This is a genomic window from Streptomyces sp. UW30 (assembly GCF_008042075.1).
In the GTDB taxonomy this organism is placed as follows: Bacteria; Actinomycetota; Actinomycetes; order Streptomycetales; family Streptomycetaceae; genus Streptomyces.
The window spans coordinates 1189328-1239103 of record NZ_RDBN01000005.1 but is presented as its reverse complement, the minus strand read 5'-3'; the positions used below and the strand labels follow the sequence as shown (position 1 = coordinate 1239103).

Here is a 49776-nt window from a genome sequence, read left to right as displayed (position 1 = left end):
CCGGACATCCTCATCACCACCCCCGAGTCCCTGTTCCTGATGCTGACGTCAGCGACACGCGACGCCCTGACCGGCATCGAGACGGTGATCCTGGACGAGGTCCACGCGGTGGCGGGCACCAAACGCGGCGCCCACCTGGCACTCACCCTGGAGCGCCTGGACGAGGTCCTCCCGAAGCCGGCCCGCCGCATCGGCCTCTCCGCGACGGTCCGCCCGGTCGACGAGATCGCCCGCTACCTCTCCCCCCGCCGCAAAGTGGAGATCGTCCAGCCGAAGTCGGGCAAGGAGTTCGACCTCTCGGTCGTGGTCCCGGTGGAGGACCTCGGCGAGCTCGGCGGCTCCCCGGTCGCAGAGAGCTCCGAGGGCACCGAACGCCCCTCGATCTGGCCGCACGTGGAGGAGCGCATCGCCGACCTGGTCCAGTCCCACCGCTCCACCATCGTCTTCGCCAACTCCCGCCGCCTCGCGGAACGCCTCTGCAACCGCCTCAACGAGATCGCCTACGAGCGCGCCACCGGCGAAACCCTGGACGAACACCACGCCCCGGCCGAACTCATGGGCGGCTCCGGCGCGGCCCAGGGCGCGCCCCAGGTGATCGCCCGCGCCCACCACGGCTCGGTCTCCAAGGAGCAACGCGCGCTCGTCGAGGAGGACCTCAAAGCCGGCCGCCTCCCGGCGGTCGTCGCCACGTCCAGTCTCGAACTGGGCATCGACATGGGCGCGGTGGACCTCGTGGTCCAGGTCGAGTCACCCCCGTCCGTGGCCTCCGGCCTCCAGCGCGTGGGCCGCGCGGGCCACCAGGTCGGCGCCGTCTCCACCGGCGTGGTGTTCCCGAAGTACCGCGGCGACCTGGTCCAGGCAGCGGTCGTCACCGAGCGCATGCGCACCGGCTCCATCGAGTCCCTCAGGGTCCCGACCAACCCCCTGGACGTCCTGGCCCAGCAGATCGTCGCCATGACGGCGATGGACACCTGGCAGTTCGACGACCTCCTCGCCATGGTCCGCCGAGCCGCCCCCTTCGCCTCCCTCCCCGAGTCCGCCTTCACCGCGGTCCTCGACATGCTGGCCGGCCGCTACCCGTCCGACGCCTTCGCGGAGTTGCGCCCGCGCGTGGTGTGGGACCGGGTCGCCGGCACGATCACCGGCCGCCCCGGCGCGCAGCGCCTCGCCGTCACCTCCGGCGGCACGATCCCCGACCGCGGCCTCTTCGGGGTCTTCCTGGCCGGTGCGGACCCGAAGAAGGGCGGCGGCAGGGTCGGCGAGCTCGACGAGGAGATGGTCTACGAGTCCCGCGTGGGCGACGTCTTCACGCTCGGCACGAGCTCCTGGCGCATCGAGGACATCACCCGCGACCGTGTCCTGGTCTCCCCGGCCCCGGGCGTACCGGGCCGGCTGCCGTTCTGGAAGGGCGACCAGCTGGGCCGCCCGCTCGAACTGGGCCGCGCGGTGGGCGCGTTCCTGCGCGAGGTCGGCTCACTGCCCAAGGACGACGCCCGCCTGCGCCTCGTCACCGCCGGCCTGGACGCCTGGGCGGCCGACAACGTCCTGTCGTACCTGGACGAGCAGCGCGAGGCCTGCGGCCACGTCCCGGACGACCGCACGATCGTCGTCGAGCGCTTCCGCGACGAGCTCGGCGACTGGCGCATCGTCGTCCACTCCCCCTTCGGCGCCCAGGTCCACGCCCCCTGGGCACTGGCCCTCGGCGCGAAGCTGTCCGAGCGGTACGGCATGGACGCCCAGGTCATGCACGCCGACGACGGCATCGTGCTGCGCCTGCCCGACGCCGACGTGATGAACCTGGACCTGCTGGACCAGGAACCGCGAAAGGCCGGCACGGAGTACGACGCCGACCAGGCGCCCGTCGGCGCGGCGGACGTCGTTTTCGACAAGGGCGACGTCGACCAGATCGTCACCGACCAGGTCGGCGGCTCGGCCCTGTTCGCGTCCCGCTTCCGCGAGTGCGCCGCCCGCGCACTGCTGCTGCCGCGCCGTAATCCCGGCAAGCGCACCCCGCTGTGGCAGCAGCGCCAGCGCGCCGCCCAACTGCTCCAGGTGGCCAGCGAGTTCGGCTCGTTCCCGATCGTCCTTGAGGCGGTCCGCGAATGTCTCCAGGACGTCTTCGACGTCCCGGGCCTGACAGAGCTCATGGGCGACCTCGAATCCCGCAAGGTGCGCCTCGTCGAGGTCACCACCGCCGAGCCGTCCCCGTTCGCCCGCTCCCTGCTCTTCGGGTACGTCGCCCAGTTCCTGTACGAGGGAGACTCCCCGCTCGCCGAGCGCCGCGCCGCCGCCCTGTCGCTCGACTCGCGGCTGCTGGCCGAACTGCTCGGCCAGGCCGAGCTGCGCGAGCTGCTCGACGCCGAGGTGCTGACGGAGCTGGAGCGCGAGCTTCAGTGGCTCACCGAGGACCGCCGCGTCAAGGACGCCGAGGGCGTCGCCGACATCCTCCGCCTCCTCGGCCCGCTCACCGACGCCGAGTTGGCCGAGCGGGGCGCCGAACCGCACTGGGCCCAGGAACTGGCCGGCGCCCGCCGCGCCATCAAGGTCCGCATCGCCGGCACCGACCACTGGGCGGCGATCGAGGACGCGGGCCGCCTGCGCGACGCGCTCGGTACAGCGCTGCCGGTCGGCGTCCCCGAAGCCTTCACCGAGCCGGTGAAGGACCCGCTCGGCGACCTCCTCGCCCGCTACGCCCGCACCCACGGCCCCTTCACGTCGGCCACGGCGGCGGCCCGCTTCGGGCTGGGCGCGGCGATCACCGACGGCGCTCTCCAACGGCTGGCGGCCGGCGGGCGCGTCGTACAGGGCGAGTTCCACCCGGCCGGCATCGGCCAGGAGTGGTGCGACGCGACGGTCCTGCGCCGCCTGCGCCGCCGCTCCCTCGCCGCGCTGCGGCACGAACTGGAACCGGTGCCGCCGGCCGCGCTCGCGCAGTTCCTGCCCCAGTGGCAGCACATCGGCAAGGGCCACGGCCTGCGCGGCATCGACGGACTGGTCCGCGCCATCGAGCAGTTGCAGGGCGCGTCCGTGCCGGCGTCCGCCCTGGAGAAGCTCGTCCTGCCGTCACGCGTGGCCAACTACACCCCCGCGATGCTCGACGAACTCACCTCGGCCGGCGAGGTCGTCTGGGCCGGAGCCGGTTCACTCCCCGGCAAGGACGGCTGGGTCTCCCTCTATATGGCGGACTCGGCCCCCCTGCTCCTGCCGCAACCCCATCCGCTGGAGCTGACAGCACTGCACCAGTCCGTCCTGGACGCGCTCTCCGGCGGCTACGGCCTGTTCTTCCGCCAGATCGCCGACCAGGTCCGCGCCACCACCCACCCCGACGCAACCGACCCCCAACTCGCCGACGCCCTCTGGGAGCTGGCCTGGTCAGGCCGCCTGACGAACGACACGCTGGCACCCATGCGCTCCCTGCTGGGCTCGGGCCGCACTGCGGGTTCCACGGCCCACCGCGCCAAGCGCACCGTCCCCCGAGGCCGCTACGGCTCCCTCACGGCCGCCGCCCGCCCCGCCTCCCGCACCGGCCCGCCGACCGTGGCCGGCCGCTGGTCCGTGCTCCCGGCACACGAACCCGACCCCACCGTCCGCGCCCACGCCCTGGCCCGCACCCTCCTCGACCGGCACGGCGTGGTGACCCGCGGAGCGGTCAGCGCGGAGGGCGTCGAAGGCGGCTTCTCGGCGACGTACCGCATCCTGTCCGTCTTCGAGGAGAGCGGCCAGGCGCGGCGCGGTTACGTGGTCGAGGGACTCGGCGCCGCCCAGTTCGCGATGGACGGCGCGGTGGACCGCCTGCGCGCGGTGTCCAACGCCCGCGACCGCGGCGACGACCTGCCGGGCCCGGCCGCCCCCGGCCCCTTCGGCTCACCTGTCCCCTACGACGTCTCAGGGAACCCCGGTGCTGACCGGGGCGACACCCCGGCATACGACGCCGGCGGCACCGCCGCGTACGACATCCCCGACCTAGACCACGACTTCCTGGACGCCCACCTCGGACCGAGCGAATGGGTCTCGCCCCGCGACCTCGCCCCCGAGAGCGGCCGACGCACCCCGCAGGGCCCCACATGGCACAACGGCGGCACCCCCTACAGCCAAGCCCCGGGCCCCAGCTCCGCCTCCCACCGCCGCCCCTCGCCCGACACCCGAGCCGTCGTCCTCGCCGCCGCCGACCCGGCGAACGCCTACGGAGCCGCCCTCGCCTGGCCCGAGCCCCCCACTGACGCCGGGCACAAGCCGGGCCGCAAGGCGGGCTCCCTGGTGGTCCTCGTCGACGGCGAGCTGACCCTCTACATGGAGCGAGGCGGCAAGACCCTGCTGGCTTGGCCCTCCGCCCCGGACACGGAACCCACCGACGACCCCCGCCTGCACACGGCGGCGGAGGCCCTTGCCTCGGCCGCCCGCGCGGGCTCCCTCGGCACGGTCACGGTGGAGCGCGTGAACGGCGCCTCCGCATTGACCTCCCCCATAGGCACCCTCCTGGAAGGAGCCGGCTTCATCGCGACCCCCAGAGGCTTGCGCCTGCGCGCCTGACCCTGCCCGCCGCCGCCCATCCGCGCGAGCCCCACCCCGTGCCACCCTTGACCCATGCCTGAAGGAGACACGGTCTGGCAGACCGCGAAGCGGCTCCACACCGCCCTCGCGGGCAGGACGCTGACCCGTAGCGACTTCCGGGTGCCCAAGTACGCCACGGTCGACCTCACAGGCCGCACCGTGCTGGACGTCACCCCCCGCGGCAAACACCTCCTCGCCCGCATCGAGGGCGGCCTGACGGTCCACTCGCACCTCGGCATGGAGGGCTCCTGGAAGGTGTTCGCCGACCAGCAGCGCTGGACAGGGGGCGCCGCCCACCAGATCCGCGTAATCCTCGCCGTCGCCCCCGACGCGACCGCCCCGGACACCGCCACCCCCCACTCAACCGCTGCGGACACCCGTCCCGCCCACACGGCCGTCGGCTACCGCCTCCCCGTCCTCGACCTCCTGCACACCGCCGAGGAGGACCGCGCCGTCGGCCACCTGGGCCCCGACCTGCTGGGCCCGGACTGGGACCCCGACCGCGCCCTCGTCAACCTCCTCGCGGACCCCGCCCGCCCCCTCGGCGAGGCCCTGCTGGATCAGCGCAACCTCGCCGGCATCGGCAATGTCTACAAGAGCGAGCTCTGCTTCCTGCTCCGCGTCACCCCCTGGCTCCCCATCGGCGCACTCCCCGCCGAGCACACCGCCCAACTGCCCGTCCTCGCCAAGAAGCTCCTGGAAGCCAACCGTGACCGCCTGGTCCGCAGCACGACCGGCCGCCGTGACCAGGACCTCTTCGTGTACGGCCGCGCCCGCCGCCCCTGCCTGCGCTGCACCACCCCGATCCGCGCGGCCGACCAGGGCGACGGTTCCCGCGAGCGCCCCACCTACTGGTGCCCGAACTGCCAGGCGGGCCCGGCCCCGCACACGACGCCCGGCACCGCCTCACGCGGCAGAACCCAACACCGTACGACTAATTGACGATCCGTCAGATTCACTCGTACCGTCCCTTCATGGCCGTCAAGGCGTACGACCTCACCGGACGCACCGCATTCGTCACCGGCGCCGCCAGCGGCATCGGCCGCGCGTCGGCCGTGCTGCTCGCCGAGGCCGGTGCCACCGTGCACTGCGCCGACCGTGACGCACAGGGTCTGCACGACACGGCGACCCTGATCAAATCGAGCGGCGGCAGCGCGCGAATCCACCACCTCGACGTCACCGATCGCGAACAACTCCGCCAAGCGATCGCCTCCTGCGAGCGGCTGGACGTGCTGGCCGCGGTCGCCGGGATCATGCACAGCAGCCCGGTACTGGAGACCCGCGACGAGGACCTCGACCGTGTGCTGAACGTCAACTTCAAGGGCGTGCTGCACGCCTGCCAGGAGGCGGCCCGCGCGATGCTCGACCAGCGCGTACGGGGCAGCATCATCACCATGGCCTCGGGCGCCGTGGACACCGGCGGCCCCGGCCTGCTCTGCTACGGCGCGGCCAAGGCGGCCGTCGTACAGCTGACGAAGACGCTGGCCACGGAGATGGGGCCGCACGGCATCCGCGTCAACGCGGTCGCCCCGGGCTGGATCCGCACCCCCATGACGGACCGCCACGACACGGCGGCGCAGGCTCACACGGAGACGTTCATGGCCCGCAGGTCGCCGCTGGGCCGGGTCGGCGAAGCGGAGGACGTCGCGCACGCGGTGCTGCACCTGGCGTCCGACGCGTCGTCCTTCACCACGGGGCAGATCCTGCGTCCGAACGGTGGGGTGGCGATGCCGTGGTAGCTGCCGTGGCGGCCCGCCCGGTCCGCCAGGCCCGCGCCCAGCGTCGCGGATCGACGGCTCCCACGGCCCGCGCCTTGGGCACACAGTGCACCGGCAACAGGCTCAACCCCCACCCTCCGGCGGCGACGGCCGCCTCCAGCACCCCCGTGTCCGGCGCCAGCGCGAGCCGCAGCACGGCCCACCACCACAGCGCCCCGAACCCGAGAGCCACCCCCCAGCGCGCTATCGGCCGTGCCATCCACTCACCTCCAGCCCGAGGCTAGGCCGCCCGCTCACCGGCCGGGAGGGCGCAGCAACGGCACGAGGACCCGGCGCGGGCCAACGCCTTCACTCCGCGTCGGGCGCCGTCACAACCTCCACCATGACCGCCGGGCCACACCCCGGCAAACGGACCGGGCACCCCCGTAACAGCACGAAACCCCGGCCGCGCTCCCCCAGGTCTCCCTGGAGAAGCCCCGGCCGGGGCCTCCTACAACTCCTCAGCGCGTGGTCAGTCCACGCGCACCGGCGTCGCTGTCACGCGGCGACCACGTCCACCGCCTCGGAAGGCGCCTTGATGGTCACCCGTTCCGGTGGCACGCCGGTCACCGACACGGAACCCAGCATCGGACGGACCGACGCGGGTACAGGCTCGCTGGGTGTGGCCGCAGCAGACTGGGCCAGCTCCGCGAGGGCGAGCTCGTCGCTCACTTCCCGCATGAGCTCGGACATCCGTACGTCCAGCGCGTCGCAAATCGCGGCGAGCAGCTCGGAGGAAGCCTCCTTCTGCCCCCGCTCCACCTCGGAGAGATAGCCGAGTGAGACTCGGGCGGACGAGGAGACTTCGCGCAGAGTACGGCCCTGGCGCTGGCGCTGCCGACGCAGCACGTCACCCAGCAGGCGACGGAGCAGAATCATCGGTGGCTCCCTCCTCGGACCGCGTAGCCGCATCCTTCACGCCCCACCGTACCGCCTTGCGCCGCGGCCGTGCGGGGAGCGATGTCGTGTTCACTCAGGGCTGCAAACATCAAAACCCCCCGTTCTGTTCCGTATCCTGTGCCCGCTCATTCCCAGTGTGTTCGCTCGCAAGCTCCTTCAGGAGCAGCGCGAGTACGCTCCGTACACTCTCCATACGAATTTCCTCGCGGCCGCCGTTCAACCGCAGGGCCTCCACTTTTCCGCCACCGGCAGAACCGGAGCCAGGACCGATGGGCCCGTCCAGGGCGACGAAAACGGTCCCGACGGGGTGTCCGTCCTGCATGTCCGGCCCCGCCACACCGGTCGTGGCGATGCCCCAGTCGGCTCCCAGGGCCTTCCGCACGCCTACCGCCATTTGGGCCGCGACCTGCGGATTCACCGCTCCGCGCTGCTCCAGCAAGGTGGCGTCGACGCCGAGCAGCCGGTGCTTCAGCTCGGTGGCGTAGGCGGTCACCGAACCCCGGAAGACCTTTGATGCCCCGGGGACGGTTGTGATGTCCGCCGCAACCAGTCCGCCTGTCAGCGACTCGGCGACAGCGAGCGTCTCACCCTTCACTGTGAGTAGTCGCACCACGTCGGCGGCCCGGGAACTCACGCTTCCGTCTCCTCCAACGCGGCCTTGCGCTCGGCGATTCCCTGCCTGCGCAGCACAATGGCTTGTCTCACATAGTCGAGCCCGGTCAACACGGTCAGGACGACGGCCGCGGCCATCACCCACCACCTCAGCGTGGCCAGCCACCCCGTCAGCGCCAGGATGTACATCCCGACTGCCACGCCTTGCGTGAGGGTCTTGAGCTTGCCGCCGCGGCTCGCCGGGATCACGCCGTACCGGATGACGATGAAACGCAGGAGCGTGATCCCGAGTTCCCGTCCGAGGATGACGATCGTCACCCACCACGGCAGATCGTCCAGTGCCGACAGACAGATCAGCGCCGCCCCCATGATCGCCTTGTCGGCGATGGGGTCGGCGATCTTCCCGAAGTCGGTGACGAGGTCGTACGTGCGCGCCAGATGACCGTCGAACAGGTCCGTGATCATGGCGATGGCGAAGGCCGCCCAGGCGAGTGAGCGCCACGCCGGGTCGTATCCGCCGTCGGCCAGCATCAGCGCGACGAATGCCGGCACGAGGACCAGCCGGAGCATGGTCAGAAGGTTGGCGATGTTCCAGACGCTGGCCTGGTTGACGGCCGCGGCCGCGATCTTCCCGCCGCGCGGGGATTTCGCACCGCCCTGGCCACCGGTCTCGGCATCGCTCGCCTTCGAGCCGCCTGCTCCGCCCGCTTTCGAGCCGCCCGCCTTCGACGACCCGGCCTTCGACGAGCCCACCGCACTCGCCTTGCCCGCCGCACCCGCCGGGGAGCCACCCGCGGCGGACGCCGGAACTCCGGTCATCTGTCCGCCTCCTCACTACACGCGAGCGTGCCCAGCAGCGGCTCGGCCACCAGGTCGACACCTTCCGTACCGACCACCTTCGCCTCGACCATACGACCGACGCTCAGCCCCTCGCTGCTCGTGAGCAGCACCTGGCCGTCCGTCTCCGGCGCCTGGTGTGCCCCGCGGCCGTGCGCGCCGTCCGCCGAGTCCTCGGAGTCGACCGACTCGACGAGCACGTACACACTCTCCCCGACGCGCTCCTCGGATCGCTGCGAGACGAGCTCCTCGGCCAGCCGGGAGACACGTGCCAGCCGCTCGGCGACGACGTCCTCGTCGAGCTTGTTGTCGTACGTCGCTGCCTCGGTGCCGTCCTCGTCGGAGTAGCCGAAGACGCCGATGGCGTCCAGCCGCGCGTGGTTCAGGAAGCGCTCCAGCTCCGCCAGGTCGGCCTCGGTCTCGCCGGGGAAGCCGACGATGAAGTTGGAGCGCACGCCGGCCTGGGGGGCCTTGCTGCGGATGGTGTCCAGCAGCTCCAGGAAGCGGTCGGTGTCGCCGAAGCGGCGCATCGCGCGCAGCACGTCGGGCGCGGAGTGCTGGAAGGACAGGTCGAAGTACGGGGCGACCTTCGGCGTCGAGGTCAGCACGTCGATCAGGCCGGGCCGCATCTCGGCCGGCTGGAGGTAGCTGACGCGGACGCGCTCGATGCCGTCGACCTCGGCGAGCTCCGGCAGGAGGGACTCCAGCAGGCGGATGTCGCCCAGGTCCTTGCCGTAGGAGGTGTTGTTCTCGGAGACCAGCATGATCTCCTTCACGCCCTGTTCGGCCAGCCACCGCGTCTCGTTCAGCACGTCGCTGGGCCGGCGCGAGATGAAGGAGCCGCGGAAGGACGGGATGGCGCAGAAGGAGCAGCGCCGGTCGCAGCCGGAGGCGAGCTTCACCGAGGCGACCGGGGTGCCGTCGAGACGGCGGCGCAGGGGCGCACGCGGGCCGGAGGCCGGAGCGAGCCCGTCCGGGAGGTCGACGGGGGCATGCCCGGGGAGCGCGACGTCGGCCGCCGACTCCTGCCGCTCGGCAGGGCTGATCGGCAGCAGCTTGCGCCGGTCGCGCGGGGTGTGCGCGGCGTGGATACCGCCGGACAGGATGGTCTGCAGGCGGTCCGAGATGTCCGCGTAGTCGTCGAAGCCGAGCACTCCGTCGGCCTCGGGGAGGGCTTCGGCGAGGTCCTTGCCGTACCGCTCGGCCATGCAGCCCACCGCCACGACGGCCTGGGTTCTTCCATGATCCTTGAGGTCGTTGGCCTCCAGGAGCGCGTCGACGGAGTCCTTCTTGGCGGCGTCGACGAAGCCACAGGTGTTGACGACCGCGACATCCGCGTCCGCGGCGTCCTCCACGAGGTCCCAGCCGTCCGCCTCCAAGCGGCCTGCGAGCTCCTCCGAGTCCACCTCGTTACGGGCGCAGCCAAGAGTGACGAGTGCGACGGTACGGCGTTCAGACATGGGCTCAAGACTACTTTGTCTCACTGACAGCCCACGTCGACGGGGTTGGCCGATCTTGGCCAACCCCGTCCTCACCTCGACCCTTCAGCCGGACTTATCCCGCCTGCGGGTCGCCCTTCGTGTACGTGAGGCGCTCCACGGCGCCGGGCTGCCAGTCGTCCTCGATCTTCTTGCCGTTGACGTAGAGGTCGATCGCGCCGGCGTCACCGAGGACCAGGTTGATCTTCTCGCTGTCCTGGAAGGTCTTGGTGTCGCCCTGCTTGAGGAGGCCGTCGAAGAGGAACCGGCCGTTGTGGTCCTTGGCCGCGATCCAGCTCCGTCCGTCGGCGGCGCTGACCTGGACGGTCACCTTGTCCTGCGGGACGGCGGCGATGGCGCTGTCCGACGGCTCCGGCTTGGGGTCCTTGGGCTTGTCGGTCTTCGGGGTGGGCGTGATCTTGTCGGACGTCGGAGTCGAGCCGCCCTCGGCGACGGCCGACTTGCCGCCGTCGTCCCCGCCCTTGAAGGCGGTGAACCCGACGAACCCGACCACCGCGACGATCGCGGCGACCATGGCCGCGGTCCAGTTGGGCCCGCGCCGCTCGGGACGGATGCGCTCCGCCTCGAACAGGGGGGCAGCCGGGGTCGGCGCCGGTCGTCCGCCGTGCGAGGCGTCGTACTGGGCGAGCAGCGGGGCCGGATCGAGGTGGACGGCCTTGGCCAGGGTCCGGATGTGGCCACGGGCGTACACGTCTCCGCCGCAGGGGGCGAAATTGTCAGCCTCGATGGCCTGCACGATGGCGATGCGGACCCGGGTGGCGTTGGTGACGTCCTCGACAGTCAGCCCGGCATCGAGGCGCGCCTGCCTCAGGGCACGGCCGATCGAGGGGCTGGATTCCTCGGGGACGTCTTCGAACGGACGCTCGTTTTCAGGGGAGTTGCCGATGGACACGGGGGCGCCTTTCGAGCGTTTAAGCCACCTGTGCTGGAGGTTCAGTCTAGGGGGGTAACGAAAGGGTGGGGCAACCGGGCGGTAGGACTTTGTACGCCATCGGTATGGCCGGACACACCGATGGTGGGGCACGAGTTTGTCGCCTCCCTCAACTTGACGTACGCCGAAGGGGAACGGTTGCTCAATGATCCCTTACGGGTGAGTCACGATCGGGCATCGGCTCATCGCTCACCCACCCACCCGCGAGGCGACCACTGCCTCCCGTATTCCGCGTCGGGCTCGCTTTATGCCTCCCCGCGGATCACGGCGAGCACTCCGTCCAGCTCATCAGGTTTCACAAGAACGTCACGAGCCTTGGAGCCCTCGCTCGGGCCCACGATGCCGCGGGACTCCATGAGGTCCATCAGCCGCCCCGCCTTGGCGARCCCGACGCGCAGCTTGCGCTGGAGCATGGACGTCGACCCGAACTGCGTGGAGACCACGAGCTCCGCCGCCTGGCACAGCAGGTCGMGGTCGTCGCCGATCTCCTCGTCGATCTCCTTCTTCTGCTTGGTCCCGACGGTGACGTCGTCCCGGAAGACGGGCGCCATCTGGTCCTTGCAGTGCTGGACGACGACCGCGACCTCCTCCTCGGTCACGAAGGCGCCCTGCATGCGGGTCGGCTTGTTGGCCCCCATCGGCAGGAACAGCCCGTCGCCCTTGCCGATCAGCTTCTCGGCGCCGGGCTGGTCGAGGATGACCCGCGAGTCGGCGAGCGAGGAGGTGGCGAACGCGAGCCGCGAAGGCACGTTCGCCTTGATCAGACCGGTGACGACGTCGACGGACGGCCGCTGTGTGGCGAGCACCAGGTGGATGCCGGCCGCGCGCGCGAGCTGCGTGATACGCACGATCGCGTCCTCGACGTCTCGCGGCGCCACCATCATCAGGTCGGCGAGCTCGTCGACGATCACCAGCAGATACGGATAGGTCTTGAGCTCGCGCTCACTGCCCTCGGGCGTCTTCAGCTTGCCGTCACGGATCGCCTGGTTGAAGTCGTCGATGTGCCGGTATCCGAACGCTGCGAGGTCGTCGTAGCGAAGGTCCATCTCCCGTACGACCCACTGGAGCGCCTCGGCGGCCCGCTTCGGGTTGGTGATGATCGGCGTGATCAGGTGCGGGATGCCCTCGTAGGCGGTCAGCTCGACGCGCTTGGGGTCGACGAGGACCATGCGGACGTCCTCGGGGGTCGCCCGCATCATCACCGAAGTGATCAAGCAGTTAATGCACGACGACTTACCGGAGCCGGTCGCGCCGGCAACCAGCACATGCGGCATCTTCGCGATGTTGGCCATCACGTAGCCGCCCTCGACGTCCTTGCCGAGCGCGACCAGCATCGGGTGGTCGTCCTCGGCGGCGGCCGCGAGGCGCAGCACGTCACCGAGGTTGACCATCTCGCGGTCGGTGTTGGGGATCTCGATGCCGACCGCGGACTTGCCGGGGATCGGGCTGATGATCCGCACGTCCGGGCTGGCGACCGCGTACGCGATGTTCTTCGTCAGCGCGGTGATCCGCTCGACCTTCACGGCGGGCCCGAGCTCGACCTCGTAGCGCGTGACCGTCGGCCCGCGCGTGAAGCCGGTGACCCGGGCGTCGACCTTGAACTCGGAGAAGACGGTGGTGAGCGACTCGACGATGGCGTCGTTCGCGGCGCTGCGCGACTTGCCGGGCCCGCCGCGCTCGAGGAGGTCCAGCGACGGCAGGGAGTAGGTGATGTCGCCGGACAGCTGGAGCTGTTCGGCGCGTGGCGGCAGGTCGCGCATCTCCTCGGGCGCTGCCTTGGTGAGGTCGGGAACCCCGGACTTGGTCAGGTCCGGGACCTCGGACTTGGGGAGCTTCTCCTGCTTGGGCCGCGCGGCCGGGACGGGCGTCGGTACCGGGGTGGTCTCCGCGCGGTCGCCCACGCTGACGCCCTGGGTGAGGTCGGCGACGATCGGCGAGGGCGGCATCCCGTGCAGGACGGCGCCGTCGAGCGCGGCAGCCGCGGCCGCCGCGACGTCCACAGCGTCCATGGGACGGTCCATCTCGGGCTGCGGCACCGCGGAGCGCCTCGGACGCCCGCGACGCCGCGAGAGGGCCTCCTGCTCGGCGCCGTCGGGGTCGTACGCATCACGCGCCGGCGCACGCCTGCGGGAACGTGCCGCGGGCACCGCGTCACGCCACTGCTCGTCGTAGCGCTGCTCGTCGTCGGTGTAGTCGTCGTCCTCGTCGGGGTCGGGCAGGATGCCGAGCTTGATGCCCAACTGCCGCAGCCGCTGCGGGATGGCGTTGACCGGGGTGGCGGTGACGACCAGCAGCCCGAAGATCGTGAGCAGCGCGAGCAGCGGTACGGCGAGGACCTCGCCCATGGTGTGCGTCAGCGGGGTCGCCGCACCCCAGCCGATCAGCCCGCCGGCGTCCCTTATGGCCTGCATGCCGTCGCTGCGGGCGGGCGAGCCGACGGCGATGTGGACCTGGCCGAGCACGCCGATGACGAGCGCGGACAGGCCGATGACGATGCGGCCGTTGGCCTCGGGCTGCTCGGGGTGCCGGATGAACCGTACGGCGATGACCGCGAGCAGTATCGGCACGAGCAGGTCGAGCCGGCCGAAGGCGCCGGTCACGATGATCTCGACAAGGTCCCCGACGGGACCGCGCAGATTCGACCAGGTGCCGGCGGCGACGATCAGCGCGAGGCCGAGCAGCAGCAGTGCGATGCCGTCCTTGCGATGGGCGGGGTCGAGGTTCTTCGCGCCCTGCCCTATGCCGCGGAACACCGCGCCGACGGCGTGCGCGAGCCCGAGCCAGATGGCGCGCACGAGCCGGTACACGCCCCCGGTGGGGTTGGGCGCGGGCTTCGGCGGCGCGGCTTTCTTCGCCGCGGCCTTCTTCGCCGGCGCCTTCTTCGCGGGGGCTTTCTTGGCGGCGGCCTTCTTCGCCGGAGCCTTCGCGGAAGCGGCCGCCTTCTTCGCTGGCGGCTTCTTGGCTGCGGAGGAACGTGAGGCCATGGGTGTGAGGTTACCGGTGGAGAAGGCGGCGGACACGTGTGCCCACTGCTTCACCCGTTCGTGTCGCCCTTGCGGAGGCGGCGAACTGACGCCGGTTCACGGACCGGTCACACACAGGACGATTGGGCGCCGCTCGCCGGCCAACCGGCGCATCACGACGTCAGTTCTGCGAGGGCACCGAGGACGCGCTCCCGGTGCCCGGCTCCAGGGCGTCCAGCGCCCGCCGCAATCCGGTGAGTTTGCGTTCGAGATGGGCCGCCGTGGCCACCGCGGCCGCGTCCGCCGACTCGTCGTCGAGCTGCTTGGACAGTGCCTCGGCCTGCTCCTCGACGGCGGCGAGCCGCGCCGACAGCTCGGCCAGCAGCCCCGCCGGCTCCTTGGAGTCGGCGCCCGCGGCCTTGCCGCCGCCACCCTCCAACTGGAGCCGCAGCAGCGCCGCCTGCTCCCGGAGCTGGCAGTTCTTCATGTACAGCTCGACGAACACGGAGACCTTCGCCCGCAGCACCCACGGGTCGAACGGCTTGGAGATGTAGTCCACCGCGCCCGCCGCGTAACCGCGGAAGGTGTGATGCGGGCCGTGGTTGATCGCGGTGAGGAAGATGATCGGGATGTCCCTGGTCCGTTCCCGCCGCTTGATGTGCGCGGCGGTTTCGAAACCGTCCATTCCCGGCATCTGGACGTCCAGCAGAATGACCGCGAAGTCGTCCGTCAGTAGTGCTTTGAGCGCTTCCTCCCCGGACGATGCCCGCACCAGGGTCTGATCGAGCGCAGAGAGGATCGCCTCCAGCGCCAGCAGATTCTCCGGCCGGTCATCGACCAGGAGGATCTTGGCCTTCTGCACCATGGCCCGCCCTCCTCGCCCCGGCAGTGCACCGGGCTCCGCCCCAGGGGACGGCTCCCTTACGCCGCCCGCCCTCGTGCCGGTCATGGTAGCCGCACCCCGCCTGTCGCCACACCCTGTCACCGCGATGTCACTGTGCACGTAGCAGAAACGCAGCAGGAGACCAGAAGGTTCCCCGAATCCCGCACTTCTACACGGCTTCGAGCACACTCAGTCAGCAACTCCGTGTGAACACTTTCAGCCGTCGTCACTGGTCCCTCATCCACTGGTCCATCACCGCAAGAAGATGATCGGGATCGACCGGCTTCGTCACGTAATCGGAAGCCCCCGACTCGATCGCCTTCTCCCGGTCGCCCTTCATCGCCTTGGCGGTCAGCGCGATGATCGGAAGCCCGGCGAACTGCGGCATCCGGCGGATCGCCGTGGTCGTCGCGTACCCGTCCATCTCCGGCATCATGATGTCCATGAGCACGACCGCCACATCGTCGTGCTGCTCCAGGACCTCGATGCCCTCACGGCCGTTCTCGGCGTACAGCACGGACAGGCCGTGCTGCTCCAGGACGCTGGTGAGCGCGAAGACGTTACGGATGTCGTCGTCGACGATCAGCACCTTCTCGCCGCCGAACCGGATGCCCCGGCGCGGCTGCGGTGTCCTGTCCTGCTGCTCCGTCGCGGACCACCGCTCCAGCTGCGCCGGGCGCTGTTCCAGCTCGTGGGCGGCCCTGCGGCGGCGCCTGAAGAGCGCGGCGGCGCCGTTCTGGGTCTCCCGGTAGGACCGCACCTCGGCCGGCGTCTCGATCTCGACGTCGGACAGCTCCGCCAGATCGGCGGCCGAGGCCACCAGATCGCCCGCGTCGAGGGACGGCAGCTGCTGCTGGTAGCCGTGCGGGGGCAGTTCGCTGGGGTGCAGCGGCAAATACAGCGTGAACGTCGATCCGCGTCCCGGCTCGCTCTGCGCGTGGATCTCGCCACCCAGCAGTTGCGCGATCTCCCGCGAGATGGACAGTCCCAGACCGGTACCGCCGTACTTGCGGCTGGTCGTGCCGTCCGCCTGCTTGAACGCCTCGAAGATCACCCGCATCTTGCTGGCCGCGATCCCGATGCCCGTGTCGGTCACGGAGAACGCGATCAGTGGCGCGTCCGCCTCGGTCAGCGAACCGGCCTCCAGCAGCTGCTCCCGGATCACCTGCGGCACATCCATCCCGGCGGGCCGGATCACCAGCTCGACCGAGCCGGAGTCGGTGAACTTCACCGCGTTCGACAGCAGGTTCCGCAGCACCTGAAGCAGCCGCTGCTCGTCGGTGTGCAGCGTGGCCGGCAGCTCCGGCGAGACCCGTACGGACAGGTCCAGGCCCTTCTCCGCGGTCAGTGGCCGGAAGGTGGCCTCCACGTAGTCCACGAGCTGGACGAGCGCGATGCGCGTCGGGGAGACGTCCATCTTGCCCGCCTCGACCTTCGACAGGTCCAGGATGTCGTTGATCAGCTGCAGCAGGTCGGAGCCGGCGCCGTGGATGGTCTCGGCGAACTCGACCTGCTTCGGCGACAGGTTGCCCTCGGCGTTGTCGGCGAGCAGCTTGGCCAGGATCAGCAGCGAGTTCAGCGGCGTACGCAGCTCGTGCGACATGTTGGCGAGGAACTCGCTCTTGTAGCGCATGGAGACGGCGAGTTGCTCGGCGCGCTCCTCCAGGACCTGCCGCGCCTCCTCGATCTCGGTGTTCTTCACCTCGATGTCGCGGTTCTGCTGGGCCAGCAGCTCGGCCTTCTCCTCCAGCTCGGCGTTGGACGCCTGGAGGGCCTTTTGCCGGTTCTCCAACTCGGCCGAGCGCTCACGCAGTTGCTCAGTCAGCTCCTGCGACTGCTTCAGCAGCACCTCGGTCTTGGTGTTGACCGAGATGGTGTTGACGCTGGTCGCGATCATCTCGGCGATCTGGTTGAGGAAGTCCTTCTGGATCTGCGTGAAGGGGGTGAAGGAAGCCAGCTCGATGACACCGAGCACCTTGCCCTCGAACAGCACCGGAAGGACGATCACCTGCGCGGGAGGCGCCTCTCCGAGCCCGGAGGAGATCTTCAGGTAGCCGCTGGGCGCGTTCTCCACCAGGATCGTGCGCTTTTCCTCGGCGGCCGTCCCGATGAGCGCCTCACCCGGCCGGAAGGACGTCGGCATGGATCCCATCGAGTAGCCGTACGACCCGAGCATCCGCAGCTCGTACTGGTCGTCGTTCTCGGCGGCCAGATCCTTGCCGTCGAGGAGCGGCATGGCGACGAAGAACGCGCCGTGCTGCGCGGTCACGACCGGTGTCAGCTCGCTCATGATCAGCGAGGCCACGTCCTCCAGATCGCGGCGGCCCTGCATCAGCGCCGAGATCCGGGCGAGGTTGCCCTTGAGCCAGTCCTGCTCCTTGTTGGCGATCGTGGTGTCGCGCAGGTTGGCGATCATCTTGTTGATGTAGTCCTGGAGCTCCTGGATCTCGCCGGACGCGTCGACGTCGATCTTCAGGTTCAGGTCGCCACGGGTCACCGCGGTCGCCACGCGCGCGATGGCACGCACCTGGCGAGTAAGGTTTCCTGCCATTTCGTTCACGGACTCGGTGAGGTCGCGCCAGGTTCCGTCGACGTCACGCACGCGTGCCTGGCCACCGAGCTGCCCCTCCGTGCCCACCTCGCGGGCGACTCGGGTGACCTCCTCGGCGAACGACGACAGCTGGTCGACCATCGTGTTGATCGTCGTCTTGAGTTCGAGGATCTCGCCCCGGGCGTCGATGTCGATCTTCTTCGTCAGGTCACCCTTGGCGATGGCGGTGGTGACCATGGCGATGTTGCGCACCTGGCCGGTCAGGTTGGACGCCATCTGGTTCACGGACTCGGTGAGGTCCTTCCACGTACCGGCCACACCCGGTACGTGCGCCTGACCGCCGAGGATCCCGTCCGTGCCCACCTCGCGGGCCACCTTGGTGACCTGGTCGGCGAACGAACTCAGCGTCTTCACCATGGTGTTGAAGGTGTCGGCGAGCTGCGCGACCTCGCCGCGCGCCTCGATCGTCACCGTCCGCGTCAGGTCACCGTTGGCGACGGCCGCCGCGACCTGGGAGATGTTCCGCACCTGGACGGTCAGGTTGTTGGCCATCAGGTTGACGTTGTTGCTGAGGTCCTTCCAGATGCCCGTGGCGCCCGGCACGTGCGCCTGGCCACCGAGGATGCCGTCCGTGCCCACCTCACGGGCCACTCGCGTCACCTGCTCCGCGAAGGACGACAGCTGGTCCACCATCGTGTTCACGGTGGTGACGAGCTCGAGGATCTCGCCCTTCGCATCGACAGTGATCTTCTTCGACAGGTCACCCTTGGCGACCGCGGTCGTGACCTCGGCGATGTTGCGCACCTGGATCGTCAGGTTGTTCGCCATGAAGTTCACGGACTGCGTGAGGTCCTTCCAGGTGCCGGAGACACCCTGCACCTCGGCCTGCCCGCCGAGGATGCCTTCCGTGCCCACCTCACGGGCCACACGCGTGACCTCTTCGGCGAAGGACGACAGCTGGTCCACCATCGTGTTCAGGGTGTTCTTCAGCTCCAGGATCTCCCCGCGCGCGTCCACGGTGATCTTCTGGGACAGGTCACCCCGGGCCACCGCCGTGGCGACCTGCGCGATGTTGCGCACCTGGCCGGTCAGGTTGGAGGCCATGCCGTTCACGGAGTCGGTCAGGTCACGCCACACACCGGCGACGCCGGGCACCTGTGCCTGTCCGCCCAGGCGGCCCTCGGTACCCACCTCACGCGCGACCAGGGTCACCTGGTCGGCGAAGGACGACAGCTGGTCGACCATCGTGTTGATGGTGTTCTTCAGCTCCAGGATCTCGCCGCGCGCGTCGACGTCGATCTTCTGGGACAGGTCACCGCGCGCGACCGCCGTGGTGACCTGGGCGATGTTGCGCACCTGGGCAGTCAGGTTCCCTGCCATTCCGTTGACGGAGTCGGTCAGCTCCTTCCACGTACCGGCGACACCCGGTACGACGGCCTGACCGCCCAGCCGGCCCTCGGTACCCACGTCCCGGGCCATCCGCGTGACCTGGTCGGCGAAGGACGACAGCTGGTCCACCATCGTGTTCACGGTGTTCTTCAGCTGGAGCATCTCGCCGGAGACGTCCACGGTGACCTTCTGCGACAAGTCACCGTTCGCCACCGCCGTGGTGACCTGGGCGATGTTCCTCACCTGTCCGGTGAGGTTCCGGAAGGCCGTGTTGACGGAGTCCGTCAGGTCCTTCCACGTGCCTGCCGCCCCCGGCACCTGCGCCTGCCCGCCGAGCTCACCCTCGACACCGACCTCGCGCGCCACGCGCGTGACCTCGGCACCGAACGACGACAGCTGGTCGACCATGCCGTTGACGGTGTTCTTCAGCTCCAGCATCTCGCCGGCCACATCGACCGTGACCTTCTGCGACAGGTCACCGTTGGCCACGGCCGTCGTCACGGCGGCGATGTCCCGCACCTGAATGGTGAGGTTCCGGAAGACGGTGTTGACGGASTCCGTCAGGTCCTTCCAGGTGCCCGCGGCGCCCGGCACGTTCGCCTGGCCGCCCAGCCGCCCCTCGGCGCCGACCTCGTTGGCCACACGTGTGACCTCGTCGGCGAAGATCCGCAGCGTCTCGGTCATCTGGTTGATCGTGTCCGCGAGCTGAGCGACCTCGCCGCGCGCCGAAACGGTCACCTTCTGCGAGAGGTCACCGTTGGCGACGGCAGTCGTCACCTGTGCGATTCCTCGCACCTGGGCCGTCAGGTTGCCGGCCATGAGGTTCACCGAATCGGTGAGGTCCTTCCACACACCGGCCACACCCGGCACCTTCGCCTGCCCGCCGAGCTCGCCCTCGGTGCCCACCTCACGCGCGACTCGCGTCACCTCGGAGGAGAAGGACGACAGCTGGTCCACCATCGTGTTGACGGTGTTCTTCAGCTCCAGCATCTCGCCGGCCACATGAACGGTGACCTTCCGAGACAGATCACCCTTGGCGACCGCCGTGGTCACCAGGGCGATGTCCCTCACCTGGGCCGTCAGCCGGTACGCCATCGTGTTGACGGAGTCCGTGAGGTCCTTCCACGAACCCGACATCCCACGCACGCGTGCCTGCCCGCCGAGCTTGCCCTCGGTACCGACCTCGCTGGCCACACGCGTGACCTCGTCGGTGAACGTGGACAGCTGATCGACAAGGTTGTTTACGGTCCGCCCGACCTTGAGGAACTCACCCCGCAGTGGATGCCCGGCACCGTCCTGCGCCTGCGTGCGCAGCTCCATACGCGGCGACAGATCACCCTCGGCCACCGCGGTGAGCACCCGGCCGACCTCGGAGACAGGCCGTACGAGGTCGTCGACCAGGGAGTTCGAGTTGTCGATGGCGGCCGCCCAGGAGCCCTCACAGGCCCCCGTCTCCAGCCGCTCCGTGAGCTTGCCCTCACGGCCGACCATCCGACGCACGCGCGCCAGCTCACCCGTGAGGTGGAGATTTCGGTCGGCCACCTCGTTGAAGACAGCGGCGATCTCCGACATCACGCCGTCCCCGGACACCGTGAGCCGCTTCCGGAAATTCCCGTCGCGCATGGACACCAGCGCCGCCAGCAGCCGGTTCAGGGCAGCCGTATCCACGGCGGTGGTCCCGCCACGCGCCTTGCGCTCGTTCCTCAGGGACTGTCCGCCTTTCGCGCGCGTCTTAGTGCCCCGCGTCGCTGCGCCAGACTCCACTGTGTCCCTCCCGCAGGGGTCGACCGTTACTGCTGTGCTCGGGTTCTACTGTTCGGCGTACCCGTTACCGCTGGGTATTCCTGCCGGATATACCAGGCCACACCACGTGCTGCTGCCCGCGGTACGCGAATGACACCCAGCCTGCCCGGACCTTCACAAGAAGCTTGCCCAGTGTTTCACCCTGCCTGAACCCGGCCATAACAGTTCGGCAGCTTCGCACATCGTCCGCACACCCTCTGGGCGGAAACACTGCAGACCGGCATCCGCATGGACGGCGAAGGTAAGTAACCTTGCATGCGGCTGTCCAGCCGCGCCGGTCCCGTCCGGCCTGGGCGGTGACAGGAGGAGCACGAGCGGGCATCGGAGGGGCAGCCGGACATGACCACCGGACTGATCCCGGGGGGACAATCCCCGGAGCGGCCGACGGGCGCGCACATGCCGCACCAGCGGCGCGAGCCGGTCGGCCAGGAAGCCCTGCACGTCGACAACCGGACGAGGAGTTCAGTGATCACCGCGCGCGCGGCAGCCAGCTTCGATCCCGTCGGGCGATCGGTCGCGAGCGCCCGCTCCTTCGTCCGCGACACCCTGCAGGGCTGGGGCTTCGCCGACATCGTCGACGACGCCGTCGTCCTCACCAGCGAACTGGTGACGAACGCAGTCGTACACGCGGGCACCTCCGCGGACGTCCTGTGCCTGCGAAGTGAAGAGGGCGTACGGATCGAGGTGGCCGACCGGTATCCGGAGCGCGAGATCCCGCTCCAGGGCTCACCCGTCAACATGGGCAGCCCCGACCGCGAGGGCGGCCGCGGACTCCAGCTGTGCGCGGCCCTGGCCGGCCGCTGGGGCGTCGAGTACACCCCGACGCACAAGCAGGTCTGGTTCCAACTCAACCTCCCCGAGCGCCCGGTGGGCACCCGCGCCGCCGGCCCGTCCCTGCCCTCCGACCTCCTCCCGCTCGCCGACGGCCGCGTCCGCGTCGCCGTGGTCCAGATCGACCGCACGGGCTCCATCTCGTCGTGGAGCGAGGACGCGGAGGAACTCTTCGGCTACGCGGCGGAGCAGGTCACCGGCAAGCCTCTGACCGACCTCGCGGCCTGGCCGCACACCCCGGGCACCAGCACCGGCATCGCGGAGGCGCTCCAACTCTCGCGCTGGGAAGGCAGCTACGGCATAAGAGGCGCCAACGGCCGCGTCACACCGGTGTACGCCTCCCACCTCCGCGTCCGCGACACGGGCGGCGAGCCCTCCACGGTCTGCCTCCTGGTCCGCGACCACGAACGCGCGGTCCTGCAGACCCCGTTGCGCGTCCCGGCCTCCGACACCGGCGCCGAGTCCCAGAGCACCGACCCCTTCGAGGTGTTCATCGGCTCCCCGGCCCCTGACGACCTCGACGGCCTCCTCCAGCGCACGGTGGAACGCGCCCGCGACATGCTGGACGGCGACTCCGCCTTCCTGCTCCTCGCGACCGACGACGAGACGGAGCTGGAGGTCCGCGCCTCCACCGGCCTGCCCTCCGCCCGCCAGCGCTTCGCACGCGTGCCCGTCGAGGCGGGCCCCGGCCGCTACGGCTCGGCCCGCATGCCGGCGGTCCACGAGGACCTCACGATGGTCCCCGGCGCCGTACCCCTCCTGCGGGGCACCGGCATGCGCTCGGTCGTCACGGTCCCGCTCAAGGTCGAGGGCCGCCTCACCGGCTCCCTCGGCGTCGCCGCCGAGGCCCCCGCCAGATACTCCAACGAGGAGGCGCTGCGCCTCCAGTTCGCCGCCGACCGCATCGCCCTCGCGGTGGAATCGGCCCGGCTCGGCGAACTCGAACGCCTGCGCCGAGGTTCCCTCAGCTTCCTGGTCGAGGCCTCCGACCTCCTCGCCGGCACCCTGGACCGCGACCAGACTCTCGCGCTGATGGCCCAGATGACGGTCCCGACGCTGGCCACCTGGTGCGCGGTCTACACCATCGCCGACCAGGCCTCGGAGCCGTACCTGTCGTACGTCCTGCACGAGGACGAGGAACTCATCGACGGCATTAAGTCGCTGTTGTCGAAGATCCCCCCGCCGGACCCGGTACCCACCCCCGGCGCCCGCGTCTGGTCGGCCCCCGCCGAGTCCGCCCACCAGGCGGCCCTGCGCACCTCCATGCGCAGCCTGGGCCTGGGCGAGCCCATCGGCCGCATCAGCGCCGGCATCGGGCCCACCCTGGCCACGGCGTCCGCGGTCGGCGGCGAGACGGTCGTACTGCCGCTGGTGGCCCGCAACCGCGTCATCGGCATGCTGACCCTGGGCAAGCCCACGGACGAACACTTCCGCCAGGAAATCCTGGAGCTGGCCGAGGACTTGAGCCGCAGGGCCGCCCTGGCCCTGGACAACGCCCGCCTCTACTCCGAGCGCACCGCCATCAGCCAGTCCCTCCAGCGCAGCCTCCTGCCCCCCGAGCTCCCCGAGATCGGCGGCGTCGAGGTCGAGGTCATCTACCGCGCGGCCGGCGAGGGCAACGAGGTCGGCGGCGACTTCTACGACCTCTTCCCGATCAGCGACGGCGCCTACGGCTTCGCCATCGGCGACGTCTGCGGTACGGGCCCGAACGCGGCGGCGGTCACGGGCCTTGCCCGGCACGCCCTCCGGCTCCTCGCACGCGAGGGCCTCAGCGGCCCGGCGGTCCTGGAACGCCTGAACTCCGCGATCCTCGACGAGGGCGCCCGCAGCCGCTTCCTGACGCTCCTGTACGGCGAGTTGAGGCCGCAGGAGGACGGCAGCGCCGAGCTGAAGGTGGTCTGCGCCGGCCACCCGCTCCCGCTCCGCCTGCGCCAGGACGGCACGGTCGAACCGGCCGCGGAACCCCAGCCGCTGCTCGGCGTCATGGAGGACCTGGAGCTCTACGAGCAGACGGTCACCCTCGACCCCGGCGACGTCCTTCTCTGCGTCACGGACGGTGTCACCGAACGCCGCGAGGGCAGCCGCATGCTGGGCGACGACGGCCTCACCGACGTCCTCACGACCTGCACCGGCCTTACGGCAGGCGCTGTGGCGGCTCGCATCATGCGCGCGGTCGAACGCTTCGCCTCTGACGCCCCGTCCGACGACATGGCGATCCTGGCGATGCGGGTCCCGGGCATCCACAAGGACTGAGGCAGACAGGGAGAAGAGCATGAGAAAGGCCCCGCCCGAATGGGCGGGGCCTTCTCCGTGGAGCCCCCAAACGGAATCGAACCGTTGACCTTCTCCTTACCATGGAGACGCTCTACCGACTGAGCTATAGGGGCCAGCTGCCTTTTGCGAAGTTTCCCTCGCAGCAACGGAATAGATCATACCCTGAACGCGCCGTGCTCCCAAACCCGCTCAGAACGCGGGCTGGAGCAGTCCTCCGAGCGCATTGCAGGCAGACACGACGCGCTGCATGTCCCGCTTGGTCAGAGAAGCGTCAACCGGCAGAGCCAACGTTTCATCAGCGGCCCGCTCGGTCTCCGGCAGAGACACACACCGACGGAACTCGGGCAGCCTGTGCACGGGCGTCTTCACCGGCACCCGGCATTCAACTCCCCTGGCTCGCACGGCCCGAGCAAAGGCGTCCCGATCCGGCCGCCCATTCCCCGGCACCCGCACGACGTACTGCTGGTAGGTGTGCCCGTCACCGCCATCGGGCGTGTACACACCCTTCAGCTTCGCGTCCAGATACGAGGCCCGCTGCCTGCGCTGAGCGATTTCGTCGTACGGCACCTCGGACTCACCCTGCTCCAGCACCAGCAGCCCGTGCCGCTGCCCGATCTCGTGCAACCGCGCGATATCAGCCGACCGACCAAAGCGATGTACGGCGACAACGGCCGCCGTGCGCTGAGTGACAACCGCCTMGACCGTGACGGCGTCCAGGCAGTACGTCACCGGGTCTATGTCGGCGAACACCGGCAGCGCTCCGGCCAGGAGCACGGCCTCGGCGACTTCGACGTTCCCGAAGGCCGGTACGACAACCTCGTCACCGACGCCGACGCCGGCAGCCCTGAGCATTGCAGCAGTACCCATGTGGGTGATGTTGGTTGCGGAACGTGAACGCCAGGTGACGCACAACAAAAAAGGGTTGGACCCAGAACCGAAGTTCCGGGTCCAACCCTATAAAAGGAGTTCGGCGGCGTCCTACTCTCCCACAGGGTCCCCCCTGCAGTACCATCGGCGCTGTAAGGCTTAGCTTCCGGGTTCGGAATGTAACCGGGCGTTTCCCTCACGCTATAACCACCGAAACACTATGAAACTGTGACCGGAAACCCCCCAAACAAAGGGGGGACGTCGGTCGTTGCTTCAGAACCAACACAGTGGACGCGAGCCTCTATGGACAAGCCCTCGGCCTATTAGTACCGGTCACCTCCACACGTTACCGTGCTTCCAGATCCGGCCTATCAACCCAGTCGTCTACTGGGAGCCTTACCCCATCAAGTGGGTGGGAATACTCATCTCGAAGCAGGCTTCCCGCTTAGATGCTTTCAGCGGTTATCCCTCCCGAACGTAGCCAACCAGCCATGCCCTTGGCAGAACAACTGGCACACCAGAGGTTCGTCCGTCCCGGTCCTCTCGTACGTAATCGGGTGCACACATCACGAGAGCGGAACAGTCAGGCGGAATAGGCCCGACCGTTCACAGCGTCCTCGCTGTGTTTTGTTTCAAAGGAACCTCGTCCCAACCGGAAGACCGGCCGGAGACGGGGTATCAACATATCTGGCGTTGATTTTTGGCACGCTGTTGAGTTCTCAAGGAACGGACGCTTCCTTTGTACTCACCCTCTCGGGCTTTCCTCCGGGCGCTTCCCTTCGGTCTTGCGTTTCCGACTCTATCAGACCGTTTTCCGATCCGATTTCCTCGGTGCTTTCCAGGTTCCCGCTTTCGCGTTTCCCTTTCCGGCGGTTCCGACTTTATCAGAGATTCTGAGTCGGAATTCCCGCCCCCCTGCGGGGACTGGTTCCGGCACACGAGGTGGCCGGGTTCCCGGTTGGGCGGAGCCGTAAACGTACTGGAGCGGGGCGCCTCGATGCAAATCGAGGCGCCCCGCTCCGGACTCACGCAGTCGAGCGTCCGACGGACCGTCAGACCTCCACCACCACAGGCAGGATCATCGGCCTGCGGCGATACGTGTCGGAGACCCACTTGCCCAGGGTCCGCCGCACCAGCTGCTGCATCTGGTGGGGTTCGACCACACCGTCCTGGGCCGACCGCTCCAGTACCTCCGTGATCCTCGGGATGACGTCCCCGAAGGCGGAGTCCTCGATGCCGGAGCCGCGGGCCTGGATGTGCGGGCCGCCCGTGATCTTGCCGGTGGATGAGTCCACCACCACGAAGACCGAGATGATGCCCTCGTCGCCGAGGATCTTGCGGTCCTTGAGCGCCGGCTCGCCGACGTCGCCGACCGAGAGGCCGTCGACGTACACGTAGCCCGCCTGGACCTTGCCGGAGATCTTCGCCTTGCCCTCGATGAGGTCGACGACGACGCCGTCCTCGGCGATGACGATGCGGTCGTGCGGGACGCCGGTGAGGGCGCCCAGCTCGGCGTTGGCACGCAGGTGTCGCCATTCGCCGTGCACCGGCATCAGGTTCTTCGGGCGGCAGATGTTGTAGAAGTACAGCAGCTCGCCGGCCGAGGCGTGGCCCGAGACGTGGACCTTGGCGTTGCCCTTGTGGACGACGTTCGCGCCCCAGCGGGTCAGACCGTTGATCACGCGGTACACCGCGTTCTCGTTGCCGGGGATCAGGGAGGACGCCAGGATCACCGTGTCGCCGTTGACGATCCGGATCTGGTGGTCCCTGTTCGCCATCCTCGACAGGGCTGCCATCGGTTCGCCCTGCGAACCCGTGCAGACCAGTACGACCTCGCTGTCGGGGAGATCGTCCAGCGTCTTGATGTCCACCACCAGGCCCGGGGGGACCTTCAGGTAGCCCAGGTCCCTGGCGATGCCCATGTTGCGGACCATCGAGCGGCCGACGAAGGCGACCCTGCGGCCGTACTCGTGGGCCGCGTCCAGGATCTGCTGGATGCGGTGGATGTGGCTGGCGAAGCTCGCCACGATGATCCGCTTGCGGGCGTTCGCGAAGACCTGGCGCAGGACGTTGGAGATGTCCCGCTCGGGCGGGACGAAGCCCGGGACCTCCGCGTTCGTCGAGTCGGAGAGAAGAAGGTCGATCCCCTCCTCGCTCAGACGCGCGAACGCGTGCAGGTCGGTCAGGCGGTTGTCCAGCGGGAGCTGGTCCATCTTGAAGTCGCCGGTGTGGACCACCATGCCGGCGGGGGTGCGGATCGCCACGGCAAGGGCGTCCGGGATGGAGTGGTTGACCGCGACGAACTCGCAGTCGAAGGGGCCGATGCGTTCGCGGTTCCCCTCCGCCACTTCGAGGGTGTAGGGGCGGATGCGGTGCTCCTGGAGCTTGGCCTCGATGAGGGCGAGGGTCAGCTTGGAGCCGATCAGCGGGATGTCCGGCTTCTCGCGCAGGAGGTAGGGGACGCCGCCGATGTGGTCCTCGTGGCCATGGGTGAGAACGATGCCCTCGATGTCGTCGAGGCGGTCCCTGATGGACGAGAAGTCCGGCAGGATCAGGTCGATTCCGGGCTGCTCCTCCTCGGGGAAGAGCACTCCGCAGTCGACGATCAGGAGGCGGCCGCCGTATTCGAAGACCGTCATGTTTCGGCCGATCTCACCGAGACCGCCCAGCGGGGTGACCCGTAGGCCGCCTTCGGGGAGCGGCGGGGGCGGGCCGAGTTCAGGATGCGGATGACTCAAAAGACTCTCCTCACCACGCACGCCACGTACCGGTCGGGCACGTGGCGCGCGTGACGTTCGTGCAGAAGCAGTTGTCGTTGTGTGTAGTGCGCAGGCACCGGTGGCCTGCTTATTCAGTTGTGGAGTCTGCTGCGCGGCCGGCGCGCGAAGTCTGGTGTTAAAGCTGTACCCCGCCTGCGGCAAGATCGATCTTGAGCTGCTCGATCTCCTCGGGGGAGCACTCGGCCATGGGGGCACGCAGCGGTCCGGCGGGCAGGCCCTGGAGGGCGAGCGCGGCCTTCGTCGTCATGACGCCCTGGGTGCGGAACATGCCGGTGTAGACCGGGAGCAGCTTCTGGTGGATCTCGGTGGCCTTCTGGACGTCGCCGGAGACGTACGCGTCGACGAGCGCGCGCAGGTCGGGGGTGACGAGGTGGCCGACGACCGAGACGAAGCCGACCGCGCCCACGGAGWGCAGCGGCAGGTTCAGCATGTCGTCGCCGGAGTACCAGGCGAGGCCGGAGCGGGCGATGGCCCAGCTGGCTCGGCCGAGGTCACCCTTCGCGTCCTTGTTGGCGACGATGCGCGGGTGTTCGGCCAGGCGGACGATCGTCTCGGTGTTGATCGGGACGCCGCTGCGGCCGGGGATGTCGTAGAGCATGACCGGCAGCTCGGTGGCGTCGGCGATGGCCTTGAAGTGCCGGTACAGGCCTTCCTGCGGGGGCTTGTTGTAGTACGGCGTGACGACCAGGAGGCCGTGTGCGCCGACCTGCTGGGCCGTACGGGCCAGCTCGAGGCTGTGGTGCGTGTCGTTGGTGCCGACTCCGGCCACCACGTGAGCGCGGTCGCCGACCGCCTCCAGTACCGCTCGTACGAGGTCCGATTTCTCCGCGTCGCTGGTGGTGGGCGACTCGCCGGTGGTGCCGTTGATGATCAGGCCGTCGTTGCCTGCGTCCACCAGGTGCGTGGCGAGCCGCTGTGCGCCGTCGAGGTCGATTGCGCCGTCCGCCGTGAAAGGCGTGATCATGGCGGTGAGGACCCGCCCGAAGGGGGTCTGCGGAGTGGAGGTCGGAGCCATGGGTTACACGCTACTCGTTGCGCACGGCCTGGTCTGCCCTAGGGGGGTGCGGGAAAGTCAGGACAAATATGGAGCCCGGCACTGCCTGCTCGGGGGTTCAAGCAGTGCCGGGTCCGTTTGATCAGGCTAGATGAACATCTCTAAATGCCGCAATACGGACACTTCATGAGGCTGACGCCTGCCCCCGCTCCCGGAGCGTCTTACGGCGCCACGCGGCCGTTCGCATTGAAGGCGGCGTACGTCAGCGGCATGAGCTTGGCCCACTGCGCCTCCATCTTCTCGCCGACCATCTCGATCTCCCGCTGCGGGAAGGACGGGACCTTGGCCAGCTCGTGCTGGGTGCGCAGGCCGAGGAAGTGCATCAGCGAGCGGGCGTTGCAGGTGGCGTACATCGAGGAGAACAGGCCGACCGGGAGGACCGCACGGGCGACCTCGCGGGCGACGCCGGCGGCAAGCATCTCCTGGTAGGCCTCGTACGACTCCCGGTACGAGTCCTCCATGACACGGCCGACCAGCTCCTGCTGGGCCTGGGTGCCCTCCACGAAGACGTACTTGCCCGKGCGGYCCTCCTGGACCAGCTTGCGGGACTCGGCGGGGACGTAGAAGACCGGCTGGAGCTCCCGGTAGCGACCGCTCTCCTCGTTGTACGACCAGCCCACGCGGTGCCGCATGAACTCGCGGAAGACGAAGATCGGGGCGCTGATGAAGAAGGTCATCGAGTTGTGCTCGAAGGGGCTGCCGTGCCGGTCCCGCATCAGGTAGTTGATCAGGCCCTTGGAGCGCTCGGGGTCCTTCTGCAGCTCCTCCAGGGACTGCTCGCCGGCGGTGGAGACGCGGGCGGCCCACAGCACGTCGGAGTCGGCCGCGCTGTGCTTGACCAGCTCGACGGAGACGTCACTGCGGAAGCTGGGCTTGGGTTCGTCGGCGGGGGTGTCGGTCACGGCTCGCGGGGTCCTTCCATCACTTCTCTGGGCGGCGCCCACTCTACGGCCCGGCACTGACAACGGGGCGTTCGGTGCCGGGTCACGACATACGTCGGCGAACTTCGGCGAATTTCTGTGAATTCGGTGAAACCGGGCACCTTTTGGGGCACTCGCTCGTCTGTGTTGGTGACGACTACTCATACTCTCCCGAGAGGAGAAGACCCCCCGATGTTCCGTCGGCGCGAGTCCGTACCCTTCGCCTTCCTCGCCGAAGCCGACCGATTCCGAAGCAATGTCGCTCCCCCGCCCCGCGAGCGGGCGTCCGCCGGTCAGATGGCCGGGCGCTGGCTGCTGGGGCTCACCCTCGTCGCAGGGCTGGTGGGCTCGCTGGTGGTCGGGATGCCGGCCCTGTCCGTCGATACGGCCTCGCCGACCCAGCAGTCGCAGGCGTCCCAAGGGCGCTGACCCCATCGGACCCCCAAGGGTGGTGAGTGGGGACCCGGGTCGATAGCCTCACCGGGCACAGCCCATGCATGGATTGAGTGAGGACCAGCCGTGCCCCTGCCCTTCCTGACGGCCGATCGCGCCTTCGAGGCAGCCGACGACGTCGCGCTCCCCTTCGACGACCACGAACGCTGGCGGCGTCCCTACCGCCCCGGTCCGTGGCGGGTGGGCATGGCGGCGCTGTGGCTGCTGCTCGCCTCGTACGTGCTGTTCGCGGCGGTCATCATCGCCCTGACCGGCACCCTGCCCGGGGCCGCCGTGGTCTTCGGGATCGCGCTGGCCATCATCGTCAGTGCCCTGCGGCTGCTGCGCGCGGGCGTGTGGGTGAGCGCGCGCGGGCTGCGCCATGTGGGCTTCTTCCTGACACGCACGGTGCCCTGGGATCAGATCGCCGCCGTGCGGACGGTGCAGCAGCCGGTGCGCTGGCTGGGGTTGCCGCGCACGGTCCAGGGGCAGGCGCTGATGCTCGTACGGCAGGGCCGTGCGGCGGATGACGCGCCGACTCTGATGACCACGCACAACGCGGACTTCCTGGCACGGTTCGCGGCGTTCGACCGGGCCGCCGACGCGGTCGAGGCGTGGGCGGCGGAGAACAGGCGCGGCTGACCGCGACAGACATGCGAAGGGGCCGGTCCGCAGCAGCGGGCCGGCCCCTTCGGCGTATGGCTCAGGCCTCGATGGTCCTGCCGTCGTGCAGGGCGATGGCCTGCTGCATCGCCTTGCGCGCCCGCGGGGTGTCCCGGGCGTCGTGGTAGGCGACGGCGAGGCGGAACCAGCTGCGCCAGTCGTCGGGCGCCGCTTCCGTCTCGGCCTTGCGCTTGGCGAAGACCTCGTCGGCCGAGTCGCGGTCGATCCGGCCGCCAGGCGTGCGCTTCAGCTCGTCGACGGGCAGGCCGCCCTCGGCGTCGAGTTCGGCGGCCAGCGCGTTGGCCCTGCGGACGAACTGGGTGTTCTTCCACAGGAACCACAGGCCGATCACCGGCAGGATCAGCACCGCTACGCCGAAGGTGACGGTGAGGAGGGTGCCGGACTGGATGAGCAGCACGCCACGGCTGCCGACCAGGACGAAGTAGACGACCAGGACGGCGGCCGTTATGGCATAGGAGAGCTTCGCGCGCATCTGCGAGCCTCAGCCCAGGTCCAGGAAGTGTTCCAGGCCGAACGTCAGGCCGGGAGTGGTCACCACGCGGCGGGCGCCGAGCAGGATGCCCGGCATGAAGCTGCTGTGGTGGAGGGAGTCGTGGCGGACGGTGAGGGTCTCGCCCTCACCGCCGAGCAGGACCTCCTGGTGGGCCAGCAGGCCGCGCAGGCGGACGGAGTGGACGGGGATTCCGTCGACGTCCGCACCCCGCGCGCCGTCCAGGGCGGTCTCCGTCGCGTCCGGCGCCGGGGCCGTGCCCGCCTTCGCGCGCGCCTCTGCGATGAGCTGGGCCGTGCGGGTGGCGGTGCCGGACGGGGCGTCGACCTTCTTCGGGTGGTGCAGCTCGACGACCTCGACCGACTCGAAGTAGGGCGCGGCGATCTGCGCGAACTTCATCGTCAGGACGGCCCCGATGGAGAAGTTCGGCGCGATGAGCACGCCCGTCTGCGGGGAGGCGGCCAGCCAGCCCTTCAGCTGCGTGAGGCGCTCGTCGGTCCAGCCCGTCGTGCCGACGACCGCATGGATGCCGTGGTTCACGCAGTAGTCGAGGTTGGCCATCACCGAGTCCGGCGTGGTCAGTTCGACGGCCACCTGGGCGCCCGTCTCCGCGAGCGTCTCCAGCTTGTCGCCCCGGCTCAGGGCGGCGACCAGCTCCATGTCCTCGGCGGCCTCGACCGCCCGTACCGCCTCGGAGCCGATCCGGCCCCCGGCTCCGAGGACCGCCACGCGCAGCTTGCTCATCCTTGTTGCTTCCTTACCGAAAACGGTTGTTAGGCGACAGCTTCGTTCAGCCGGGACGCCTGCTTGTCCTTCAGCGGGCCGATGACCGACAGCGAGGGCCGCCGGCCCAGGATGTCGCGGGCGACCGAGCGGACGTCGTCCGGGGTCACCGCCGCTATCCGGACGAGCATGTCGTCGACGGACATCTGCTCGCCCCAGCACAGCTCACTCTTGCCGATGCGGTTCATCAGCGCACCGGTGTCCTCCAGACCGAGGACGGTGGAGCCGCGGAGCTGGCCGATGGCGCGGTCGATCTCGTCGTCGGACAGGCCGTGTTCGGCGACCTGGTCGAGTTCGTCGCGGCAGATCTTCAGCACGTCGTGGACCTGCGAGGGCCGGCAGCCCGCGTACACGCCGAACAGGCCGCAGTCGGCGAAGCCTGAGGTGTACGAGTACACGCTGTAGGCCAGGCCGCGCTTCTCGCGGACCTCCTGGAACAGGCGGGACGACATGCCACCGCCGAGGGCGGTGTTGAGGACGCCCAGCGCCCAGCGGCGCTCGTCCGTGCGGGCGAGGCCTGGCATGCCGAGGACGACGTGTGCCTGCTCGGTCTTGCGGCCGAGGAGCTCGACGCGGCCCGCGGTGCGCAGGGTGCGGCGTCCGTCGCGCGGGGCGATGGGCGCGGCGTCGCCGTTCTTGAAGGCGCCTGCCTTCTCGAAGGCCGCGCGGACCTGGCGTACGACCTTGTTGTGGTCGATGTTGCCGGCGGCCGCCACGACCAGGTGCGTCGGGTCGTAGTGCTTCTTGTAGAAGCGGCGGATGCGGTCGGCGGTGAGGGCGTTGACCGTGTCGACCGTGCCGAGGACCGGGCGGCCGAGGGGGTTGTCGCCGAACATCGTGTGCGCGAACAGGTCGTGCACGCAGTCGCCCGGGTCGTCCTCGGTCATGGCGATCTCTTCGAGGATCGCGCCCCGCTCGACGTTCACGTCCTCTTCGAGGATCAGGGAGCCCGTGAGCATGTCGCAGACGACGTCGATGGCGAGCGGCAGGTCGGTGTCGAGCACGCGCGCGTAGTAGCACGTGTACTCCTTCGCCGTGAACGCGTTCATCTCGCCGCCGACGGCGTCGAGGGCGGAGGAGATATCCAGTGCCGACCTGCGGGTCGTGCCCTTGAAGAGCAGGTGCTCCAGGTAGTGCGTGGCGCCGTTCAGAGCCGGCGTCTCGTCGCGGGAGCCGACGTGCGCCCAGATGCCGAAGGTCGCCGAGCGGACCGAGGGCAGGGTCTCGGTGACGATGCGCAGGCCGCCCGGGAGGGTGGTCTTGCGGACCGTGCCGATGCCGTTGGTGCCCTTGATCAGGGTTTGGGTACGGGCGACGGCCCGCGCCTCCGAAGAGGTGCGGGCCGTCGCCGTGGAGCTACTCGACGTCACTGGTCGGTGTCGTCCTTCTTGTCCTCGTCGGAGCCTTCTTCGCCCTCGATGACCGGGACGAGCGAGAGCTTGCCGCGGGAGTCGATCTCGGCGATCTCGACCTGGACCTTGGCGCCCACGCCGAGCACGTCCTCGACGTTCTCCACGCGCTTGCCGCCGGCCAGCTTGCGGATCTGCGAGATGTGCAGCAGACCGTCCTTGCCGGGGAGCAGCGACACGAACGCGCCGAAGGTGGTCGTCTTCACGACCGTGCCCAGGTAGCGCTCGCCGACCTCGGGCATCGTCGGGTTGGCGATGCCGTTGATCGTGGTGCGGGCGGCCTCGGCGGAGGGGCCGTCGACCGCGCCGATGTAGATCGTGCCGTCGTCCTCGATCGTGATGTCGGCGCCGGTGTCCTCCTGGATCTGGTTGATCATCTTGCCCTTGGGGCCGATGACCTCGCCGATCTTGTCCACGGGGATCTTGACGGTGATGATCCGCGGGGCGTTGGGGGACATCTCGTCCGGCGTGTCGATCGCTTCCATCATCACGTCGAGGATGTGGAGGCGGGCGTCACGGGCCTGCTTGAGGGCGGCGCCCAGGACGGAGGCCGGGATGCCGTCCAGCTTGGTGTCGAGCTGGAGGGCGGTCACGAACTCCTTGGTGCCGGCGACCTTGAAGTCCATGTCGCCGAAGGCGTCCTCCGCACCGAGGATGTCGGTGAGGGTGACGTAGTGCGTCTCGCCCTCGATCTCCTGGGAGATCAGGCCCATGGCGATACCGGCGACGGGGGCCTTCAGCGGCACACCGGCGTTCAGCAGCGACATGGTGGAGGCGCAGACCGAGCCCATGGACGTCGAGCCGTTGGAGCTCAGCGCCTCGGAGACCTGGCGGATCGCGTAGGGGAACTCCTCGCGCGTCGGCAGGACCGGCACGAGGGCGCGCTCGGCGAGGGCGCCGTGGCCGATCTCGCGGCGCTTCGGGGAGCCGACGCGGCCGGTCTCGCCGGTGGAGTACGGCGGGAAGTTGTAGTTGTGCATGTAGCGCTTGCGGGTCACCGGCGAGAGGGTGTCCAGCTGCTGCTCCATACGGAGCATGTTGAGGGTGGTGACGCCCAGGATCTGGGTCTCGCCACGCTCGAACACCGCCGAACCGTGCACGCGCGGGATGGCCTCGACCTCGGCGGCGAGCGTACGGATGTCCGTCACGCCACGGCCGTCGATGCGCTTCTTCTCCTTGATCACGCGCTCGCGGACCAGCTGCTTGGTGAGCGAGCGGTACGCGGCGGAGATCTCCTTCTCGCGGCCCTCGAACTCCGGCAGGAGCTTCTCGGCGGCGAGCGCCTTGACGCGGTCCAGCTCGGACTCGCGCTCCTGCTTGCCGGCGATGGTCAGCGCGGAGGCGAGCTCCGGGCGGACGGCGGCGGTCAGGGCCTCGAGGACGTCGTCCTGGTAGTCCAGGAAGATCGGGAACTCGCCGGTCGGCTTGGCGGCCTTCGCGGCGAGGTCGGCCTGAGCCTTGCAGAGCACCTTGATGAAGGGCTTCGCGGCGTCCAGACCGGCGGCGACGACCTCCTCGGTCGGGGCCTCGGCGCCACCCTGGACCAGCTTGATGGTCCCCTCGGTGGCCTCGGCCTCGACCATCATGATCGCGACGTCGCCGTCCTCCAGGGTGCGGCCCGCGACGACCATGTCGAAGACGGCGTCCTCGAGCTCGGTGTGCGTCGGGAAGGCCACCCACTGGCCGCGGATCAGCGCGACGCGGACGCCGCCGATCGGGCCGGAGAAGGGCAGACCGGCCAGCTGCGTGGACGCGGAGGCGGCGTTGATCGCCACGACGTCGTACAGGTGGTCGGGGTTGAGCGCCATGATCGTGGCGACGACCTGGATCTCGTTGCGCAGGCCCTTCTTGAAGGACGGGCGCAGCGGGCGGTCGATGAGGCGGCAGGTGAGGATCGCGTCCTCGGAGGGGCGGCCCTCACGGCGGAAGAAGCTGCCGGGGATCTTGCCGGCGGCGTACATCCGCTCCTCGACGTCCACCGTCAGGGGGAAGAAGTCGAGCTGGTCCTTGGGGTTCTTGGAGGCGGTGGTGGCCGACAGCACCATGGTGTCGTCGTCCAGGTACGCCACGGCGGAGCCGGCGGCCTGCTTGGCCAGGCGGCCCGTCTCGAAGCGGATGGTGCGGGTGCCGAAGGAGCCGTTGTCGATGACGGCCTCGGCGTAGTGGGTCTCGTTCTCCACTAGCGTTTTCTCCGTTACTTTTCGTCTGCGTTGCGTCTTTTGTCCCGATCCGCCCGTGTGGCGGGGGGACGTGAGCGGAGAAGCTGCTCCATCTGGTGCGGGCCGGTCTTCGATCGAAGCACCCGGGTTCGCATCGCCCGGGGGCCACTACCGAGGACCGGCGGCGGCGAGGTGCACTTCTCCTCGTGTTGTTGCGTTGTGCTACCACACTACAAAGCGTCAGTGACACTCCGCACGTTTCCGTACGTACGGCAAAGGGAGCGGCTCCCGATCCTTCCGGGAACCGCTCCCCTCATGGCGTCTTACTTCGCGCCCGCCGCACCGCGGCGGATGCCGAGGCGGTCGACCAGCGCACGGAAGCGCTGGATGTCCTTCTTCGCCAGGTACTGGAGAAGACGGCGGCGCTGACCGACGAGGATCAGCAGACCACGACGGGAGTGGTGGTCGTGCTTGTGGGTCTTGAGGTGCTCGGTCAGGTCCGAGATGCGACGCGAGAGCATGGCGACCTGGACCTCGGGGGAGCCGGTGTCGCCCTCCTTGGTACCGAACTCGGCGATGATCTGCTTCTTCGTGGCGGTGTCGAGCGACACGTGTACTCCTCGTAGTCTCTGATTGCCACCGAGTGCCCCTGGTCCACTTCTCAGGGGAGCTTCCGTAACTCGGGAGGCGGGGATCCGCTGGGCGCGTCCCCCAGGTGGACCCGGGGGTGCGTACACAAACGGCCGTCACACAGCGTACCAGCACGCAGGCACGCTCTTGACAGGCGGTGCGCCGGGCACCGCCCGGGTCAGATGCCGCCGCGGACCTTGGCGTAGACGTCGAGGACGGCCAGGCAGATCGGGACCAGGGAGAGCAGGACCAGCGAGTCGGCAAGGTCCAGCATGCGGCCCCAGAAGGGGGACAGGCCCTTCTGCGGCACGATCAGGGCGATCGCGATCAGCAGCAGCACGCCGACCCCGACGGAGGCACCGAGCCACAGGGTGCGTACGTCGACCGGGCCGGAGTTGCCCTGGAGCATCTCCATGATGATGTCGGCCGGCGGCGAGATCGCGAGGCCGAGGACCAGCAGGGCGAGCGTGATGACACCGGCCACGAAGAGGCAGGTGACCTGCGCGGTGTAGCGGAACAGGCGGGCCCGCAGCATCGCGGCGAGGCCGGTGCACAGGGCCAGCAGCTGGGCCCAGCCGTTGTCGCTGAAGCCGAGCACCGCGCCGCCCGCGCCGATGATCACCGCGGCGCAGCCGCCGACCAGGCCGAGCAGCAGCTCGTGGCCCCGGCTGGTCTGGGCGACGATGCGCTGGACGTCGACGGCCTCCAGGTCGCCCTCGCGACCGTCGCGGCGGGCCCGGGCCAGGTCCTCGGGGTTGCGGAAGCCGATCGGCAGCTTGGCGAAGCGGGACGACCAGCCGGGCAGGAAGCCGACGACCGCCAGGGCCACGACCGAGGTACCGGCGGCGATCTCCCGCGGCTCCGCCTCGGTGAGCACCCCGCAGAACACCGCGAGGGTGCCGATCGCGGAGGCCAGCGCGGCGGCCACGAACGGGGCGTCGCCCTGCGGCAGCAGCATGATCAGTACGACGGAGCAGAGCAGTACGGCGACACAGCCGACGAGGAACTGGATCCGTCCGGGGCCCTCGCCCGCGTCCTGGGGAATGGCGCCGGAGCCCGCGATCAGCGCGTGCGGCAGCGCGGAGATGCCGAGCGCGACGGCGGAGGCGCGGTCCTCGTACACCCGGGCCCGCACGCCGGCGAGCGACATCAGGGCGAGCGCGGTCACGCCGGCCATGATGCCCTGTAGGCCGTGCATGTCGTGCCGTACCGGATCCGCGAACCAGAAGACGAAGCCGAGCATGACCAGCAGCAACGACCCCGCGACCAGGCCGGCGACCCGCATGAGGTTGTCGTTCCAGCTGCGGGTGTCCTGCTTGACCGCGGCGGCGATGGCGTCGACCACGTCGTCGTGCACGGCCGGCGGCAGCGAGTCGGCGAAGGTCCGCAGCAGCAGCACCTCACCGTCTCTGACGCGGTGCTCCAGCAACGAACGGCTCGCGTCGAGTACTTGGCCCTCGCGGGTCACGAGGTGGTATCCGGCGGGACTGTTGTCCGACTGGACCAGGCCCGAGAGCCTGATGATCTCGGGAAAGAGGTCCTGGACCGGCAGGTCCTCCGGCAGCGCCACATCCACGCGACTGTCCGGCGCTGCGATGGTGATTCGGCAGAAACCTGTCGAAGTCCCCGTGCTCACCTGGTGTTCCCCCTGCTAGACAAGGCATCTTCGCACCGCTCCTACGGCGCGGGTCGCCACCTTATCCGCTGGCGTACCCGGTACAGGACCTACCTCCCGCATTCCTCCCAGGACCTGCGCCGCATCTCCATCCGCCTCCCTCCATCGGGCACCCGGCGCATCAGTAGGATCGACCTCTACGCGAACGACGCCTACGCGAACGAGAACACGTCGCGGTACAACGGGGGCGTCGGTGCCAGGACGTATCACGTATCAATCGCGAAGGATGAGTGCATCGGTGAGCGTCGTCATCATCAAACGGCCACCGCGGATAGTGCCACCGGCCGTCCCGGACGGCGAGGTCAAACTGGAGACGCCTCCCGAGATCCCTCGCGAGGGCGACGAGAGCATGCTCATGAACCTGCTGCCCATGATGGGCATGCTGGGTTCCGTCGGTTTCTTCTTCATGCCCAACCTGCCCTCCTACATGAGGGTGGTCGGCGGGCTGATGCTGGCCTCGACGCTGGCCATGGCCATCGCCCAGTTCGCCAAGTCCCGGCAGGGCGGCGGCGCGGGGATGGCCCAGGACCGGCGTGACTACTTCCGCTACCTGGAGCAGGTCCGCAAGGACGTGCACAAGACCGCGGAACTGCAGCGGCAGAGCCAGCTCTTCCAGCATCCCGACCCGGAACAGCTGTGGGCGGTCGCCGCCGACGGCAAGCGGCTCTGGGAGCGGCGTCCGACGGACGCGGACTTCGCGTCCGTGCGGATCGGCCGCGGTGTGCAGCAGCTGAACACCCCGCTGGTCGCACCGGAGACGGCTCCCAAGGAGGAGCTGGAGCCGCTGACCGCGGCGGCCATGAAGGCCTTCCTCGACGCGCACGGCAGCCTGTCCGACCTCCCGGTCGCCATCTCGCTGCGCGCCTTCTACCACGTCACGATCTGCGGCGAGACGGACACCGTCTACGGCAACGCCCGCTCGACCCTGTCCCAGCTGGCGACGCTGCACTCGCCCGAGGACATGATGATCGCGGTCGTGGCGCACCCCTCCGCGGCGGCGGACTGGGACTGGATCAAGTGGCTGCCGCACTGCCAGCACCCGAAGGCCAAGGACGGAGCGGGCTCGTCCCGGCTCCTCTTCGACGACCTCGGTGAGCTGGAGGAGGCGCTCGCGGACCAGCTGGACGACCGGCCCCGCTGGAACCGTGAGGCCAATCCCGTCTACGACCAGCCGCACCTGATCGTGGTGCTCGACGGCGGCACCGTCCCGCCGGACTCCGAACTCGCCAGCAGCGAGGGCCTGCAGGGCGTCACCTTCCTGGAGATCGCCCCGGGCGAGCTGGAGGAGGAGCTGCGCGCCGGTCTGACGGTCTATGTGAAGCCGGAGCGGATGCGGCTGTTCGTCGGCCACGAGTCCGCCTACAACGGCAAGCCCGACCTGCTCAACCCGGCGCAGGCCGAGTCCCTGTCGCGGCAGCTGGCCCCCTTCCGGGTCGGCTCCGCCGAGGAGGGCGAACCCCTCCTGTCCAACCTGGACTTCACGGACCTCATGGGCATCGGCGACGCGGGCACGGTCGATGTCTCCCGCACCTGGCGTCCGCGCACGCTGCACGAGCGGCTGCGCGTGCCGATCGGTGTCGGCGAGAACGGCGAGCCGGTCATGCTGGACCTCAAGGAGGCCTCGCAGGAGGGCATGGGCCCGCACGGCCTGTGCGTCGGTGCCACCGGTTCCGGCAAGTCCGAGGTGCTGCGCACGCTGGTGCTCGGGCTCGCGGTGACGCACTCCTCGGAGACGCTGAACTTCATCCTCGCGGACTTCAAGGGTGGTGCGACCTTCGCCGGTATGGCGGACATGCCGCACACCGCGGCCGTGATCACCAACCTCGCGGACGACCTCACCCTCGTCGACCGCATGCGCGACTCGATCATGGGTGAGACGCAGCGCCGCCAGGAGCTGCTGCGCTCGGCGGGCAACTACGCCAACCTGCACGACTACGAGAAGGCCCGTGCCGCCGGTGCCGCGCTGGAGCCGATGGCCTCGCTGGTGATCGTGCTCGACGAGTTCTCCGAGCTCCTCACGGCCAAGCCGGACTTCATCGACATGTTCATCCAGATCGGTCGTATCGGCCGTTCGCTGGGTGTCCACCTGCTGCTGGCCTCGCAGCGCCTGGAAGAGGGCAAGCTGCGCGGCCTGGACACCTACCTGTCGTACCGGATCGGTCTGCGGACCTTCTCCGCCGCCGAGTCCCGTACGGCGATCGGTGTCCCGGACGCCTACCACCTGCCGTCGATCCCCGGTTCCGGGTATCTGCGGTACGACACCGACACCATGGTCCGCTTCAAGGCGGCGTACGTGTCGGGCGCGTACCACGGCGAAGGCCCGTCCCGGGTGCACCGCTCGACGCAGCTGCGTCCCGCGCTGTTCTCGGCGGAGCACGTGGCGCTGCCCCCGCAGCCGGTGATCGAGGAGCCGGAGCCCGACAACCGGGTGGACGACGCGCTCGCCGACACCGTCCTGGACGTGCTGGTCAGCCGGATGATCAACCAGGGACCGCCCGCCCACCAGGTGTGGCTGCCCCCGCTGGAGGAGGCGCCGTCGCTGGAGCAGCTGCTCCCGCAGCTCGCCGTCACCCCGGAGCGAGGCCTGACCGCGCCGGACTACACCGCGCTCGGCCGGCTCAACGTGCCGGTCGGCCTGGTGGACAAGCCGTTCGAGCAGCGGCGTGACGTGCTGTACCGGGACTTCGCGGGCGGCGCCGGTCACGGCCTGTTCGTCGGTGGTCCGCAGTCCGGCAAGTCGACGCTGCTGCGGACGCTCATCTCGTCGTTCGCGCTCACCCACACGCCGTCCGAAGTGCAGTTCTACTGCCTGGACTTCGGCGGTGGCTCGCTGATCTCGATGGAGGAGCTGGCGCACGTCGGCGGTGTCGCCAACCGTCTCGACGCCGAGAAGGTGCGCCGTACGGTCAGCGAGGTCGAGGGCATCCTGAACGCGCGTGAGGAGTACTTCCGCACGAACAACGTCGACTCGGTGCAGACCTACCGTCAGCGCCGGGCCGCAGGTCAGCTGCCGGACCAGATCTGGGGTGACGTCTTCCTCGTCATCGACGGCTGGGCCACGTTCAAGACCGACTACGAGATGCTGGAGGCGACCGTCACGGAGATCGCGACCCGCGGTCTCGGCTTCGGTGTGCACGTGATCCTGTCGGCGAGCCGCTACACCGAGGTGCGGCCCGCGCTCAAGGACATGCTCCAGAACCGCATCGAGCTGCGCCTCGGTGACCCGACGGAGTCGGAGATCGACCGCAAGGTCGCGCAGAACGTCCCCGCCACCGTGCCGGGCCGTGGTCTGACCCAGGACAAGCTGCACTTCATGACGGCGCTGCCGCGGGTCGACGGCTCCTCGGAGACGGAGGACCTGTCCGAGGCGACGTCGATCCTCGTCGGCGGCATCAACGAAAACTGGCAGGGCCAGCAGGCCCCGGCCGTCCGTCTGCTGCCCACGATGATGCCGGCCGACCGGCTGCCCAAGGGCTTCGAGCACCCGGACCGCGGTGTCGCCATCGGTATCGACGAGTCGTCGCTGTCGCCGGTCTTCGTCGACTTCGAGACCGACCCGCTCTTCATCGCGTTCGGTGAGAGCGAGTCCGGTAAGTCCGCACTGCTCAGGATGCTCGTCAAGCAGATCACCGAGCGCTACACGCCGGACCAGGCGAAGATCGTCATGGGTGACTACCGGCGCGCCCACCTGGAGGGAGTGCCCGACTCGCATCTGTCGCGGTACTGCGCCTCGGCGCCGGCCCTCACGGAGACGCTGGAGGGCCTGGCCGGCTCGATGCACCGCCGGATGCCCGGCCCGGACGTCACGCCCGAGCAGCTGCGCAACCGCAGTTGGTACAACAGCCCGGACGCGTTCGTCATCGTCGACGACTACGACCTGGTCGCGACCGGCGTGAACCCGCTGGCCCCGCTCCTGGAGTACCTGCCGTTCGCCCGTGACGTCGGTCTGCGCGTCATCATCGCGCGTGCCTCGGGCGGTGCGAGCCGGTCGCTGTACGAGCCGGTGATGCAGCGCATGCGTGAGCTGGGCGCCCAGGGCGTCGTGCTCTCCGGCGACCGGTCGGAGGGGCAGCTGCTCGGCAACATCACGGCGACGCAGCTGCCGCCGGGGCGTGGGTACTTCCACACGCGCCGGCGCGGTGGGCAGTTGATTCAGACGGGGTGGCTGCCGAACCGGTTCTGAGTGACGGCCGGTCGAGCTACGAGGGGCGGTACCCGGGTGGGTGCCGCCCCTTCCCGTTGCCCGTGGGGTGTGGGCCGTGTCAGAGGCCGGCGCTAAAGTGGCGTTGCGACAGAGAAGACGAGCCACGGGGGGCAGTTGTGCCGTCGGACTACATGGATTCCGATCCCAAGGTCCTCAAGACCGAGGGCTTCCACATGTTCAGCGTGGGAGTGGAGTTCGCCAAGGCCGTGACCAAACTGAAGACCGAACTGACCGGCCTCGAAAAGGGTGACACCCCGCCGTGGGGTGACGACGACATCGGCGAGAAGTTCGGAGTCGTCTACGAGGGCCTGCGCGACGGCATGTACGACTCGATGGGCAGCCTGGCGGAGCGGATCGCCGGGATGGGCGTCGCCTTCACCAAGATGGGCGTGGCGCACGAGCTGAACGAGGCCGAGCAGGACGCCATCTGGAAGGAGACGACGGCCCAGTACGACGGGCAGGTCGAGGTGCCGTCCGGGGTCGCGCACGCCAGGTTGCGGCCGCACGACCTCTGATCCGCGACGCGCATGTGCGGGGCGACCGAGGTCAGTAGGCTGAGACGCGTATGTCGTTCGCACGTCAGGAAGAGGCCCAGCAGCATGACCGAGGCACGGGACAACCAGGTCGAGACTCAGGCCGAGGACGTCAAGGCGCGCAAGGAGCGGGAGCGGGACGAGCTCTACGCCCTCGACATCTCGGGGGTCGAGTGGCAGTGCGCGCCCGGTACCGAGGAGCACGAGGAGCGGGTCGAGATCGCGTACCTGCCCGAGGGCGCGGTGGCCATGCGGTCGTCCCTCGATCCCGAGACCGTGCTGCGGTACACCGAGGCGGAGTGGCGGGCGTTCGTACTCGGGGCGCGGGACGGCGAGTTCGACCTGGATCCCGCGCCGCACAATGGTGGGGTGGCGGCCGAGTAGGTCGGTTTCCGGGGTACGTCGGCGGCGTTCACGCTCGGCCGACCGCTCGCTCGTGGGACCGGCACGGCGCCTAAGATCAGGGTCGTACGAGTATGCGTCCGCGATGGCGGAGGACGGGGACCCATGACCGGCTCGACCGAGGACTACGCACCGCACCCCCTCATAGGCGGCCGGACCGCCGCACTGCGCGCCCTTACCGCATGGCGTGGATCCGCACCCGGCGCTGCGCGCGTGATCGTGGTCACCGGCGGTTCCGGCAGCGGGCGTTCGCGTCTGCTCACGGGGTTCCTGATGCTGTGTGAGCCGGAGTTCCGCAAGCAGCTGCCACTGGACGAGATGGATCCGTCGACGGTGCCGCCCGAGCTGCCGGCCCCGGCTGTTCCCGCCCCCGACGGGCTGACCGCGGCCCAGGTCCTGTGGCTGCTCGCCGACCACTACGAGCTGAACGCCACCAGTATCGAGGCCGTGTACGCCGAGCTGGCCGCACTCGGCGAGCCGGTGACCGTCGTCGTACCGGACGTCGACCGTGCCGGTCCGGTACGGACTGCGGGCGAACCCGCACGGCTGGTACGGGAGGTGCTCTCCCCCCTGGCCGCCACGGAGACGGTTCGTCTGCTGGTCGAGGTGCCGCGTCCGCTGGCCGCCGAGCTGGCCCAGGGTCTGCCGGCCGGCGCCGTGCAGATCATCGATCTCGACGAGCCGGAGTGGGCCGACTCCGAGGGCCTGGTACGGCATGCCCAGGCAGCGCTGAACCCGGAGTTCGGAGCACCCGAGCTGCCCTTCACGATGGATCCCGCCGCCCGCCTCGCCCTGGGAGCGGCGATCGGCCGCCGGGCCGGGACCAGTCCGCTGGTCGTCCAACTCGCCGTCAACTGCATCCTGATGGCTCCCGAGGGATTCGACCCGGCCGACGAGAGGTTCCTGCCGACGTCCGTCGGTGAGGCCCTGGATCTGCACGCCAGGCGGCTCGGCACCGACTCGCAGACGCTGCGGCTGTTGCTGGCACCGCTTGCCCTGGCCGAGGCCGACGGCATACCGGTGCACCTGTGGGCGCGGCTGGCGAGTGCGGTCGCCGGGCAGGACATGAGCCAGGCCATCGCGGGCGGGTTGCTGCTCGCCGGGCCCTTCGTGCAGCCGGAGGAACAGGACACGGACCCGGCAGAGGGCGAGCAGGGGGAGGGCGGGCGTACGCTGCTGCGGCTGCTGCACCCGGCCATCGGTGACGAGATCCGCGCCGGTCTGCCGAACGTCGCCGCCGCTCAGACCCAGATCGCGATGGCCCTGCTGGAGGCCGTGCCGGAGCAGGACTGGAGCAAGGCCGACCCCTATGTGCGCGACCACATCGCCGGCCACACACTGGAAGCCGGACTGCTCCCCCAACTCCTCACGGATCCCGCACTGTTCGTCCACGCCGACCCGGTGCCGCTGCGCGCCGCCATCGAGGCCGTACCCCCTGAGGAACTGGGCGCACCGGCCCGTACGTACCTGCGTACGGCACCCCTGCTGACCCGCACCCAGGCGCCGACCATGCTGCGTGCCGCCCTGCTGGAGACCGCGTTCGTCGAGGACGGCCTGCCCGAGTACGCCGAGGCGATTCACCAGCGACTCGGCCTGGAACTGCCCTGGCAGACCCTGTGGAGCCTGCCCGTCCCCGGCATCAGCGCCGTGACCGTCGGCAGTCTGCCCCGCCCCGACGGACCTGCCACCCCGGTCGCCGTCATGGTCGTACCCGCGGGCACACCCGGCGCACGGCCGGCCGGCGCGCCCGGCGAGGAGTCCGGTGCCGCGGTGCTCGTCCATGGCCTCGTACGGCCTGATCCCCTCGGCGACGTCGATCCCGAGCAGGTTCTTCGCCCCTCGGAGGAGGAACGTGCCGCCGCCCCGCTGGGCCTGAGCCGCGGCGCCGACTACCTGCGTGTCTGGGAGCGGGCGGATCAGGAGGTCGTGGCCGCGCTGATCTCCGACGCGCCCTTCACCGCCGCCGACCTGTCCCCCGACGGCATCCTCCTCCTTGCCACCGAGCGCGGGGCGAAGGCCCTCCGTATTCGCGGGGCGGGCGCGGGGATAGCCTCGTAGGCACGTGTACGACAGCCTTGTGCATGCCTGGACCGCAGGTCCGCCCCTCTTTCCACTCCCCTCCCCGACCGACCCCTTCGAAGGAGCCTCCCCGTGACCAGCCAGGAGCAGGCGCTCGCCATCGCCGACCGTTGGCTCAATCCGGAAGGCTCCACGGAGCCGCGCCGCGAGGTCCGGATGCAGGAGTTCGACCTGGGCTGGGTCGTGTGGGCGGCGCCCGCGGAGCCCGAGCGTGACCCGGAGACCGGGGAGCGGCGGCCGCCTGCCGAGATCGGCAACGCGTGCGGGGTCGTGGACCGCAGCAGCGGCGAGCTGACCGTCTGGCCGTCGGTGCCGGTCGACGAGGTCGTCCGTATGTACCGGCAGAAGCACGGCGGCGCGGGACAGGGCGCGGGCCCGTCCGAAGGCGGCACCCGTCCGGTCACCGGTCCCGGCAACACCGCCGTCTTCACGTACACGGACCCGGCGAACGGCGAGGAGACCACCCTCTTCCGCACGTCCGCCCCGGGCCTGCCCCCCGCCGAGTACCAGGCGTGGGCGGACCTGCGGCGGATGAACGTACCCGTCGACAACGTCGTGGCCGTCCACACCGACCTGCGTCCCAGCCTGCTCCCCGGCGGCTACACGGCCGAGCTTCTCAACACCTTCCGCAACGCCCAGCTCTCCTGCTCACAGTCCTACGGGTCCCGTCCCGAGGCGCGTGCGGAGGGCATCGCGGCATTGGTCGAGCAGGTCGACACGATGCACCGGATCGCCGGCCGGCAGCCGCCGCCCCGCCCGCACCGCCTGCCGGTTCCCGTCCAGGTGACGCCCGCGGAGCCGATGCGTGACGTGGCCCTGGGGCACCATCTCGTCGAGGTTTTCGGCCAGCACGGCGTACGTCGTTACGACGCCGACGACCTCGCCGACGTCCCGCTGCCCGAGGCCACCAAGGCGACACTCACCTGGGCAGGGCTCCCGGCCGACCTCCCGCTCTTCTTCACCGCCGACCGGCCCGACGCGCCTCCCGCCGGCGGCCTGTTCACCGACGTCGCCACGAATCTGCGCGAGCGCCGCAGCCCGGCCGGCGAGGAGAAGATCGGCGCCCTGTCGTACCTGGTCCGGATCGGCTTCGACGGTGTCGCGGTCATCGCGGTGCAGTGCAGGCCGGGGACGGGACAGCCGGACGGCCTCGGCGCGCTGTGGGCCGTGGACCCGGTGACCGCGACCGCCCGCTACGTCAACGTCTCGGCCGCCGCCTTCGCGCGCTCCCTGAGCCTGCTCGCCGCCGCACGGCAGCGGCTGCAGGGCCTGGACCCGATCGCGGCCGGTGCGGAAGTGGCCGCGCTGCAGGAGCAGTTGGCGGCCGTGGACGCGTCCGCGCTGGGCAACGCGGACACCTGGTGGTCGCTGATCGTCGAGCAGATGTGGCACGGGTTGTTCTGACCGGCCGCCGCCCGGCCCTCTTGGCAGAGCCCCACCGAGGCAACCGAGACGACTGGAAGAGCGACCCGTGACGTCGGACCACCCGGCACCGCCCACCACCTCCGAGCAGGCCCTCGCCATCGTGCGCAACCGCTATGCGCAGCCCAAGCTGCCGGATGGCACTCCGGCCGAGCTGCGCGTGGCGGAGTTCGACATCGGATACCTGGTGTACGCGGTGTTCCCGCCGGTCACGGACGCCGCCGGGCGGCCTCAGCCGGCTCCGCCCGGCGGCAGCAAGATCGTGGTCGCCAAGGACACCGGCGAGACCGTCACCGTCCCCAACTTCCCGACGGAGGCGGCCATCGCGCTGTACCGGAGGCAGCGTCAGGCATGACCCGCCCGTCAGGGACACGAACGTCATGACCCGCCCGTCATGACACGAAGGTCACGACACGAAGGTCACGACACGAACGTCACGACGCGGAGGTCACGACACGAAGGTCGTACGCGTGATCAGTACAGCGAGAACCCGCCGCTGTGCCGCCCCTGGTTCTTCCTCCCGGACTGCGAGTTCTCGTCCTCCGACCGCTTCGGCTCGGAGGATCCGGAGGAAGGGCCACCGCCGGCCAGCTTCTCGCCGTGCCTAACCTGATCGCGTTCTTCGTCCGACAGTGCCTCCCACTGACCGCGCAGGGACGCCATGCCTCCGCCCAGGGCGCGTGACACCGCGGGGTCGTCCAGGGCGTCGCGCAGGGCAAGGCGGCCGGAGAGCAGCTTCTTGGCCGCCTCCTGCATCTCCTTGCCGGCGCCTTCGGTTTCGGACAGCTTGCGCAGGGCGGAGTTCAGGGAACGGATCTGGTCCGGTTCGAGTGCCTCGTCGAGCACACCGCGTTCCTGCGAAGAGTCGTGCGGGTTGGGTGAGTTCTCGGGTTTCCTGGTCATTCGCTTCTCCTCGACTCTCGACACCTGAAGTATCTCCCGTCACACACGGGTGCCATGCTGGGGCCCTCTGGGCGAAGTCGTGAAGGACCGCGGAGATGGACCGAGGCAAGGACCGAGGCAAGGACCGAGGCAAGCACCAAGGAGAGGGACCGCATCGTCATGGCTCGGACGCAAGGCACAGGACGCGGCACAGGCATCGACCGTTCCCTCACCCGCCTCGTCGGTGGAGCCTTCGGGCGCTTGGGGCGTGCGGGCGGCCTGGTCTTTCTGATCGCGGGGCTGACCGTGAGCGGATTCGGTGCGTACGAGGGGGCGTACGCGGCGGGATGGGCGGGCACGCGCGGCACGCTGACGGTGCAGCAGTGCGAGGTGAGCTACCCGAGCAGCGCCTCCCGCAGCAGCCGTAAGAACCGCCGGCCCGTCCGCTGCGAGGGCACCTTCGTCTCCGAGGACGGCAAGAGCACGGACACCGGCGCTGCGGTGCAGGTAAGGCAACGGTATGCGCGGGGCGCCGAGTTGGCGGTGCAGCAGACCGATCCGCCGACGGCGGAGGGCGCGATGGATGCTGAGTACGTACAGACCGGCATGGACCGGGCATGGCGCTGGTTCGGTGCCTTCTTCGGTGGCTGGGTCCTCACAGGCCTCGGTGTGTTCTGCCTCGCGACGGGGTTCGCGCCGTTCGGCCGGAGCCGTATCTCGTTCGACGCGGCATGGGAGGCGGCGGGGCGGGGAGTGACGCGGTCGGTCGTGATCGGGACGATCGGGGTGGGGCTCGTCGGCGCCGCGGTGTCGTTCCTGGTCAGTTACTTCTTCTGACCGGTACTGCTTCTGCTGACGGTTCTGCTTCTGCTGACGGGTCTGCTTCTGCTGACGGGTCTGCCTCTTCTGACGGGTTCTACTTCTTCTGACCGGTTCCCGCACGGCCCGCCCCCGGCGGGGACCCGGCTGGCTCCGGAGGGTAGCGTGCGCCTGTCAACTTTTCCGTTGATCTCCAGCCGTTCAGCCAACCACGGGGTTTCTCAGGCATGTCCACGCCTCCACCGCAGTACCAGAACCAACCACCGTACGGGCAGCCGCAGCAGCCGTACGGATACCCGCAGCAACCTCAGCAGCCTCAGGCTCCGTACGGATATCCGCAGCAGCCGCAGCCTCCCGGCGGGCCGCAGCGACCGCAGGGACCGCAGCCGGGAGGTCTGTTGCGGGTGCTGAAGTCCGCCGTCATCGTCATCGCGGTGCTCGGCGCACTTGGCTACTGGGTCTGGGACTACAACACCAGCCCCACCGGCGGCAAGGCGAAGGCGGAGGCTTCGGCGTCCGCGGCTGCCGAGGAGGCCAAGACGCACGACCCCGAGATCGGCGACTGCGTCAAGGTCGCGGACCCGCAGGGCGAGCCGCTGCCGACGGTCGTCGACTGTGGCTCGCCCGAGGCCGAGTACAAGACGGGTGCCCTGCTACCCGGCCAGGACCAGGAATGCTCGTCGAAGTACGACTACGGCATCCAGTACCGCAACAGCCGGGGCTTCGACTACACGTTGTGCTTCACCAAGGTCTGATCAGACCTGCGGCTCGCTGACCAGAACTCGGGAGAGTCAGGGCAGCGCATCCGCCAGCGACGCGCCCGCCGCCGCGAGAATGATCGCCATCATGGCCCAGCGGGTGCGGGCGCGTCGCGCCAACTCCACGCTGAGACCGGCAAAAGCCAGACTCAGGCCGTACACCACGGTCCCCACACCGGCCTGCCTACCGCTTTTGAGCTGCCCCACGATCACGATGAGGCAGACCAGTGCCACCAACGCCCCGGCGCCCATGAGCCCGCCGCGAGCGCTCCGCGCCTGCTGCGACCGCTGTCTCGCGAACCCCGGATCCGATTGCCTCTGGAAACTCGCCCGGATCTCGTCCACGCCGGGCGGGACCGGCTCGCCCTCGCCGCCTCGGACCTGCGTCTGTAGCTGTTCCCCGCCGAGTTCCCGGCCGTGCGTCGTCATGGGGAGGCAGCCTAGGTCAATTCGCTAAGCTCACGCACCATGTTGCCTTCGCACACGCCCTCCCCCGCCCCGGACGCCATGGTCATTCGTACCGGCCGTCGCGGCGCCATGACCGGGCTCCCCTGCTCCGTCCTGCTCATCGCGATGGGCGCCGTGGGCGCCTTGGGCGCGGTCCTGGTTGCTACCGGGAACCAGAAGGGGGAGTCCAACCCGGCAGGGTTCGCGGGCCTCGTGTTCATGCTGCTGCTCGGTGCGCTCGGCGTGTTCCTCTTCATCGCCAACTGGGCGAACCGCCGCGCCCGAATCCTGGTCGACCCCACGGGCCTGTGGGTCGACAACGGAAAGCTTCGGAACGTCATCCCCTGGCAGAGCCTCGCCGGAGTCGGCCTGTACTGGAGCAAGTTCGGCCGAAGCCAGAAGGTCTACTCCCTGGAACTCTTCCCCGCCGGCCCCATAGACCGGGACGACCCGGTCCTGTGGACCCTCGTCCGCGACGAGGAGCCGTTGCATCCGGACCCGGCGCCGGTAGATGTAGAGGGCGTCGTCGTCGGACTGCTGGTGGACGGCGATGCGGTCCTGGGCGG

36 protein-coding genes, 1 tRNA gene, 1 rRNA gene and 1 other annotated feature are annotated in these 49776 nt (G+C 69.6%); of the genes, 15 read left to right on the top strand and 23 right to left on the bottom strand.

What is annotated here, in order from left to right; all coding sequences use genetic code 11:
- The 3 genes from EAO75_RS07315 to EAO75_RS07305 form a co-directional block, all read left to right on the top strand.
- On the top strand, positions 1-4530 hold a 4530-nt coding region (locus EAO75_RS07315; protein WP_147994332.1), incomplete at its 5' end, for a helicase-related protein.
- A 54-nt stretch (positions 4531-4584) separates the two neighbouring features.
- Positions 4585-5493, top strand: a complete 909-nt coding sequence (locus tag EAO75_RS07310; protein ID WP_147994127.1) for an Fpg/Nei family DNA glycosylase — start codon at positions 4585-4587, stop codon at positions 5491-5493.
- 32 nt (positions 5494-5525) lie between these two features.
- On the top strand, positions 5526-6290 hold the full coding sequence (locus EAO75_RS07305; RefSeq protein WP_147994126.1) for an SDR family NAD(P)-dependent oxidoreductase: 765 nt from the start codon (positions 5526-5528) through the stop codon (positions 6288-6290).
- On the opposite strand, the gene EAO75_RS47090 is transcribed toward EAO75_RS07305, so the two are convergent.
- The 9 genes from EAO75_RS47090 to EAO75_RS07260 form a co-directional block, all read right to left on the bottom strand.
- Positions 6238-6528 carry a hypothetical protein gene (locus EAO75_RS47090; protein WP_147994125.1) on the bottom strand — a complete coding sequence of 97 codons (291 nt, stop codon included), beginning with the start codon at positions 6526-6528 and terminating at the stop codon, positions 6238-6240. The two genes, EAO75_RS07305 and EAO75_RS47090, sit on opposite strands and share 53 nt — an antisense overlap.
- Before the next feature lie 278 nt (positions 6529-6806).
- Positions 6807-7187: a helix-turn-helix domain-containing protein gene (locus EAO75_RS07295; protein WP_030046881.1), complete on the bottom strand. Its 381-nt coding sequence runs from the start codon at positions 7185-7187 to the stop codon at positions 6807-6809.
- Between the two features lie 109 nt (positions 7188-7296).
- The gene (locus EAO75_RS07290) at positions 7297-7842 is read right to left on the bottom strand and encodes a CinA family protein (RefSeq protein WP_147994124.1); all 546 of its coding nucleotides are present in this window, start codon (positions 7840-7842) and stop codon (positions 7297-7299) included.
- Positions 7839-8639, bottom strand: a complete 801-nt coding sequence (gene pgsA / locus EAO75_RS07285) for a CDP-diacylglycerol--glycerol-3-phosphate 3-phosphatidyltransferase (protein ID WP_147994123.1) — start codon at positions 8637-8639, stop codon at positions 7839-7841. The genes EAO75_RS07290 and pgsA overlap by 4 nt, the downstream gene beginning before the upstream one ends.
- Positions 8636-10117, bottom strand: coding sequence for a 30S ribosomal protein S12 methylthiotransferase RimO (rimO, locus tag EAO75_RS07280; protein WP_147994122.1), 1482 nt, complete (start codon positions 10115-10117; stop codon positions 8636-8638). The genes pgsA and rimO overlap by 4 nt, the downstream gene beginning before the upstream one ends.
- Positions 10118-10211: 94 nt before the next feature.
- Positions 10212-11048: a helix-turn-helix domain-containing protein gene (locus EAO75_RS07275; protein ID WP_147994121.1), complete on the bottom strand. Its 837-nt coding sequence runs from the start codon at positions 11046-11048 to the stop codon at positions 10212-10214.
- Positions 11049-11332: 284 nt separating this feature from the next.
- Complete coding sequence (locus EAO75_RS07270; protein WP_261989168.1) at positions 11333-14071, bottom strand: DNA translocase FtsK; 2739 nt, start codon at positions 14069-14071, stop codon at positions 11333-11335.
- Positions 14072-14231: 160 nt separating this feature from the next.
- On the bottom strand, positions 14232-14915 hold the full coding sequence (locus EAO75_RS07265) for a two-component system response regulator (protein ID WP_147994119.1): 684 nt from the start codon (positions 14913-14915) through the stop codon (positions 14232-14234).
- A gap of 244 nt (positions 14916-15159) precedes the next feature.
- Positions 15160-20637, bottom strand: a complete 5478-nt coding sequence (locus EAO75_RS07260; RefSeq protein WP_147994118.1) for a HAMP domain-containing protein — start codon at positions 20635-20637, stop codon at positions 15160-15162.
- Between the two features lie 378 nt (positions 20638-21015).
- Between EAO75_RS07260 and EAO75_RS07250 the strand changes: the two genes are divergently transcribed.
- Positions 21016-23760 (top strand): SpoIIE family protein phosphatase, encoded by a 2745-nt coding sequence (locus tag EAO75_RS07250; protein WP_147994117.1) that lies wholly within the window; start codon positions 21016-21018, stop codon positions 23758-23760.
- A 58-nt stretch (positions 23761-23818) separates the two neighbouring features.
- On the opposite strand, the gene EAO75_RS07245 is transcribed toward EAO75_RS07250, so the two are convergent.
- From EAO75_RS07245 to thyX, 6 genes are all read right to left on the bottom strand, one after another.
- A tRNA-Thr gene (locus EAO75_RS07245) sits at positions 23819-23894 on the bottom strand.
- 76 nt (positions 23895-23970) lie between these two features.
- The gene (locus EAO75_RS07240; protein ID WP_147994331.1) at positions 23971-24633 is read right to left on the bottom strand and encodes a DegT/DnrJ/EryC1/StrS family aminotransferase; all 663 of its coding nucleotides are present in this window, start codon (positions 24631-24633) and stop codon (positions 23971-23973) included.
- Between the two features lie 113 nt (positions 24634-24746).
- A 5S ribosomal RNA gene (gene rrf / locus EAO75_RS07235) occupies positions 24747-24863 on the bottom strand.
- A 100-nt stretch (positions 24864-24963) separates the two neighbouring features.
- Positions 24964-25277 (bottom strand) — a sequence feature (23S ribosomal RNA rRNA prediction is too short).
- A gap of 423 nt (positions 25278-25700) precedes the next feature.
- Positions 25701-27386 (bottom strand): ribonuclease J, encoded by a 1686-nt coding sequence (locus tag EAO75_RS07225; protein WP_147994116.1) that lies wholly within the window; start codon positions 27384-27386, stop codon positions 25701-25703.
- A gap of 157 nt (positions 27387-27543) precedes the next feature.
- Entirely contained in the window at positions 27544-28443 is a 900-nt protein-coding gene (gene dapA / locus EAO75_RS07220) for a 4-hydroxy-tetrahydrodipicolinate synthase (protein WP_147994115.1), read from the bottom strand.
- A 200-nt stretch (positions 28444-28643) separates the two neighbouring features.
- Positions 28644-29384 carry an FAD-dependent thymidylate synthase gene (gene thyX / locus EAO75_RS07215; protein WP_147994114.1) on the bottom strand — a complete coding sequence of 247 codons (741 nt, stop codon included), beginning with the start codon at positions 29382-29384 and terminating at the stop codon, positions 28644-28646.
- Positions 29385-29594: 210 nt separating this feature from the next.
- Between thyX and EAO75_RS07210 the strand changes: the two genes are divergently transcribed.
- Positions 29595-29831, top strand: coding sequence for a hypothetical protein (locus EAO75_RS07210; RefSeq protein ID WP_147994113.1), 237 nt, complete (start codon positions 29595-29597; stop codon positions 29829-29831).
- A 90-nt stretch (positions 29832-29921) separates the two neighbouring features.
- Positions 29922-30476: a PH domain-containing protein gene (locus EAO75_RS07205; RefSeq protein ID WP_147994112.1), complete on the top strand. Its 555-nt coding sequence runs from the start codon at positions 29922-29924 to the stop codon at positions 30474-30476.
- Positions 30477-30537: 61 nt separating this feature from the next.
- On the opposite strand, the gene EAO75_RS07200 is transcribed toward EAO75_RS07205, so the two are convergent.
- From EAO75_RS07200 to eccD, 6 genes are all read right to left on the bottom strand, one after another.
- Positions 30538-30990 carry a hypothetical protein gene (locus EAO75_RS07200; protein ID WP_147994111.1) on the bottom strand — a complete coding sequence of 151 codons (453 nt, stop codon included), beginning with the start codon at positions 30988-30990 and terminating at the stop codon, positions 30538-30540.
- A gap of 9 nt (positions 30991-30999) precedes the next feature.
- The gene (gene dapB / locus EAO75_RS07195) at positions 31000-31752 is read right to left on the bottom strand and encodes a 4-hydroxy-tetrahydrodipicolinate reductase (RefSeq protein ID WP_147994110.1); all 753 of its coding nucleotides are present in this window, start codon (positions 31750-31752) and stop codon (positions 31000-31002) included.
- Positions 31753-31781: 29 nt separating this feature from the next.
- Positions 31782-33161, bottom strand: a complete 1380-nt coding sequence (locus tag EAO75_RS07190) for a M16 family metallopeptidase (RefSeq protein ID WP_147994109.1) — start codon at positions 33159-33161, stop codon at positions 31782-31784.
- On the bottom strand, positions 33158-35380 hold the full coding sequence (locus tag EAO75_RS07185; RefSeq protein ID WP_147994108.1) for a polyribonucleotide nucleotidyltransferase: 2223 nt from the start codon (positions 35378-35380) through the stop codon (positions 33158-33160). Before EAO75_RS07185 ends, EAO75_RS07190 begins: the two co-directional genes overlap by 4 nt.
- 302 nt (positions 35381-35682) lie before the next feature.
- Complete coding sequence (gene rpsO / locus EAO75_RS07180; RefSeq protein ID WP_147994107.1) at positions 35683-35970, bottom strand: 30S ribosomal protein S15; 288 nt, start codon at positions 35968-35970, stop codon at positions 35683-35685.
- A gap of 197 nt (positions 35971-36167) precedes the next feature.
- Positions 36168-37625, bottom strand: coding sequence for a type VII secretion integral membrane protein EccD (gene eccD, locus EAO75_RS07175; RefSeq protein WP_147994106.1), 1458 nt, complete (start codon positions 37623-37625; stop codon positions 36168-36170).
- 277 nt (positions 37626-37902) lie between these two features.
- Between eccD and eccCa the strand changes: the two genes are divergently transcribed.
- The 6 genes from eccCa (at position 37903) to EAO75_RS07145 (ending at position 46659) form a co-directional block, all read left to right on the top strand.
- Entirely contained in the window at positions 37903-41847 is a 3945-nt protein-coding gene (eccCa, locus tag EAO75_RS07170; RefSeq protein ID WP_147994105.1) for a type VII secretion protein EccCa, read from the top strand.
- A gap of 152 nt (positions 41848-41999) precedes the next feature.
- Positions 42000-42383 (top strand): hypothetical protein, encoded by a 384-nt coding sequence (locus EAO75_RS07165; RefSeq protein WP_147994104.1) that lies wholly within the window; start codon positions 42000-42002, stop codon positions 42381-42383.
- 84 nt (positions 42384-42467) lie between these two features.
- On the top strand, positions 42468-42785 hold the full coding sequence (locus EAO75_RS07160; RefSeq protein WP_147994103.1) for a DUF397 domain-containing protein: 318 nt from the start codon (positions 42468-42470) through the stop codon (positions 42783-42785).
- A 123-nt stretch (positions 42786-42908) separates the two neighbouring features.
- Positions 42909-44861, top strand: coding sequence for an ATP-binding protein (locus EAO75_RS07155; protein ID WP_147994102.1), 1953 nt, complete (start codon positions 42909-42911; stop codon positions 44859-44861).
- A 93-nt stretch (positions 44862-44954) separates the two neighbouring features.
- A complete protein-coding gene (locus EAO75_RS07150; protein ID WP_147994101.1) occupies positions 44955-46286 on the top strand; it encodes an SUKH-4 family immunity protein in 1332 nt (443 codons plus the stop codon).
- 67 nt (positions 46287-46353) lie between these two features.
- Complete coding sequence (locus EAO75_RS07145; protein WP_261989167.1) at positions 46354-46659, top strand: hypothetical protein; 306 nt, start codon at positions 46354-46356, stop codon at positions 46657-46659.
- Positions 46660-46778: 119 nt separating this feature from the next.
- Here EAO75_RS07145 and EAO75_RS07140 read toward each other — a convergent pair whose 3' ends face one another.
- The gene (locus EAO75_RS07140; protein ID WP_147994100.1) at positions 46779-47207 is read right to left on the bottom strand and encodes a hypothetical protein; all 429 of its coding nucleotides are present in this window, start codon (positions 47205-47207) and stop codon (positions 46779-46781) included.
- 159 nt (positions 47208-47366) lie between these two features.
- Between EAO75_RS07140 and EAO75_RS07135 the strand changes: the two genes are divergently transcribed.
- Both EAO75_RS07135 and EAO75_RS07130 read left to right on the top strand, forming a co-directional pair.
- The gene (locus tag EAO75_RS07135) at positions 47367-48023 is read left to right on the top strand and encodes a hypothetical protein (RefSeq protein WP_147994099.1); all 657 of its coding nucleotides are present in this window, start codon (positions 47367-47369) and stop codon (positions 48021-48023) included.
- A gap of 209 nt (positions 48024-48232) precedes the next feature.
- A complete protein-coding gene (locus tag EAO75_RS07130; protein WP_147994098.1) occupies positions 48233-48760 on the top strand; it encodes a hypothetical protein in 528 nt (175 codons plus the stop codon).
- A 36-nt stretch (positions 48761-48796) separates the two neighbouring features.
- On the opposite strand, the gene EAO75_RS07125 is transcribed toward EAO75_RS07130, so the two are convergent.
- On the bottom strand, positions 48797-49192 hold the full coding sequence (locus tag EAO75_RS07125; protein WP_147994097.1) for a hypothetical protein: 396 nt from the start codon (positions 49190-49192) through the stop codon (positions 48797-48799).
- Between the two features lie 39 nt (positions 49193-49231).
- On the opposite strand from EAO75_RS07125, the gene EAO75_RS45630 reads away from it, so the two are divergent.
- Positions 49232-49776: hypothetical protein (locus EAO75_RS45630; RefSeq protein ID WP_187284326.1), on the top strand; the 545-nt coding region annotated here is incomplete at its 3' end.

Excerpts from the sequence above, each read along its gene's own strand:
- EAO75_RS07310 (WP_147994127.1), top strand. The coding sequence starts at position 4,585 with ATGCCTGAAGGAGACACGGTCTGGCAGACCGCGAAGCGGCTCCACACC.
- EAO75_RS07305 (WP_147994126.1), top strand. The coding sequence starts at position 5,526 with ATGGCCGTCAAGGCGTACGACCTCACCGGACGCACCGCATTCGTCACC.
- EAO75_RS47090 (WP_147994125.1), bottom strand. The coding sequence starts at position 6,528 with ATGGCACGGCCGATAGCGCGCTGGGGGGTGGCTCTCGGGTTCGGGGCG.
- EAO75_RS07295 (WP_030046881.1), bottom strand. The coding sequence starts at position 7,187 with ATGATTCTGCTCCGTCGCCTGCTGGGTGACGTGCTGCGTCGGCAGCGC.
- pgsA (WP_147994123.1), bottom strand. The coding sequence starts at position 8,639 with ATGACCGGAGTTCCGGCGTCCGCCGCGGGTGGCTCCCCGGCGGGTGCG.
- rimO (WP_147994122.1), bottom strand. The coding sequence starts at position 10,117 with ATGTCTGAACGCCGTACCGTCGCACTCGTCACTCTTGGCTGCGCCCGT.
- EAO75_RS07265 (WP_147994119.1), bottom strand. The coding sequence starts at position 14,915 with ATGGTGCAGAAGGCCAAGATCCTCCTGGTCGATGACCGGCCGGAGAAT.
- EAO75_RS07250 (WP_147994117.1), top strand. The coding sequence starts at position 21,016 with ATGACCACCGGACTGATCCCGGGGGGACAATCCCCGGAGCGGCCGACG.
- EAO75_RS07210 (WP_147994113.1), top strand. The coding sequence starts at position 29,595 with ATGTTCCGTCGGCGCGAGTCCGTACCCTTCGCCTTCCTCGCCGAAGCC.
- EAO75_RS07200 (WP_147994111.1), bottom strand. The coding sequence starts at position 30,990 with ATGCGCGCGAAGCTCTCCTATGCCATAACGGCCGCCGTCCTGGTCGTC.
- dapB (WP_147994110.1), bottom strand. The coding sequence starts at position 31,752 with ATGAGCAAGCTGCGCGTGGCGGTCCTCGGAGCCGGGGGCCGGATCGGC.
- EAO75_RS07165 (WP_147994104.1), top strand. The coding sequence starts at position 42,000 with ATGGATTCCGATCCCAAGGTCCTCAAGACCGAGGGCTTCCACATGTTC.
- EAO75_RS07160 (WP_147994103.1), top strand. The coding sequence starts at position 42,468 with ATGACCGAGGCACGGGACAACCAGGTCGAGACTCAGGCCGAGGACGTC.
- EAO75_RS07155 (WP_147994102.1), top strand. The coding sequence starts at position 42,909 with ATGACCGGCTCGACCGAGGACTACGCACCGCACCCCCTCATAGGCGGC.
- EAO75_RS07140 (WP_147994100.1), bottom strand. The coding sequence starts at position 47,207 with ATGACCAGGAAACCCGAGAACTCACCCAACCCGCACGACTCTTCGCAG.
- EAO75_RS07135 (WP_147994099.1), top strand. The coding sequence starts at position 47,367 with ATGGCTCGGACGCAAGGCACAGGACGCGGCACAGGCATCGACCGTTCC.
- EAO75_RS07130 (WP_147994098.1), top strand. The coding sequence starts at position 48,233 with ATGTCCACGCCTCCACCGCAGTACCAGAACCAACCACCGTACGGGCAG.
- EAO75_RS07125 (WP_147994097.1), bottom strand. The coding sequence starts at position 49,192 with ATGACGACGCACGGCCGGGAACTCGGCGGGGAACAGCTACAGACGCAG.